Here is a 57,671-nt window from a genome sequence, read left to right as displayed (position 1 = left end):
TGGGGGCGTCGAGTGGGTCGTTGCTGTTCAGCGTGCGGAACGTTCCATCACGCAAGAGTTGTTCGATGGTGGAAAGCTCGTCGTCGCGTGTGATGTTGCCCCATGGTATTCCATAGTATCTCGCCACTGTCGTCGGCGATGCGAGATCCGGGCCGAAGAAAGCAACCGCGGCGGCATTACCGTTCAATTTTTTTGCAGCGGCCAGGACCGCAGAAGATGCGGCGGCCCAGTCGGCATCTCGTTCCAGGTAGAAGTCGACGGGTTTGTTATTCGTTATTGCACTCAACATTCCACTGGTATTGATAAAGAGCTTCAGAGGATCAATGTTCTTGGCGTATGCAAACGATTTGAAAGGCTCTGAGTTCAACGCATCAGCCAGCTCCCCCCAGGCCTTGCCGAAAGTCGAGTCGGGGGGCACATCAATCGTGTCTAAACGACCGTAGAGGCCTTTGTCTTTGTTGAGCCTGTCGCGGATCAAGCCATTGCCGGCGGCTATGGCCAGTTGCCGGTCACTTTGGTCGACCAAGGCCCCGGCGAACTGACTCACCGACGCTTCTAATGGACGAGGTGCGACGGTGGGGTTCTGCAAGTCTCGACGTGAGCGCGACGAGATAGGGCGAACGTCAGGTGCACTGGGCGGGAGGCTGTCGATCGTTTCCTGACTCTGCGGGGCTTTGGTTTTTTGCGGGTTGAGTTCAGTGGGACGAATGATGGTGGTGTTAGCAGTAAACAGCGGAACATTGATCATGGCGTTGCCCTTTTACCAGCGTGTCAGAAAGCCCATCCCTCAGATGAATGAGTGATGTTGCCTACGCTGAGTAACAGGGGGCCCGGAAAGGTTCCTTTAACGGCGGTGGTAGTGGGGTGTTGCTGTCTCACCCGAATTTTTGTTCCAGATGTTTCACTTCCATCCCGCTCAAGCCGGGTTCTGTTCAGTAAGCCGCTGCACCGCCAGCCGGCGGTAGTGGGAAGGGGTCATGCCCTTGAGCTGCTGGAAGCGTCGGTTAAAGTTGGAGATGTTGTTGAAACCCGACTCAAAGCACACGTCCGTCACGGCTTTATCGCCGTCCGCCAGCAACTCGCAGGACTTGCTGATGCGCAGGCGGTTCACAAACTCGATAAACGTTCGCCCCGTCGCCTGTTTGAATACCCTGGAGAAATAGGTGGGCTTCATTCCCAGGTAGTCCGCCACTTCTTCCAGTGACAACTCGCGGGCGTAATGCGCGAAAATGTAGTCCACCGCGCGGTTCGTGCGGTCGATGCTGTGCTCATCCGCCAGTTGCGGCGTGGTCACGCCGGACAACAATTGATAGTCCTCACACGCGCTCAGCACTTCCAGCAAGATAAAGAAGTGCCCCAGGCGCGCCATGCCTTGGGCCTCCTCGATGCGTTGCATCAAGGTCATGGCCTGGGCGATGGTCTTTTTGCAGCGAAATTCGATGCCGCACTGCGCCCGTTCGAGCAGCGGTGCCAGGGTCTTGAGTTCGGTGAAGATCTGGCTGCCGCCCTCAAACAGTTCATCGGTGAAATTCACCAGCATGTCGCGCTTGGGCACTACCTCGTCTTCATCCACCTGGCTGATCCAGTTATGGGGCAGGTTGGGGCCGGTGAGGAACAGGCTTTCCGGGTAGAAATTACCGATGTAGTCGCCGATAAACACTTTGCCGGAGCTGGCCACGATCAGGTGCAGCTCGTACTCCTTGTGGAAATGCCAGCGCACCAGCGGGCAGGGGAAGCCGTGTTGGCGATAGATGATGGACAGACCGTTGTGATCGTCCATCAGCTCGTAGGAAGGGTCGGTGATTCGCGCTGCTCGGGTCATGCTGCCGTCGCTTTATTGTGGTTGCTGCTTGGGATAATGCCCCCTTGCGCGTGACCTCGCCAGCGTCGGTGTTTATACGGTGCGGTTTTTTGCCTCGATCCACTGGGACATGTACTGCGTACTTTTATGCGCGTGATGGCGCAGCATGCTGCCGGTGAAGTTGTCCCGGCGATGGCTGGCAAGTTGGCTGCGGCAACGCTCCAGGCAGTCCACCAGTGCGGGGCCGTGCAGGGTTTGGTCGTAGCGACGGGCCAGCAATTGGCGGCCGTCTTCCTGGGCTTGGGTCCAGCGTTCGTGGTCTTGGTACAGCGCCACGGCCGCAGCGGCCAGGCCCGTCGCGCTTTGCTCAATCGTGCCCGGCCACGGCTGTTCATCCCCCATGGCCTCGGCGCCAATCGGCGTGGTGATATTCGGCGTCCCGCAGAGCATGGCATCCGCCAGTTTGCCCTTGATGCCGGCGCCAAAGCGCAATGGTGCCAGGCAGATACGTGCGGCCGTCATCACTTGCAGGGCATCTTCAGCCCAGTTCATCACATGAAAACCCTGCGCCGGGTTGTGCAATGCGGTGGCCTTGGGCGGTGTGTAGGAACCATAGATATGCAGTTGGGCGCCGGGCAATTGCTGGCGGATCAAGGGCCAGAGGCTGTTCTTCATCCACAGCACCGCATCCCAATTGGGCGCGTGGCGGAAGTTGCCGATGCTAAGGAAGTGCGCGCGGTCTGCGAACGGTACAAAGGCCTCGGTCGGCGGCTGCAGCATCAACGGGCACCAGTGGAGCAGGGCGGCGGGCACCTTGAATTGTTCGGTGAGCAGGCGGATTTCCACGTCGGAAATCATCAGGCTGATATCACAGCGGTAAATGGCCGCGATCTCGCGCTTGGCGACATCCGTGTTGGCCATCAACTGGAATTCTTCCGTCAGCGCCGGTGCAAACAGCGCGCTGAAATCATCGCTGTCGGGGTGGGCCTTGAGGTGGTCCTTGAGGCGCTGGTGGCGGGCATCCCGCAGGCTTTGCAGGTCGGAGGTTTCCAATACGCGCAGGGCGTCGGGGCAACACTTTTCGACGCGCCAGCCGAACTGTTCCTCCATCATGAAGCGGTCGAACAGTACGATGTCCGGGGCCAACGCGCTGACAAAATCATCGAAACTGCTGTTATTAAGTTCGATCGCGCATTCGGTAATACCCAGCGCCGGCAAGTCTGCCTTGTGCTCGCCTACGGTGGCCGGGCTGCTGAATGTGATGTCCCAGCCCTGGTCCAGGAAGCTTTGCAGAATCTGCATCATATGCCCGCCGGCCGCCGAGGAGCGCGGCTCCGGCCAGACATAACCAATGACCAGGACTTTGGTGGCGGGCTGATTCATCTGCAACGGATTCCTTGAGGGGCGTGCGAAAAGCGCGCAATTAAACCATAGGCCCGTGTACTTGGCGCGCCATGAGAATTTATGTCTGGCGGTAGGTAGCCACCTCAGTTTGTGGTTAACTTCGGGCTCTCGAATTCGTTCAATCAAACCCAGTATAAGGATTCCGTTCATGGCTCAAGTCACCCTTCGTGGTAACCCTGTCCAGGTTGAAGGCGAATTGCCGAAAACCGGTTCCGCCGCTCCAGCGTTCAGCCTGACCGCCGTTGACCTGTCGCAAGCAACCCTGGAAACGTTCGCCGGCAAGCGCAAAGTGCTGAACATCTTCCCAAGCGTCGACACCCCGACCTGCGCCACCTCCGTGCGCAAGTTCAATGCCGAGGCCAACACCCTGAGCAACACGGTTGTGCTGTGCATCTCCTCTGACCTGCCGTTTGCCCAGAAGCGTTTCTGCGGCACCGAAGGCCTGGACAACGTGCTGAGCCTGTCGGATTTCCGCGACGCCCACTTTGCCGTTGACTACGGTGTGTCCCTGGCCGACGGCCCGCTGCAAGGTCTGACCGCCCGCGCAGTTGTGGTGCTGGATGAAAACAACAACGTGCTGCACAGCGAGCTGGTCAGCGAAATCGGTCAAGAGCCGAACTACGAAGCAGCCCTGGCTGTTTTGAAGTAACTGTTTCAGCGCATTACTGTCGTTTTGCAGTAACACGCTTGATGCATGCTTGCGGCCTGGCCTAGTCCAGGCCGTTTTTATTTGCCCGTCAGCAGTTTAGTGAAATAGCGAACGGACTAAGGCCAGAAGTTAAAAGTTGTAAGTCCAAGGTAAATAGCCGGTAAAGGCGCTTTTCTTAATGCGCTCCAGTGCTTATCTTTCAGCCTCCCAAAGAAGAAGCTCTCGCGCCCAATGGTTGATCAATCCATGCAATCCTCCCCCCGCAACTCCCGCCGCTGGCTGTTTGGCCTGCTCGTGCTGCTGGTTATCGCCGGCCTGTGCTGGAAATTCTGGCCCGGCAGCACCAAGGATGCCGCCGAGAAAAAGCCGGCCGGGCATGCCGGCAAGTCGGGGATGATGCGCCCGGGCTTCGGGGGTTCCACCGGCCCGATTCCGGTGCGCGTGGCGCCGGCGGTGCTGGGGGAGTTTCCGGTGTACTACAAGGCCTTGGGCACGGTGACTGCGCTCAATACCATTAATGTGCGCAGCCGGGTGGGCGGTGAGTTGGTGAAGATCGCCTTTGAAGAAGGGCAGATGGTCAAGGCCGGTGACTTGCTGGCGGAAATCGACCCGCGCAGTTACCAGAACGCCTTGCTGCAGGCTCAGGGCACGCTGTTGCAGAACCAGGCCCAGCTGAAAAACGCGCAAGTAGATGTACAGCGTTACCGCGACCTGTATGCCCAGGACAGCATCGCCAAACAGACCCTGGACACCGCCGAAGCGTTGGTCATGCAGTACCAGGGCACGGTCAAGACCAACCAGGGCGCGGTGGATGACGCCAAGCTGAACCTCGAATTCACCAAGATTCGCGCACCGATCAGCGGCCGCGTCGGCTTGCGTCAGGTCGACGTAGGCAACCTGGTCGCCGCCAACGACACCACGTTCCTCGCGGTGATCACCCAGACCCAGCCGATCAACGTGGCCTTCACCTTGCCGGAAAACACCCTGGATACGGTCCTCAGCCGTTATCACGCCGGCAACAAGCTGCCCGTGGAAGCCTGGGACCGTGGCGATGTGAAAAAGCAGGCCGTCGGCGTGTTGCAGAGCCTGGACAACCAGATCGACGTCACCACCGGCACCCTGAAATTCAAGGGCCGTTTCGATAACAAGGACCAGGCACTCTTCCCCAACCAGTTCGTCAACGTGCACCTGCTGGCCGATACCCTGCATAACGTCGTGCTGGCGCCATCCGCGGCGATTCAGTTCGGCAATAATGGCACCTTCGTCTACAAGCTCGATGGCGACAAGAAGGTCAAGGTTCAGCCCCTCGTGATTGGCGACACCGATGGCGACAATACGGTGATCAAGGAAGGCCTGGGGGCTGGCGACCGTGTGGTGCTGGAAGGCACTGACCGCTTGAAAGACGGCAGCGAAATCGAAGTGGTCAACGACAGCAGCGAAGTAGAGACCACGCCGACCGAACACTTGCAAGGCAAACCCGCAGCAAAAGGGGAGACCGGCGATAAGACGGGCAAGGCGCAAAAGGTCGGTTCATGAACCTGTCGCGGCTGTTTATTCTACGCCCGGTTGCCACCACGCTGAGCATGCTGGCGATTGTCCTGGCCGGTATCATCTCGTATCGACTGCTGCCGGTATCGGCCTTGCCTCAAGTGGATTACCCGACCATCCGGGTGATGACCCTGTACCCCGGCGCCAGCCCGGACGTAATGACCAGCGCGGTCACGGCACCGCTGGAGCGTCAGTTCGGGCAAATGCCCGGCCTGACCCAGATGGCGTCCACCAGTTCCGGCGGTGCGTCGGTGCTGACCCTGCGCTTCAACCTCGACATCAATATGGATGTCGCCGAGCAACAGGTGCAGGCCGCAATCAACGCCGCCACCAACCTGCTGCCCAAGGATTTGCCGGCGCCGCCGGTGTACAACAAGGTCAACCCGGCGGATACCCCGGTGCTGACCCTGGCCATTACCTCCAAGACCATGCTGCTGCCCAAGCTCAATGACCTGGTCGACACGCGTATGGCGCAAAAGATCGCGCAGATCAGTGGCGTCGGCATGGTCAGCATCGCCGGTGGCCAGCGCCAGGCCGTGCGTATCAAAGTCAACCCCGAGGCCTTGGCCGCCAATGGCTTGAACCTGTCGGACGTGCGCACCCTGATCGCCGCCTCCAACGTCAACCAGCCCAAGGGCAACTTCGACGGCCCGACCCGGGTGTCGATGCTCGACGCCAACGACCAGTTGGTCTCGCCCCAGCAATATGCCGAATTGATCCTGGCCTATAACAATGGCGCACCGTTGCGCCTTAAAGACGTGGCACAAATCGTCGACGGCGCGGAAAACGAACGCCTTGCCGCCTGGGCCAACGAAAACCAGGCGGTGCTGCTCAATATCCAGCGTCAGCCGGGTGCCAACGTGATCGAGGTGGTCGACCGTATCAAGGCGTTGCTGCCGAGCATCACCGACAACCTGCCGGCCGGCCTGGACGTGACGGTACTCACCGACCGCACCCAAACCATTCGCGCGTCGGTGAAGGACGTGCAGCACGAATTGCTGATCGCCATTGCGCTGGTGGTGATGGTCACCTTCCTGTTCCTGCGCCGTGTCAGCGCGACCATTATTCCGTCGATTGCCGTTCCGCTGTCGCTGGTGGGCACCTTCGGCGTGATGTACCTGGCGGGTTTCTCCATCAATAACCTGACGCTGATGGCCTTGACCATCGCCACCGGTTTTGTGGTGGACGATGCCATCGTGATGCTGGAGAACATCTCGCGTTATATCGAGGAGGGCGATACGCCGCTGGCAGCGGCCCTCAAGGGCGCCAAACAGATCGGCTTTACCCTGATTTCCCTGACCTTGTCGTTGATCGCGGTATTGATCCCGCTGCTGTTCATGGCCGATGTGGTCGGGCGGCTGTTTCGCGAGTTCGCCATCACCCTGGCGGTGGCGATCCTGATTTCCCTGGTGGTTTCGCTGACCCTGACGCCAATGATGTGCGCGCGTCTGCTCAAGCGTGAACCCAAGGAAGAAGAGCAAGGCCGTTTCTACAAGGCCAGCGGCGCCTGGATCGATTGGTTGATCGAGGCCTACGGCCGCAAGTTGCAGTGGGTGCTCAAGCACCAGCCGCTGACCTTGCTGGTGGCCATCGCCACCCTGGGCCTGACCGTGGTGCTGTATCTGGTGGTGCCCAAGGGGTTTTTCCCGGTGCAGGACACCGGGGTGATTCAGGGTATTTCTGAAGCGCCACAGTCGATTTCGTTTGCCGCCATGAGCCAGCGCCAACAGCAGCTGGCGAAGGTCATCCTGGCCGATCCGGCCGTTGAAAGCCTGTCCTCCTACATCGGTGTGGATGGCGATAATGCCACCCTCAACAGCGGGCGCCTGTTGATCAACCTCAAGGCCCACGGCCAGCGCGACTTGAGCGCAGCCCAGGTGATTACGCGCTTGCAGCCGGAAATCGACAAGCTGGTGGGTATCCGCCTGTTCATGCAGCCGGTGCAGGACCTGACCATCGAAGACCGCGTGAGCCGCACCCAGTACCAGTTCAGCATGTCGTCGCCCGACGCCGAGCTGTTGGCGTTGTGGAGCGACAAGCTGGTGCACGCCCTCAGCCAGTTGCCGGAACTGACCGACGTCGCCAGCGACCTGCAGGACAAAGGCTTACAGGTGTACCTGGTGATCGACCGCGATGCGGCTTCGCGCCTCGGGGTGAGTGTATCGACCATCACCGACGCGCTGTACGACGCCTTCGGCCAGCGACAGATTTCCACTATCTACACCCAGGCCAGCCAATACCGCGTGGTGCTGCAGGCTCAATCCGGTGAAACCCTCGGGCCCGCCGCGTTGAACCAGATCCATGTGAAGACCACCGACGGCGGCCAGGTGCGCTTGTCGAGCCTGGCCCACGTTGAGCAGCGCCAGGCGCAGTTGGCCATCGCGCATATCGGCCAGTTCCCGGCGGTGATGATGTCCTTCAACCTGGCCCCCGGCGTCGCGCTGGGCAAAGGTGTGGAACTGATCAACCAGACCCAGAAAGACATCGGCATGCCGGTGGGCGTGCAGACCCAGTTCCAGGGTGCGGCCCAAGCATTCGAGGCCTCGCTGTCGAGCACCTTGCTGCTGATCCTGGCGGCGGTGGTCACCATGTACATCGTGCTGGGTGTGCTGTACGAGAGCTACATCCATCCGATCACCATCCTGTCGACCTTGCCGTCGGCGGCGGTGGGGGCCTTGCTGGCGTTGCTGCTCAGCGGCAATGACCTGGGCATGATCGCGATCATCGGCATCATTCTGCTGATTGGTATCGTGAAAAAGAACGCGATCATGATGATCGACTTCGCCCTCGACGCCGAACGTAACCAGGGCCTGGACCCGCAGACGGCGATCTATCAAGCGGCGCTGCTGCGTTTTCGACCGATCCTGATGACCACGCTGGCAGCGTTGTTTGGTGCAGTGCCCTTGATGCTGGCCACCGGTTCGGGCGCTGAACTGCGCCAGCCGCTGGGCCTGGTGATGGTGGGCGGCTTGTTGGTGAGCCAGGTTTTGACCTTGTTCACCACGCCGGTGATCTACCTGTACTTCGACCGTCTTGGCCGTCGCTGGCGCAAAGAGCCGCAAAGCCTGGAGCCGGTTGAGTCATGAACCTCTCCGGACCGTTTATTCGCCGGCCGGTAGCCACCATGCTGCTGAGCCTGGCGATCCTGTTGCTCGGCGGCGTCAGCTTCAACTTGCTGCCGGTGTCGCCGCTGCCGCAGATCGACTTCCCGGTGATCGTGGTGTCGGCCAGCTTGCCCGGCGCGAGCCCCGAGGTGATGGCCTCCACCGTGGCCACGCCGCTGGAGCGCTCATTCGGCGCGATTGCCGGCATTACCACCATGAGCAGTTCGTCGAGCCAGGGTTCCACCCGGGTGATCCTCGCGTTTGATTCCGACCGTGATATCAACGGCGCCGCACGGGAAGTGCAGGCGGCGATCAACGCGTCGCGCAACCTGTTGCCCAGCGGCATGCGCAGCATGCCGACCTACAAGAAGATCAACCCGTCCCAGGCACCGATCATGGTGCTCTCGCTGACCTCCGACGTGCTGAAAAAGGGCGAGTTGTACGACCTGGCTTCGACCATCCTCTCGCAAAGCCTGTCCCAGGTGCCGGGTGTGGGTGAAGTGCAGATTGGCGGCAGTTCCTTGCCGGCGGTGCGCATCGAACTTGAACCCAAGGCCCTCGACCAGTACGGCGTGGCCCTGGACGATGTGCGCAACACCATCGCCAATGCCAACCAGCGTCGGCCCAAGGGCTCCCTGGAAGACAGCGAGCGCAACTGGCAGATCCAGGCCAACGACCAATTGGAAAAGGCCAAGGACTACGAGCCGCTGCTGATTCGCTACCAGAACGGTGCGGCCCTGCGCCTGGGCGACGTGGCCAAGATCAGTGACGGCGTGGAAGACCGCTACAACAGTGGCTTTTTCAACAATGATTCGGCGGTGCTGCTGGTGATCAACCGCCAGTCCGGCGCCAACATCATCGAGACGGTCCGGCAAATCAAGGCACAGTTGCCGGCCTTGCAGGCGGTGCTGCCGTCCAGCGTCAAACTCAACCTGGCCATGGACCGCTCGCCGGTCATCACCGCGACCTTGCATGAAGCCGAGATGACCTTGCTGATTGCCGTGGCCCTGGTGGTGCTGGTGGTGTACCTGTTCCTGGGTAACTTCCGCGCCTCGTTGATTCCGACCCTGGCGGTGCCGGTATCGCTGGTGGGCACCTTTGCGGTGATGTACCTGTTCGGCTTCTCGTTGAACAACTTCTCGCTGATGGCGCTGATTCTGGCCACCGGCCTGGTGGTGGACGATGCCATCGTGGTGCTGGAGAACATTTCCCGGCATATCGATGACGGTGTGCCGCCGATGAAGGCGGCCTACCTGGGCGCCGAGGAGGTCGGCTTTACCTTGCTGTCGATGAACGTCTCGCTGGTGGCGGTGTTCCTGTCCATCCTGTTTATGGGCGGCATTGTCACCAACCTGTTCCGTGAGTTTTCCATCACCTTGTCGGCAGCGATCATTGTCTCGTTGATCGTTTCGCTGACCTTGACCCCGATGCTCTGTGCCCGTTGGCTCAAGCCCCATATCAAAGGCCACATGACCGGCTTGCAGCGCTGGAGCCAGCAGGTCAACGACCATATGGTGGCCGCCTATGCCACCAGCCTGGACTGGGTGCTGCGCCACCGGCGCCTGACCCTGCTCAGCCTGTTTGTCACCGTGGGCGTTAACGTCGCGTTGTACGTGGTGGTGCCGAAAACCTTTATGCCTCAGCAGGACACCGGCCAGTTGATCGGCTTTGTGCGCGGCGATGATGGGCTGTCATTCAATGTGATGCAGCCGAAGATGGAGACCTTCCGCAAGGCGGTCCTCAAGGATCCGGCAGTGCTCAGCGTGGCCGGCTTTATCGGCGGCAACAACGGCACCAACAACGCGGTGATGCTGGTGCGCCTCAAGCCTATCGCCGAACGCAAGATCTCGGCCCAGGCGGTAATCGAGCGTTTGCGCAAGGACGTGCCGCTGGTGCCGGGCGGGCGCCTGTTCCTCATGGCCGACCAGGACCTGCAATTTGGCGGCAGTCGCGATCAGACCAGTGCGCAATACTCCTACATCCTGCAAAGCGGTGACCTGGCCGCGCTGCGCCTGTGGTACCCGAAAGTGGTCGCCGCCTTGCGCGAGTTGCCGGAGCTGACCGCCATCGACGCCCGCGAAGGGCGGGGTGCGGCGCAGGTGACGCTGGTGGTCGACCGCGACCAGGCCAAGCGCCTGGGTATCGACATGAACATGGTCACGGCAGTGCTGAACAACGCCTACAGCCAGCGGCAGATCTCGACCATCTACGACAGCCTCAACCAGTACCAGGTGGTGATGGAGGTCAACCCGAAATACGCCCAGGACCCGATTACCCTGAACCAGATGCAGGTGATTACGTCCACCGGCGCGCGGGTCCCGTTGTCGACCATTGCCCATTACGAAAACAGCCTGGCAGACGACCGCGTCAGCCATGAAGGCCAGTTCGCCTCGGAAAACATTGCCTTCGACATGTCTCCCGGGGTGACCGTGGAGCAGGGCACTGCCGCCATTGAGCGCGCCATTGCCAAGGTGGGCTTGCCCGAAGATGTGATCGCCAAGATGGCCGGTACCGCCGATGCGTTTGCGGCGACCCAGAAAGGCCAGCCGTTCATGATCCTTGGGGCATTGGTGGCGGTTTACCTGGTGCTGGGCATTTTGTATGAAAGCTACATTCACCCGCTGACCATCCTCTCGACCTTGCCTTCGGCCGGTGTAGGGGCATTGCTGTCGATCTACCTCCTGGGGGGGGAGTTCAGTCTGATTTCCCTGCTGGGGCTGTTCCTGCTGATCGGGGTGGTGAAGAAAAACGCGATCCTGATGATCGACCTGGCCTTGCAACTGGAGCGTCATGAGGGCATGAGCCCGCTGGAATCGATTCGCAGCGCCTGCCTGTTGCGCTTGCGACCGATCCTGATGACCACGCTTGCCGCCATCCTCGGCGCCTTGCCTTTGCTGCTCGGCGCCGGTGATGGCGCGGAAATGCGCAAGCCGCTGGGCCTGACCATCATTGGCGGCCTGGTGTTCAGCCAGATCCTGACCCTTTACACCACTCCGGTGGTTTACCTCTATCTTGACCGCGCGCGCCACCGCTTCAATGCCTGGCGCGGTGTGCGTACTGATGCTGCCTTGGACACTGCGCTATGACCGATTCAACGTTTGCCAAATTGGCCATGAGTATGCCCCGTGGTTCCCGCGTCGCCAGCCTGGTGCTGTGCGGCGCGCTGCTCAGCGCGTGCGCCATCGGCCCGGATTACAAGCGCCCGGCGGTCATCGAACCGGTGCAATTCAAGGAAGCCCAGGGCTGGCGTCAGGCCATGCCCAGCGACTCCCTCGCTCGCGGTGCCTGGTGGGAGTTGTATGGCGACCGCCAGCTCAATGATCTGGTGACACGCCTCAACAATGCCAACCAGACCGTCGCCCAGGCCGAAGCGCGCTTCCGTCAGGCGCAGGCCCAGGTGCGCAGCGCTCGGGGGGCGTTTTTCCCGACGGTGGACCTGAGCGTCGGCAAGACCCGCGCCAGCCAGGGTACCGGCAGCAGTAATGCCAGCCTGAGCAGCTCCAGCAGCGGTATCCGCGACACCCTCAACACGCAATTGGGCGTGAGTTGGGAGGCGGATGTCTGGGGCAAGTTGCGCCGCGGCCTGGAAGCCAATGAAGCCACGGCCGAGGCCAGCTCGGCGGACCTGGCGGCGATGCGCCTGAGCCAGCAGTCCGAGCTGGTGCAAGACTACTTGCAACTGCGCGTCATGGACGAACAGACCCGCCTGTTGCAAGCCACGCTGGACACCTACCAGCGCTCGCTGCAAATGACCGAAAACCAGTACCGTGCCGGTGTGTCCGGCAAGGATGCGATCGCTCAGGCGCAAACCCAGCTCAAGACCACCCAGGCCAGCTTGATCGACCTGATCTGGCAGCGCGCCCAGTTGGAAAACGCCATCGCCGTATTGATCGGCGAGGCGCCGGCCAACTTCAACCTGGCGGTCAGCAAAGACATTCCCACACTGCCGCAAATTCCAGTCAGCCTGCCGTCGCAATTGCTGGAACGTCGCCCGGATATCGCCTCGGCCGAACGCTCCGTAATCGCCGCCAACGCCAATATTGGCGTGGCCAAGGCTGCTTATTATCCAGACCTGACCTTGAGTCTGGCGGGCGGTTATTCCAGCAGCACCTACGCCAACTGGATCAGCCTGCCGAACCGTTTCTGGTCGGTTGGGCCAAAGTTGGCGATGACCCTGTTTGACGGGGGGCAGCGCTCTGCGGAAGTCGACCGAACGGTGGCCTCGTATGATGAGACTGTGGCGAAGTACCGCCAGACGGTGCTGGATGGTTTCCGCGAAGTGGAAAACTACATGGTGCAGTTGAAAGTGCTGGAGGACGAGGCCGTCGTCAGTAATGAAGCCTTGGACGCGGCGCGGGAATCGTTGCGGTTGACGCAAAACCAGTACAAAGCCGGGTTGATTGCCTATCTGGATGTGGTGACCGTGCAGGCGACGGCGTTGAGTAACGAGCGCACGGTGCTGACACTGTTGCAAACGCGGTTGGTGGCGAGCGTGCAGTTGATTGCTGCGTTGGGCGGCGGGTGGGATGGGGTGACCTCGGTAGCCGATAAGGAGTGACCGGGGTGCCTGTGCGTTCTTGCGGTAACGCATAGGCACACGACTCCAGCGCCATTAAGCCCGGCACTTTAAAGCCAGTGGATTGGCGTCAAAACGTCGATGCTGGCATTCTGATAATTAATCAACGCGCCAAGATTTTTTCTCGCTACAATCGCCCGCTTTGCCACCTGGCACGGGCGTCCCACGCCCGTCAGTCTTGAGAAACCCCATGCTGATCGGTAGTTATTCCCCCTCCTTGGTCGTGATCTCCCTGTTCGTCGCGATCCTGGCGTCCTACACGGCGCTGGACCTGGCCGGCCGCCTTGCGACCGCCCAAGGCCGCGCCGCATACGTGTGGATGGCGGGTGGCGCATTGGCGATGGGCACAGGCGTCTGGTCCATGCACTTTATCGGCATGTTGGCCTTGCGCCTGCCGTTTGCCCTCGGGTTTGACCTGGGCATTACCGCGCTATCGCTGCTGATCGCCGTGTTATCCAGCGGCTTCGCATTATGGCTGGTCAGCCAACCCCGTTTGCCTGCGTGGCAACTGGCGTTTGGCGCGTTGATCATGGGGGCGGGCATCAGCAGCATGCACTACACCGGCATGGCGGCGATGCGCATGACTCCCGGGATCGACTACGACCCTACCTTGTTTGGCGCTTCGTTGTTGATTGCGGTGGTGGCTTCGGGGGCTGCCCTGTGGATCGCCTTCAACCTGCGGCGCAACACCCCTTATGTTCGCCTGGCACGCGGGGGCGCGGCAGTGGTCATGGGCATTGCAATCGTCGGCATGCACTACACCGGCATGGCCGCTGCGCGCTTTGCCGACGACAGTTTTTGTGGTGCCGTGCTGACCGGGTTGAGCGGCAAGGGCCTGGATAACCTGGTGCTGGTCACCTCATTGGCGGTGTTGATCATCGCATTGCTGACCTCGCTGCTGGATGCACGCCTCGAAGCGCGCACCGCCGTCCTGGCGGACTCCCTGACCCTGGCCAACCAGGAACTGACCCACCTGGCCCTGCATGACATGCTTACCGGCCTGCCCAATCGCACCTTGCTCGCCGACCGTATTCAACAAGCCATCCAGACAGTGACGGAGCAGGGCGGTTGCTTTGCCCTGATGTTTATCGACCTGGATGGCTTTAAACCCGTCAACGATGCCTTCGGCCACCACATGGGCGACCAGTTGCTGCGGGAGGTGGGCCTGCGTCTGCGCGAGGACCTGCGCAGTCAGGACACCCTGGCCCGTATCGGCGGCGATGAGTTTGTGCTGCTGGTGCAATTGCTGCAGCCGGATGATGCGATGGGCCTGGCCGAACGCCAGGTCGGACTGATCAATCGTGCGTTCAAGGTCGCCGAACATGAGCTGAATATTTCCGCGAGCATCGGCATTGCCCTGTTCCCTGGCAACGGCAACACCCCTCAAGAACTGTTGATGAACGCCGACGCCGCGATGTACCACGCCAAGGGCATGGGCAAGAATGGCTACAGCTTCTTTGATGTGTCGATGAACACGAACGCGCGCAAGCAACTGCAGTTGTTGCAGGACCTGCGCAGCGCCGTTGAGCACGAGCAGTTTCGGCTGTATTACCAACCCAAGTTCGATGCGGTCAGCGGTATTGCGATTGGCGCCGAAGCCTTGCTGCGCTGGGAGCATCCGCAGCAGGGGTTGATGCTGCCGGCGACCTTTATCGAACTGGCGGAAAAGACCGGCTTGATTATTCCCATCGGTGAGTGGGTGCTGAACGAAGCCTGTCGCCAGATGCGCCTGTGGTACGTCCAGGGTTACGAAGACTGGCGCATTGCGGTGAACCTGTCGGCGTTACAGTTCTGCCATGCCGGGTTGGTAAAAAGTGTCGCCGCGGCCCTGGACCGTCACCAGTTGCCGGCCAACAGCCTGACCCTGGAAATCACCGAAACCACCGCCATGAGCGATGCCGATGCAAGCATGACGGTGTTGCAGCAGCTGTCGGACATGGGCGTTGACCTGTCCATTGATGACTTCGGCACCGGTTATTCGAGCCTGATGTACCTCAAGCGCCTGCCCGCCAACGAGCTGAAGATCGACCGCGGTTTTGTGCGCGACCTGGAACACGACAGTGATGATGCCGCTATCGTTTCGGCCATCGTTGCCCTCGGCCAGGCGCTGGGGCTGCGAATCGTCGCCGAAGGTGTGGAGACCGATATGCAGCAGAGTTTCCTGACTCGACTGGGTTGTAACTCGCTGCAAGGCTATTTGTTGGGCCACCCGTTGCCGGCTGACAGTTTCATGGCCGACATCCAGCGCGCCGAAGAGGCGTTAACGCCTGACAAACGCGGTGGGTGACGGGTATTCTTGGATCCAACCCTATACATCAGGTTGACTCAGGAGACCGCACGCATGGACAAAGTCGTCATCATCACCGGGGGCAGTCGTGGCATCGGCGCCCAGACCGCGTTGCTGGCCGCTCGCCAGGGCTATCGCATTTGCCTCAACTACCAGTCCGATGAAGCGGCTGCCCAGCGTGTGCTGGAGCAGGTCCGTGCCCTGGGTGCGCAGGCGATTGCTGTGCGTGCCGATGTGAGCATCGAAGATGAAGTGATCGCGTTGTTCGCCCGTGTGGATGCCGAACTGGGCCGTGTCACCGCGCTGGTCAACAACGCCGGCACTGTCGGGCATAAGTCGCGGGTGGATGAGATGTCTGAATTTCGCATCCTGAAAATCATGAAGACCAACGTGCTGGGGCCGATCCTGTGTGCCAAGCACGCGGTGCTGCGCATGTCGCCCAGGCATGGCGGGCAGGGCGGCAGTATCGTCAATGTGTCGTCGGTGGCGGCGCGCCTGGGTTCGCCGGGTGAATATGTCGACTATGCCGCTTCCAAGGGCGCATTGGATAGCTTCACCATTGGCCTGTCCAAAGAGGTGGCAGGTGAGGGGATTCGCGTCAACGCCGTGCGCCCTGGCTATATCTTTACCGACTTCCACGCCTTGAGCGGTGACCCGGATCGGGTCAGCAAGCTCGAGTCCGGCATCCCCATGGCCCGGGGTGGGCGCCCGGATGAGGTGGCGGAAGCGATTATCTGGTTGTTGTCGGATAAGGCTTCCTACACGACCGGAACATTCCTGGATTTGGCCGGTGGGCGTTAACGTCCCGGCTCGTCAGGTTGGCTGGTTGCGCAGCTCTTCATATCCGTACCAGGAAAACCGTCTGAGCAGGCTGGCCTCGGAGTTTTCCACGCGGGCGTAACCGCTGTCGGAGAACCCGTCGATATAGCCATTGCGGCTGACGCTCGTGTGCAGGGTTTGGTCGTCTACGTTATCGATAAAGCGTAATACTTTGTCCAGATTGTAGGCTGCATCGGCCCTTGCTTCCGGGTCTGGATTCGCGTTAGTCCAGTCGCCCACCTGCAACTTGAGGTCATCGCCTACCTGGTAATGATCGCGGCCATCCAGGAAACGCCGCGTTACCAGGCTTTGTTCGATGATTCTTTGTGCCGAGCGATGATCTCCGGCAGGGCGGCTAACAGGCCCCGTCATCTCGCGTACTTGTTTTTGTTCCGCTGCGCGCATGTAGTGGGGCGGGATGGGGGGCAGCCTCAGGACTGCGGAAGTGACAGACGTGCACATGGAAAGAAACCTGTAGGTTGAACCAAAGGAAACACACATTTCGATGGAAAAGTGTGCACCTTTGTATGTGGCTCTTCCTTCATCTCGGTTCCTGCTTAAAACGAGCGAACAATTCGCCCCAATGTCTCCATGGCCTTTTCCGATGCCTCGGTCCAGGGGCTTCCGTAGTTCAAGCGAATACAATTCCTGAAGCGCTGGGTCGCCGAGAAGATCGGCCCTGGCGCAATGCTGATGCCCTGAGCCAGGGCCATCTGGAATAACTTCAACGAGTCCGTTTGCGCCGGCAATTCCAGCCACAGGAAATAGCCTCCGGCCGGCTGGCTGACCCGTGTTTGCGCCGGAAAGTAGCGGGCGATCGCCGCCAGCATGGCGCTTTGCTGTTCTTCCAGGGCGTAGCGCAATTTGCGCAAGTGCCGGTCATAGCCCCCGTGTTGCAGGTAGTCGGCAATGGCCGCCTGGGCCGGCATCGACGGGCATAACGAGGTCATCAGCTTCAAGCGTTCGACCTTCTGCGCAAAGCGCCCGGCCGCCACCCAGCCTACGCGGTAGCCCGGGGCCAAACTTTTGGCGAAGGAACCGCAATGCATCACCAGCCCCTCGGTGTCGAAGGCTTTCGCCGGTTTTGGCGCGTGTTGCCCGTAGTACAACTCGGCGTACACATCGTCTTCGATCAGCGGCACCTGATGGCTGCGCAGCAGTTCCACCAGTGCCTGTTTTTTCGCCTCCGGCAGGGTGGCGCCCATGGGGTTCTGAAAGCTGGTCATGGTCCAGCAAGCCTTGATCGGGTAGCGTTCCAGGCTTTTCGCCAAGGCGCTCAGGTCAATGCCGTCGCGCGGGTGCACGGGGATTTCCACCGCCTTGAGCTTCAGGCGCTCCAGCACTTGCAGGCAGGCATAAAACGCCGGTGCTTCAATGGCCACCAGGTCGCCCGGTTCCGTCACCGCCTGCAGGCACAAGTTCAGCGCCTCCAGGGCGCCGTTAGTGATCAGCAGCTCCTCCATGGGCAGCATCAGACCGCCGACCATATAGCGCAGGGCAATCTGTCGCCGCAATTGGGGGTTGCCCGGCGACATGTCAGTGACCACCAGGCGCGGGTCCATCTCACGGCTGGCGCTGGCCAGGGAACGGGCCAGGCGTGGCAGCGGGAACAGCATCGGGCTGGGGAAGGCCGAGCCGAAAGGTACGGTATTGGGGTCCTTGATGGAGTCGAGTACCGAAAACACCAACTCACTCACATCCACTTCGGTGGACTCATGCACGTGCTCACTCACCACTGGCTCGGAAAACGGGCTCGGTGCATGGGTGTTGACGAAGTAACCGGAACGCGGCCGCGCGCGAATCAGGCCACGGCGCTCCAGCAGGTAGTAGGCCTGGAACACCGTGGACGGGCTGACGCCGTAGGTCTGGCTCGCATAGCGCACCGACGGCACCCGCTGGCCGGGCCCGAGGACGCCGGAGCGGATCAGTTCTGCGATGTCATCGGCGAATTTTTCGTAGCGTTTCATTGGAACCTTAAACAATTTTTCAGTAGGTACACCGAACAAGCCCGCTCACGCTTTTGGATCTCGGCATATTCAGCCACACCTCAGCGGTTAATCGGCGCTACAAAGCGGCTATCGGCCGCACTGTAGATCCAGGGCTCATCCACATCCGTCACCTTGAATCGCAGGGTTTGCGAGCTGCTCGTCGGCTGGTCGGACAGCAAGGCGACCGACACCGGTACATCGCTGATTTCCCCCGGCGCCAGGCTGATCTCGGTTTTGCCTTGCAACTGGAAGCCGTCGGCGTCTACCAGCTCCAGACGATAGTCCTGGCGCTGCTGGGTCTTGTTGATGACCTTGAGGCTGTAGATGTTCTCGATCAAGCCCTGGCTGTTTTCGCGGAACATGCCGCGGTCCTTGGTGACGTCCAGTGACACCATTGGACGTTGCACCAGAGCCACCACCAATGCCGCGATCATCACCAACAGCACGGCACTGTAGCCGATCAGCCGTGGCCTGAGCAGGTGCGTCTTGCCACCTTGCAGTTGGTGTTCGGAGGTATAACTCACCAGGCCACGGGCGTAGCCCATCTTATCCATGATCGAATCGCAGGCGTCGATGCACGCCGCGCAGCCGATGCACTCCATTTGCAGGCCGTCACGGATATCGATACCGGTGGGACACACTTGCACACACAACTGGCAGTCGATGCAATCGCCCAGGCCGACGTCGGCCGGCCTGGCCTCGCGCTTGCGTGGCCCGCGCTGTTCGCCGCGTGCCGTGTCGTAGGAAATGGTCAGGGTGTCCTTGTCGAACATCACGCTTTGGAATCGCGCATACGGGCACATGTGCATGCACACCGCTTCGCGCAGCCAGCCGGCATTGAGGTAAGTGGCGGCGGTGAAAAACAGCACCCAGAACAGACTCACGCCGCCCATTTGCCAGGTCAGCAGCTCTGTGGCCAAGGGCCGGATGGGGGTGAAATAGCCGACAAAGGTCAACCCTGTCAGTACGCTGATGCTCAGCCACATCGTGTGTTTGGCCGAACGCCGGGCGAGCTTGGCCAGGCTCCACGGCGCCGCTTGCAGCTTGATGCGTTGGTTACGCTCGCCTTCGGTGACCTTTTCGCACCACATGAACAGCCAGGTAAACGAGCTTTGCGGGCAGGTGTAGCCGCACCACACGCGACCGGCAAACACGGTTATCGCAAACAGGCCGAAAGCGCAGATGATCAGCAGCGCCGACAGCAGGATGAAATCCTGGGGCCAGAAAGTGGCGCCGAAGATGTGGAATTTGCTTTCAGCCAAGTCCCAGAGCACGGCTTGGCGCCCACCCCAGTTCAGCCACACGGTGCCGAAAAACGCCAGGAACAGCAAAGCGGCGCCGCTCACACGCAAGGTACGGAACAGGCCGGTGAAGCTGCGGGTATGAATCAGGTTGTCGCTGGATTTGGCCTTCACCTTCTTTGGGTGCAGGGGCTCAAAGGTTTCCACGGTTGGGATTCTTTCGCTCATGGTCGTTCGCTCATCAGCCTCCATCAGGCCGATGAACTATGAGCGTCGTACTGTTTGCATAACAGACTCAGGTATGGCGATAAAAAGCGGATCAGATGGGCTTTTTACACGGTGCTGCGACAATCTGCTGCACTCCGTAGCACATAGGGTGCAGCAGTATTGAGTGTGAGCTGATACAGATCAATTAAATCGCCGAACCAGGCTCAGTGACTTTCTTGTGCTGGCGCCCATCCGTCGCTCCGGCCACTGTGAGCGCATCGGCCTCCGCTTCGGTGATGTAGATCTGCTCGCCGTTCAGCGCCACGTAGGACATGGCCTTGGCAATGTCGGTGCTGACCGTTACATCACGTGCCGGTAGGATCTGTTCCTGGCCGTCGTCGTTGACTTTGAAATAGCACGTCTGATTTTCGATACGGACTGGCATGGTGATCTCCTTTTCAAAGGCTGGTGATCGTTAGGGTGCGGTGCGTTGCCAGGCGTTCCAGGCAACTGACTGGCGGTCGCTGCTGTCCATGCTTTGACGGCAATCTTTACCAACCCCTACAAAGGACCGCATCCATGGACGCCTGGTGGCAAGAAGTCCTGCAAACGCTGCAAGCCGAGTTCGCCGATATCGGTGACGCACGGCAGCTCACCCAGATTACCGTGCGCCTGCTGATCGCCGCGATCCTGGGCGGCATCCTCGGTTTTGAGCGAGAACAGAAGGGCAAGGCGGCCGGCGTGCGCACTCATATGCTGGTGGCAATGGGGGCCGCATTATTTGTGTTGGTGCCGCAGATGTCCGGTAGCCAGGCGGATGCCATGAGCCGGGTGCTGCAGGGCGTCATTGCGGGGATTGGTTTCCTCGGGGCGGGGACCATTCTCAAGGGCAAGGAAGATGAGCAGGGCCAGCACGTCAAAGGCCTGACCACCGCCGCTGGCTTATGGATGACCGCCGCCATTGGTGTGGCGGCGGGGATGGGGCGTGAATCGACGGCGGTGCTCAGTACATTGCTGGCGCTGGCGGTCTTCAGCGTGATGCCGATGATCGTCAAGCGGCTGGAGAAAAACGAGTGAGTGCCTATCAGGCCTTGATGTCTCGGTATCGCACTTCGCCAGACACTTTCAGTTCGAACGGCGGCTCTCCCGGGTTGCGGGAAATCGTCACGAAACTGGTGTTGCTGCCTGCATAGTAGTTAATCGTCATTTCGCCACTGACGCCGGAGAAACGTTCGACCAATGACAACGGCTGTTGGCCCAGTTGCGTGCGAATGCCGGTCAAATCGATCTTGTCGGTACCTGACGAAAAGTTCATCACCTCGCCGGGCGCCGCGTTGATGTCGTTATAGCTGAAAATTTGCGGGGTGCCTTCAGCGGGGGGCAAAGGGGTATTGCCGGGCGCGGTGGGCGCACGGTCGGGCGGTGAGTCGGGCGCGGGCTGGTCCTTGTGGGCGTCTTCAAGCGGTTTCCCTGGCTCTGGAATGGCCTCGGCTTCGCGTTGCAGCGCTTCCAGGTTGGCCGGACTAAATATTTGGCGGATTATATTCTGAATCTTTTCCCGCTTTGCTGGATCAGGCTCCAGGGTTTTAAGTGAGTCTTCGCTCAAGAGTTCACGGAGCTCTTGTGCTCGCTGTGCGGTTTCCTTGGAATTCGGTTCGCGCATCATCTGGATGAGGCTGTCTCGGCTTAACAACTGCTCAAGTCTGTCCTTCTTTGCGGTGGCTTCGGCTGAGGCTCCGGTATTTGAATCAGCCTGGCTTTCGTCGATATTGGAGGGCTTTTTGGTACCCTCAGATTGGAGAGGTTTCGACGTTGCCAATGGGTTGCTGTCTGGCTCGGCAGGTGTACTTTCGGGCGTTGTATCGGCCTCGGCCGGCTGAAACGGCTTGCCAATAGCTATCAGGTTTTTGCTGAGGGGGGTGCTCAGGCGAGTGCGCTGCAGCGTATTGGCTTTCTCCTGTTGTCGTTCGATTTCGATCTGCTTGATAGCTACGTAGCTTTCTGCGGGATCGACCTGGCTAGTGCGCTCCTGGATCCTTTCAGGGGTCAGGTCTGGGTTTGGAATCCATGCGGCTTCAGCCTGTCCGGCCTTGATGTTTTTCTCGCTTAATGTCCGGCCGATATTATCCCGCAGTTGTGACATAACGGCCGGATCACTGGTCAGGGTGTTAAGTGAGTCCTCGCTCAACAGCGCACGCAGGTCCTTGAGGCTCTGCGCGGTGTCCTTGGAGTATGGCTTGCGCAGCATCTGGATGAGGCTGTCCGCAGTTAACAATTGGGCGACTCTGTTCCACTTTGCGATGACGTCTGGCGAGGGTTGAGAGGTTGCTGCAGCCTCGGCGGTAAAGGCGCTGTCGGGCGCCTCATCTTGTAGCTGTTTTGGTGGTTCGAGGCTGTCGCGGGGAAGCCCTTCGGGTTGCTTCTTTTGCGAGGGATCATTCGAGCCCGCCTGGAAGGAGTTTGACAGCATGGGCATGGGAGCTTGGTGGGACAACGATGTTATCGACATGATCAGCACTCGCGTTGTGATTGAAGCGGACCGCGCCAAAGCCAAAACAGCTGTCTGGCCTGGGTCCACGCGAGCGAATTTTCTGATAACGAGGAAGGGGAAAGAGTTAAGAGCTCTCTTTACCGCTGGTAGGAAGTTTCTGTAGTGCTTGCCCGCAATCTGCTGGATTGCGGGCAAATGCACGTTCGCCAGGTTTATTTCAAACAATCACCGGCGGCAGGGTCGTTGGCGGTTCTTCCACCGGTGGCGGTTCATTTTCCGGTGGTTCTTTCTCCGGAATCGGTTGCGGTTCGCTGGGCGGCAGGGTCGGGTTGTCGATATTCGGGTCAGGGGTTTCAGCCGGGATCGGGATATTCATCGGTGTGGCCTCCTTTGTGCTTTGCTCTATCGGTGGACAACCGCAGGGGAGAATTGATTCCCCGCCCAATGGCGGCATATCCACCTGAACTTTTCACCTGGGCACAGGCTCGGACCTAGTACGGCCCTGCTCAGGGAGAGCGCCGCCGTATCAGAATTCGGATCAAGCAAAGAGCGTCCACAGGGCGTAAGGGGAAGATGCTCGATGACTGCTGAAACACTGGCTCCAGACCATTCAATATTGCCGCTGTCCCAGGCGTTGCTGTTGCCCAGGATCGCTATCGAAAGCACCACGCCGGTTATCGACGGCGGCGAGTTCGCCGTAAAAGCGGTGGTTGGCCAACGGGTAACCGTCACCAGCAAGGTGTTCGCCGACGGCCATGACAAGCTCGCCGTACTGATCCGCTGGCGCCCGCTGCAGGATGAAAGCTGGCACAGCGTGGTCATGACCGATGTGGGTAACAATGGCTGGGAAGGCGCGTTTACCGTCACTCAGCAAGGCCCCCACGAATACTGCATCGAAGCCTGGATCGATACCTTCGCCAGCTTCTGTTACGAACTGCGCAAGAAACATGAGGCCGGGGTACCGGTCAGCCTGGAGTTGCAGGAGGGTCGCAGCCTGGTGTTGCAGGCAGCCGAACGCAGTGACAACGAGCTGCGCGATCGCCTGATGTTGTTGCACCACGAGCTCGCAGGCAGGCTGGAAACCGAGCAGGTCGCGCAGTTCCTGCACGAAGAAAGTGCACACTTGATGACCCAGGCCGACCACCGCGCCTACTTGAGCATCAGCCCCGCCTACCCGATTGACGTTGAGCGCACCGCCGCACAGTTTGCCAGCTGGTACGAGTTGTTCCCCCGCTCGATCACCGACGACCCGGCGCGCCACGGCACCTTCAACGATGTGCACTCACGGTTGTCGATGATCCATGACATGGGGTTCGACGTCCTCTATTTTCCGCCGATCCATCCCATTGGCCGCAGCCATCGCAAGGGCAGGAACAACGCCCTGACGGCGGGCCCGGATGATCCCGGCAGCCCCTACGCCATTGGCAGCGAGGAGGGCGGCCACGACGCCATCCACCCGCAATTGGGCAGCCGTGATGACTTCCGTCGCCTGGTCAAGGCCGCCGCCGACCATGGCCTGGAAATCGCGCTCGATTTTGCCATCCAGTGTTCCCAGGACCACCCGTGGCTCAAAGAACATCCGGGCTGGTTCAACTGGCGTCCGGACGGCACGATCAAATACGCGGAAAACCCGCCGAAAAAGTATCAGGACATCGTCAACGTCGACTTCTACGCGGCCGACTCGATTCCCAGCCTGTGGACCGAGTTGCGCGACGTTGTGGTGGGCTGGGTGGAGGAGGGTGTGAAGACGTTCCGTGTCGACAATCCCCACACCAAGCCGCTGCCGTTCTGGCAATGGTTGATCAGCGACGTGCGCGCCAAGCACCCTGACGTGATCTTCCTGGCCGAGGCATTCACCACGCCGGCGATGATGGCGCGCTTGGGCAAGGTCGGTTACTCCCAGAGCTACACCTATTTCACCTGGCGCAACACCAAAGCCGAGCTGAGCGAATACTTCGCGCAGTTGAACGAGTCGCCGTGGCGCGAATGCTACCGGCCGAACTTCTTCGTCAACACACCGGACATCAACCCAGGTTTCCTGCATGAGTCCGGTCGCCCGGGCTTTTTGATCCGCGCGGCGCTGGCCACCATGGGCTCGGGCCTGTGGGGTATGTATTCGGGGTTTGAACTGTGCGAGGCGGCGCCGGTACCGGGCAAGGAAGAGTATCTGGACTCAGAGAAATACGAGATCCGGCCACGGGACTACACGGCGCCCGGAAATATCATTGCCGAAATTGCCCAGCTCAACCGTATTCGCCGGCAGAACCCCGCGTTGCAGACCCACTTGGGCCTGAAGCTGTACAACGCGTGGAACGACAACATCCTGTACTTCGGCAAGCGCAGTGACGACGGCAGCAATTTCATTCTGGTCGCGGTCAACCTCGACCCTTTCAACGCCCAAGAGGCGCATTTTGAGTTGCCGTTATGGGAAATGGGCTTGCCGGACGATGCCCAGACCCAAGGCGAAGACTTGATGAGCGGCCACCGCTGGAGCTGGTACGGCAAGACCCAGTGGATGCGGCTTGACCCGCAGATGCCGTTTGGTGTCTGGAGAATCACCACATCCTGAACTAAGCCTGATCTTCACATCGATGAATCAGATGTGGCAGCCGGCTTGCCTGCGATAGCGTTCTATCAGTGACACATTTATCTGCTATCGCAAGCACGCCAGCGCCCACCTCGAACCCGCCCCTTCAGGTCAATGTTCAAGCATTTCAGGAGTTTCCAATGGCGAAGAAACCCAAGGCTGCCACCTTTATCAAAGACCCGCTCTGGTACAAGGACGCGGTGATCTATCAGGTTCACGTCAAATCCTATTTCGACTCCAATAACGACGGTATCGGCGACTTTCCTGGCCTGATTGCCAAGCTCGATTACATCGCCGACCTCGGCGTGAACACCATCTGGCTCTTGCCGTTTTACCCCTCGCCACGCCGCGACGACGGCTATGACATCGCCGAGTACCGTGGCGTGCATAGCGACTACGGCACCATGGCCGATGCCAAGCGCTTTATCAGCGAGGCGCACAAACGTGGGCTGCGGGTTATCACCGAACTGGTGATCAACCACACCTCTGACCAGCATCCCTGGTTCCAGCGGGCGCGCAAGGCCAAGCCGGGTTCGGCCGCGCGGGACTTCTATGTGTGGTCGGATGACGATCAGAAATACGACGGCACGCGCATCATTTTCCTCGACACCGAAAAGTCCAACTGGACCTGGGACCCCGTGGCCGGCCAGTACTTCTGGCACCGTTTCTATTCTCATCAGCCGGACCTCAACTTCGACAACCCGCAAGTCATGAAAGCCGTGCTGTCGGTGATGCGTTACTGGCTGGACATGGGCATCGACGGCCTGCGTCTGGACGCCATTCCGTACCTGATCGAACGCGATGGCACCAACAACGAAAACCTGCCGGAAACCCACGACGTCCTCAAGCAGATCCGCGCCGAGATCGACGCTCACTACCCCGACCGCATGCTGCTCGCCGAAGCCAACCAATGGCCGGAAGACACGCAGTTGTATTTTGGTGACAAAAAAGGCGATGACGGCGACGAGTGCCATATGGCTTTTCACTTCCCGCTGATGCCGCGCATGTACATGGCGCTGGCCCAGGAAGATCGCTTCCCCGTCACCGATATTCTGCGCCAGACCCCGGAGATCCCCGCCAATTGCCAGTGGGCGATCTTCCTGCGCAACCACGATGAACTGACCCTGGAAATGGTCACGGACAAAGAACGCGACTACCTGTGGAACTACTACGCCGCTGATCGCCGCGCGCGCATCAACCTCGGCATTCGCCGGCGCCTCGCGCCGCTGATGGAGCGCGATCGCCGCCGCATTGAACTGCTCAACAGCCTGCTGCTGTCCATGCCCGGCACGCCGACGTTGTATTACGGCGATGAAATCGGCATGGGCGATAACATTTACCTGGGCGACCGCGACGGCGTGCGCACGCCGATGCAATGGTCCATAGACCGTAACGGCGGTTTCTCCCGCGCCGATCCGGCCAGCCTGGTGCTGCCACCGATCATGGACCCGCAGTACGGCTACCTGTCGGTTAACGTCGAAACCCAGGCCCAGGACCCGCATTCGCTGCTGAACTGGACGCGCCGCATGTTGGCGGTGCGCAAACAGTCCAAGGCCTTTGGCCGGGGCAGCTTGAAAATGCTCTCGCCGAGCAACCGCCGCATTCTGGCGTATACCCGCGAATACACCGGGGCAGACGGGCGTAATGAGCTCATCCTGTGCGTGGCCAACGTGTCACGCAGTGCCCAGGCGGCGGAGCTGGATTTGTCAGCCTTTGCGGGCATGGTGCCGGTGGAGATGCTGGGCGGTAACGCGTTTCCGCCCATTGGCCAGCTGAATTACTTGCTGACCCTGGCGCCGTACGGTTTCTACTGGTTCGTGCTCGCAGCGGAAAACCAGATGCCGAGCTGGCATGTAGAGCCGGCCCAGAGCATCCCGGACTTCACCACCCTGGTGTTGAAACAACGCATGGAAGAGTTACTCGACGAACCGTGCCGCACCACCCTGGAGCACACTTCACTGCCGGCCTGGCTGCCCAAGCGGCGCTGGTTCGCCGGCAAGGACACGGCCATCGACAGTGTGCATATTGCCTACGGCGTGCGCTTCGGCGACCCAGAGCATCCGGTATTGCTCAGTGAAATCGAGGTGAGCAGCGGCGGCCAGGTCAGCCGCTATCAGCTGCCGTTCGGCTTTCTGGGTGAAGACCAGCTCACCAGCGCGTTGCCGCAGCAATTGGCCCTGGCCCGGGTACGGCGAGCACGTCAGGTTGGCCTGGTGACCGATGCGTTCAGTCTTGAGCACTTCATCCGCGCGGTGATCCACGGCCTGCAGGCCGGCACGGTATTGAATACTCACGAAGGCGATTTGCGCTTCGAGGCCACGTCGCAGCTGGCCAAGCTGCAATTGAGCGATGAGCCGCAGGTGCGTTACCTGGCGGCCGAGCAGTCCAACAGTTCGGTCGTGGTGGGCGAGAGTCTGGTGCTCAAACTCATCCGTAAAGTCAGCGCCGGGGTGCATCCGGAACTTGAAATGAGCGCTTACCTGACCGAAGCCGGTTACCCGAATATTTCGCCGCTGTTGGGCTCGATGATTCGCCACGACACCGCGGGGCAAGACAACCTGCTGATGATCGCCCAAGGCTATCTGAGCAACCAGGGCGATGCCTGGGGCTGGACCCAGAACAACCTGGAGCGCGCGATTCGCGACGAACTCGCAGAAGCGATTTCCGAACAGGAACAGCATTACAACGCGTTGGGTGAACTGGCCGATTTCGCCGCATTGCTCGGCCGGCGTCTGGGTGAAATGCACGTGGTACTGGCGGCGAAAACTGCCAATAAAGACTTCAAGCCTGAAGTCACTACGGCCAAGGACACCCAGGCCTGGGCCAAGGATGTCGGGGCGCAGATCGACCGCGCGCTGCAATTGCTCAAGCTTCATCAAAGCCAATTGAACCCTGCCGATCAGGCGCTGGTCAGTGATTTGCTGGCCCATAAAAAAGCCATTGGCAGTCACGTGCAGGCCCTGGCGAAAGCCACGGCGGGCGGGCTGCGGATTCGTGTCCACGGTGACTTGCACCTGGGCCAGGTACTGGTGGTGAAAGGCGATGCCTACCTGATCGACTTTGAAGGGGAACCGGCGCGGCCGCTGCATGAACGACGCGGCAAACACAGCCCGTATAAAGATGTGAGTGGCGTTTTGCGTTCGTTTGATTATGCAGCGGCCATGGCCCTGAATGTGCAAGGAGTGGATCACTCGCCCGATGCGGACATTGCCCGCAAGCGTGTGACTGATCGATACCTGAGTGAAGCGCGTGCGGCTTTTACTCAGGCTTATCATCAGGCTACGTCTACACTGGCGCATGACTGGCAGGATGCCAACGGCCAGAACGCCGCGCTGACGTTGTTCAGCCTGGAGAAGGCCGCGTACGAAGTGGCTTACGAAGCGGAAAACCGCCCGACCTGGTTGCCGGTGCCGTTACAAGGTTTACACGGCCTGCTCAGCGGGCTTACACCTATATCGAAAACTGCACGCGGTGGGGAGACGTCATGAGTTTTACACAGAGAGAACCGCTGCAACCAAAATTGACCGCAATGCCGGCGCCCAAGGACATTGAAGCCTTGGTACGTGCCGAGCACCACGACCCATTCTCGATTCTGGGGCCGCACGACGATGAGCAGGATGGCCAGTTTATCCGCGCCTTTCTGCCGGAGGCCTTGAGCGTTCAGGTACTGGCGCGCGACAGCGGTGAGCCGATCGGCAGCCTGGACGCGACCCAGGTGCCGGGCTTGTTTGTCGGGCATTTCAACACTCGCCAGGGCTACCTGCTGAAAATCCAGTGGGCCGGCGGTGAACAGATCACCGAAGACCCTTACAGCTTCAACCAATTGCTCCTGGGTGAAATGGACCTGTACCTGTTTGCCGAAGGTAATCACCGTGACCTCAGCAGCTGCCTGGGCGCGCAGGTAACCAGCGTCGATGGCATACAGGGCGTGCGCTTCGCCGTTTGGGCGCCGAATGCCCGGCGTGTGTCGGTAGTAGGCGATTTCAATATCTGGGACGGCCGCCGCCATCCGATGCGATTGCGTCACCCATCGGGCGTGTGGGAAATCTTTATCCCGCGCCTGCAACCAGGTGCCGCCTACAAGTACGAAATTCTCGGCGCCAACGGGATTTTGCCGCTCAAGGCCGACCCCATGGCACTCGCGACCCAATTGCCGCCCGACACCGCCTCGAAAGTCGCCGCGCCGTTGCAGGTGGACTGGCAAGACCACGAGTGGATGCAGGCGCGTGCCGACAAGCAAAAGTCCACGGCGCCGTTGTCGATCTATGAATTACACGTTGGCTCCTGGCAGTGCGAGCTGGATGAGGCCGGTGAAGTGTCCCGTCAGTACGGCTGGCGCGAACTCGCTGAACGCTTGATTCCCTATGTGCAGCAATTGGGCTTCACCCATGTTGAACTGATGCCGATCATGGAACACCCGTTCGGCGGCTCATGGGGCTACCAGGCGTTGTCGCAGTTCGCACCGAGTGCACGCTTTGGCTCACCGGAGGATTTCGGGTTTTTCGTCAACGCCCTGCATCAGGCTGACATTGGCATCATTCTCGATTGGGTCCCGGCGCATTTTCCTACCGATACCCACGGCCTTGCGCAGTTCGACGGCACCGCGTTGTACGAGTACGCCAACCCGCTGGAAGGCTTCCACCAGGATTGGGACACACTGATTTACAACCTTGGCCGCACGGAAGTTCACGGTTTTATGCTGGCCTCGGCGTTGCACTGGCTCAAACACTTCCATATCGATGGCTTGCGTGTGGATGCGGTGGCTTCGATGCTGTATCGCGACTATTCGCGCAAGGCCGGCGAGTGGGTGCCCAATCGCTATGGCGGACGTGAGAACCTCGAAGCCATCGACTTCCTGCGCCATTTGAACGATGTGGTCGCGTTGGAAGCACCGGGTGCGTTGGTGATTGCCGAAGAATCCACAGCATGGCCGGGTGTCAGCCAGAGCACCCAGCAAGGTGGCCTGGGCTTCAACTACAAGTGGAACATGGGCTGGATGCACGATTCGCTGCATTACATCCAGCAAGACCCGGTGTATCGCGCTCATCATCACAATGAACTGAGTTTCGGCCTGGTCTATGCCTGGTCCGAGCGTTTTATCCTGCCGATCTCTCACGATGAAGTGGTGCACGGCAAACACTCGTTGATCGACAAGATGCCCGGTGACCGCTGGCAGAAGTTCGCCAACCTGCGGGCCTACCTGAGCTTCATGTGGATGCACCCCGGCAAAAAACTGCTGTTCATGGGGTGCGAATTCGGCCAGTGGCGCGAGTGGAACCACGATCAGCAACTGGACTGGTACCTGCTGCAGTATCCCGAGCACAGGGGCGTGCAGAAGCTGGTCGGCGACCTTAACCGCCTTTATCGTGAAGAACCCGCGCTGCACGAACAGGATGATGCGCCCCAGGGCTTCCAATGGGTGATTGGCGACGATGCAATCAACAGCGTTTATGCCTGGTTACGGTGGAGCAAGGACGGCAAGCCGGTGTTGGTCGTCGCCAACTTCACGCCGGTGCCTCGTAAGGCCTATTCCGTGGGTGTGCCGTTTGCCGGGCGCTGGAGCGAGGTGATCAACAGTGATGCCGACACGTACGCCGGTTCCAATTACGGTAATGGGGGAGCGGTGTTTACCCAGGATCAACCGCACCACGGGCAGCCGGTGTCGCTGTCGCTGAATTTGCCGCCACTGGGTGTGCTGATTTTGCGCCCGGAAGCGCTTTAAGGGCTCTGGTAGGCGGATTCGGTTGTCCGTGCTACTGGCAGGGTGCCACAATGGCGCCTTTGTCGCGGCAGTTGAAACAGGCGTATTTCATGAACGGCCTTGGGCGTGCGCAGGACCAGGATGGCTTTATCGAAGAGCAGGTGCGAACGGACCGTTTGCACCAGCTGTTTCGCCAGTCGTTCGCCGCCATTTTCGGCAGTTACCTGGGCGCCGTCATGCTGTGCTGGCTGTGTTGGGACCGCTTTGATCACACGGTCATGGAGGTCTGGCTGGTGGTGCTGGCGGTGACATCACTGTTACGGCTCAAGATGTTCATGAACTGGTTTCGTTGCCCTAACAGTGAGCGTACGCCTGTTCGCTGGGAGCGCCGCTACTGGGTTACGCTGATGTTGTCCGCGGGCACCTGGGGCATCGGCGCGCTGGCCGTCATGCCGCCTGACGATCGTGTGTCCCAAGTGTTGGTCATACTGTTTGCCGTGGGTATGTCCGTCAGTGCGGTCTCCTGTTATTCGGCCTACCGCTATATGACATTGGGCTCGATGTCCCTGGTGTTATTGCCGTGCACGCTGTGGTTGCTGTTCCAGCCCTCGCCCATGCAAGTAGGCGTGGCCATTGCGGTGCTGGTGTTCTCGACCTTCGTGGTCAGCGCCACGCGCAAGCTGTCGGATGCCCTGGAAAAAGCGTTTCGCCTGACCCGGCAAATGGAGCGCGCCCACACTATTTCCACGCGCGCTGCCCAGACTGACGAACTCACCGGGCTGATGAATCGTCGCGCGTTTTTTGAACATGCCCACGTGTTGTATGCGCAGTGTCGCCATAACCAGCAACCGCTGAGCGCGCTGATGATGGACATGGACCACTTCAAGAACATCAACGATACCTACGGCCATCAGGCTGGCGATCAGGTGTTGCGCCAGATTGGCGGGGTGATCAGCGCATCGTTTCGCCAGGCCGACGTGTATGGTCGGCTGGGCGGCGAGGAGTTTGCCGTGTTGCTGCCCAATACCTCCCTGGAGACCGCGCGCGATATCGCCGAGCAATTGGTCAAGGCGATTTCCGGCCTGGCCTCCGAGCCGGTGCAAGGCTTGACCGCCAGCCTGGGTGTTGCCACCACTCGCAGCCTCGATCAGGACCTGCACAGCCTGATGAACACTGCCGATAAAGCGCTGTATCGCGCCAAGGCCATGGGCCGCAATCAGGTCGTGGCGGCAGAGTAGGGGTCAGTCTCGCTGCATCGACTTGGCCAATGCGCGCGCCACCTGGTCGGCCGAGTAGGGCTTTGCCAGGAAGTCGACGCCCTCGTAGGCACTGTCAGCCAGCTCTTCGCTGTAGCCCGAAGTGAGCACCACCGGCAGGTCGGGGCGCCGTTGGCGCAGCAGCTTGGTCATCGCCACGCCGGTCATGCCCGGCATTACCACATCCGAGAAAATCGCGTCGAACCCACTCACATCCGGACCGGCCAGCGCCAGTGCCTGTTCGGCGTTGGTGGCCCAAGTAGTCTGGTAGCCCAGGTCCTGCAAGATCTGGTTGGCGAAACGGCCCACTTCGAGGTTGTCTTCCACGATCAGGATATGGCGCAGCGCGGTGTCGGGTGCCGGGCCGGGGTCTTCCTGGGGTGGGCAGGGCTGCCCGGCCACAGGCTGCGCTTCGGGCAAATACAGGGTAAACACGCTGCCTTGGCCGATGGCGCTGGTGACGTCGACGTTGCCCCCGGACTGATTGGCAAACCCGAACACCTGTGACAACCCCAGGCCCGTGCCTTTACCCACGGCCTTGGTGGTAAAGAACGGTTCGAAAATGCGCTCGACGGTGTCGTCGTCAATACCGCTTCCGGTGTCGGCCAGTTCAATGCGCACAAACGGCTGGTGTGCTTCGGCATCGCCACGGATGCGCGGTAGCGCCGCCACATTCGCCACGCGCAGGGTGAGGGTGCCTTGACCCTCCATGGCGTCGCGGGCATTGAGCGCGATATTGATCAGTGCCGTTTCGAACTGGCTGGAGTCGACGCACACATGGCAAGGCCGTTGCGGCAACTGCACCTGCACATGGATGCGGGCACCGGTCACGCTTTCGAGCATCTCGCCGATGTTCTTGACCCGCTGGCCCACGTCGAAAACTTGCGGGTTGAGCGGCTGCCGGCGGGCGAAGGCGAGCAGTTGGCTGGTGAGCTTGCTGGCGCGTTCGACGGTGTCTGATACGGCGCCCATGTAGCGTTGACGGCGTTCTTCGGACAGACCCGGTTGGCGCAGGAAGTCCACCGAGGAGCGGATGATCGTCAGCAGGTTGTTGAAATCGTGCGCCACACCGCCGGTCAACTGGCCGATGGCCTCGAGCTTTTGGGACTGGTGTAACGCGGCTTCGGCCTGGGTCAGGGCGGTGGTGCGTTCTTCTACGCGCCGCTCCAGGGTGGCGTTCAATTCGGTAATGGCCGCCAGGCCCTCGCGTACAGCGGCGTCGGCGCGCACACGTTCGATATGGGCCCAGGAACGCTCGGTAACTTCGCCCATCAGGGCCAGGTCATACGGCGACCACACACGTGCGAATTTGTGGTGTACGGCCATCAGCGCGGACAGGCGGCCGTTCTTGATCAGCGGAAAGCACGCTGTCGCCGTGACGCCCAGTGCCTGAAAGCTGGCGGACTCCTCGGCGGGCATTTCCAGGCGGTTGTCGCCAATCACAAACGGCTCACCCGCGCGCAGGCGGCTTACGGCCAGCTCGCCGAACGCCGCCAGGCTGTAACGGCCGACGATACTGGGCGAGCCAGGCGCCGCCCAATTGTCGCGAATGGTGAAGCCGTCTTCATCGGCCTCCATGTCGGCGTAGGCGCAAATGGACACCTGCAGGTGCTCGGCCAACAGACGCGTGGTGGTGGTCATGATGGCTTCGGCATTGCTGCAATTGGTCACGGCGCTGCTAATGGCATCCAATACGGCCAGGCGGCGGGAGAGGAATACGGTAGCGGTGGTTTCGGTGACGGTATCGAGCATGCCCACGATCTGGCCTTGCGGGTCACGCACAGGACTGTAGCAAAACGTGAAGTACGCTTGCTCCGGATCGTTGCCACGCTCAACCACCAGCGGGTAGTTTTCGATGTAGGTCGCGTGCCCCTCAAAGGCGGCTTTGGCGATGGGGCCGATGTCATCCCATGCCTCACGCCAGATTTCGCTGAACGCACGCCCGAGCGAATAAGGTTTATCGCCAAGAATAGGAATAAACGCATCGTTGTAGAGCGTGATCAGGTGGGGGCCCCAGATGATGGACTGGGGGAAGCTTGAGGCAAGACACAGCGCAACTGTGGTTTTGAGTACGTCGGGCCATTGTTCCAGCTCGCCGAGCGGCGTACTGGCCCAATCATGCTGACGAACACGCTCAGCCATCTCGCTGCTGCCTTGCAGCCAATTCATCATTGGGTGGATACCTTATTGCCACGGTCTTCAGGGGGCGCTGATTGTATCAGCGCATCCAGCTACAGACCGGAATCACCGCGACCAGTTCAGCGAAATGATCGCGGTGATGGCAATTTGATGTTTTCTCCAAATGAATAGATCGACATGCCTGGCTCGCAGGCGCGGCCTGCCAACTATTGCGCGCCGAAAACCGCCGTCCAATAAATCCCCGCGTCACTCTTCGGGTCCATGGCATAGGCTGCCCCCAACTCGCGAAATTGCGGGTTCATCAGGTTGGCGCAATGGCCGGGGCTGGCGAGCCAGCCGTGCACCACCTTGCGCGGGGTGTCGAGGCCGGCGGCGATGTTTTCGCCGATGTTCTTCGCGATATAACCGGCCAGTTCCGCGCGGTCGCCGGGTGTGCGGCCATCGTGGTCCAGATGGTCGAAGAAATTGCCGTTGGCCATATTGCGCGTGTGGCTGTTGGCGGAATTGGCCAACTCCTCGTTCCACGACAGCGGTGTGGTCGCGGTAAATGCCTGGGTGCCGCACTGGCGTGGTTGTTCACGGGCGGTGTTGATCAGGTTGAGGATTTGCTTGCCTTCGGTCTGCCAATCCCCAAGTCCGCTGGTCAACAACGGCCGGGCCAGCACAATGCGCCAATCCTGGCCGCTGTTGCTCACGCCGATATCGACAAACTGCGGGTCCAGCACCACGCGACAGAAACTTTCGCGCACCGCCTTCATCGCCGCCTCGGCGTTTTTGGGGCCGGAGAGGCTGATGGCCTGCACATTCACCATCGGGTACGCGGCCCGCGCCAGCGCCTGCTGCAAGTCGCCGACATTGGTCGCCGGCAGCACCAGCCGCGTGTCGCTGGCCAACGGTGGCAGTTCCTGGGAACCCTGGTTACCGCAGCGCTGTACCTGGCTGCGGTATTCGTTGATCTGTTGCACTAACTGACTTTCTTCATTCGCCATCGCGCTGGCGCAGAACGCCAGACTGGCGGCCAGCGTCGTAAGACCCATCATCAATGACAGCACGCGCATGGACGTTACCCTTGAGCTTGAAAGTGCCCATGATGCGCGATGTAACCCGGTCAGGCGCAACGCCTTTTTTGTTTTTTTGCCTCAACGGGTGTTCTGCGGGCAGTTCTCGGCGCTGGTGCGGCGCCAGGCAAAGGTGCTCGCGGTGACGATTAATGCCAGCGACACGCCGAAGGTTACGTGCAGGCCATTAGCCACGGTTTGCGCCGTCGCACGGGTCACGTCGGGGCTGGCCCAGGCAAAGACTGCGCCCAGGGCCCAGGCACCGAAAATCAGGCCGAGGTTGCGTGACAGGTTCAGCAGGCCGGAGACCGTGCCGCGGCGTGATGGCTCGACATCGCTCATCACCGCGGTAGTGTTCGCGGCCTGGAACAGGCTGTAGCCCATGGTCAGCAGGATCAGCGAGCCCAGGTAGGCGATCAAGCCCGAAGCCAACGCCAGCGAGAGCGCGCCAAGCCCCATGATGCCCAACCCCGCGAGGGTCATGCGCGGGCTGCCCAGCCGGTCGGTGAGGAGGCCCGCCGGCAGGCCATTGAGCGCCGAGACACACGGGCCGACGGCCATCGCCAGGCCCATCCAGGCCGAATCAAGCCCCAGGCCACGGGACAGATAGAAAGGCCCGACCACGAAGGTGGTCATGATCACCGCCGACACCAGTGCACTCATTGCCAACCCTGCGCGCAACGCCGGGTCTCTCAATGGCAACCAGAATGCATCGCCCGAGGTGGAGGCGTGGGCCTGCCGATCAACCGGCAAATAACGCAAGGCGAGGGCGCCGGCCAACACGCCCAGCGGCACACCCAGCAGAAACAACGCGCGCCAGCCCCACAGGCTGAGCAATATTCCGCCGACGCTGGGCCCCATGGCGGTGCCGACGGCCGACATCGTGCCGAGCAAGCCCATCACGCGGCCGGTACGCTCCCGGGTGACCGTTTCGCCGACCATTGCCAGCGTCATCGCCATCATGACCGCTGCCCCCAGGCCTTGTAGGACGCGTGCACCCATCAGCCATGGCAATGACGGTGCGACACCGCACAGCGCGCACGCTGTAGCGAACAGCAGCAAGCCGGTGAGCAATAACCGGCGCCGGCCCAGGCGATCCCCCAGGCGGCCGGCGCTGACAATGACCGCTGTGATCGCCAACAGATAAGCCAGCACCACCCACTGCACTGCATGGAAGGAAGCATTGAAGGCTTGCGCCAGCGCGGGTAAGCCGACGTTGGCGATGCTGGTCCCCAGAGAGGCCAGCAACATAGACAGGGACAGGCAGACGAGACCGCCGCGAGAAGAGGTGTGCATGGAGGATTCCTTGAGTGAACGCCGCTGTCACAAATCTACGGCGTCGCCTAACATGGCGGAAGACGCATGGGTTGCAGCTAATACATGCAGCCAACGCCTGATAGGAGCGCCAATGCCGGATCTGAATTTGCTGATTACCCTGGATGTCTTGCTCAGCGAAGGCAGCGTGGCGCGCGCCGCCAAACGCCTGCGTCTGAGCCCGTCGGCCATGAGCCGTGCGCTGGCACGGCTGCGTGAAACCACCGGCGACCCCTTGTTGGTGCGTGCCGGGCGTGGCCTCGTGCCGACACCGCGCGCGCTGGCGCTGCGCGAGCACGTCGGCCGTTTGGTCCAAGACGCCCAAGCCGTGCTGCGGCCCGCGCAATCCCTGGACATGAGCCAGGTGATACGCACTTTCACGCTGCGCTCCAGCGAAGAGTTTGTCGAAAATCTTGGCCCGGCATTGCTGGCGCGCATCGCCCAAGACGCGCCCGGCGTGCGGCTGCGCTTCGTCAACAAGACGGACAAGGACAATGCCTTGCTGCGTGACGCCAGCGTGGACCTGGCGATCGGCGTGGTCGACGCCAGTGCTGGCCCCGAGGTGCTGACCCAGGCGTTGTTTCGCGATCGCCTGGTCGGCGTGGTGCGCAGCGGCCATCCTCTGAGCCAGGGGGATGTCAGCGCCGAGCGTTTTGCCGAGGGCCAGCACGTCTACGTGTCACGGCGCGGGTTGGACCGTGGCGAGGTCGATGACGCGCTCGAAGCCCAAGGCCTCACGCGTCACATCAGTACCATCGTCGCCGGTTTTGCCACGGCGATCGCCCTTGCCCGCGACACTGATCTGATCGCCAGCGTGCCCGAGCGCTACACCGCCAATCAGCGCGCGGGTCTGTATAGCTTCCCACTGCCGGTCGCAATACCGACTTTCACCCTGTCCATGCTCTGGCATCCACGCCTGGATGCCGACCTGGCCCATCGCTGGCTGCGTGGCTGTTTGCGTGAGGTGTGCGGGCACTGAAGCGGCCGCAACAGGTACAATCGCGGCTGCCTTGACGCGAAACCCCAGGAATTTGCATGTTCAGCCTTACCCGCTATACCGCGCCGTGCCCCGAGTCGGTCAACAGCCAGATCCTGCAGATGGTGGTGGACAACCTCACCGACATCAGCAGCGTCGCGCTGGCACCGAGTAATTTGCTCTACAACATCTATCAGTACGCCACCGGCTTTGAGGTGCACCTTTACCTGCAGGCGCTGGATGGTTCCAAAGGCATTGCCGTCGAGCTGGTGGTGGCGATGGATGAGGAACAGGTGATTGGATTTTGCCTGTATCTGCCCGTGAAGGATGATCCGCAGGCCTGCGGTATTGCCTTTATGGCCGTGCAAGCCGGGCGTCGGCGCCAGGGCGTGGCACGCGCGATGATGCACGAGGTGCTCGCGTGCTATCCCCATGCGGAACTGGCGTGTGCGGTGGAAAAGGTCTCGGCTTTTGAAGCCATGGGCTTTCAGGTTCGCGGCGCGCGGGGCACCCAGGTATTGATGAACACACGCGATTACGGCACCGATGGCTTGATGGGCGTGCTGGACGTGGCCTCGATCTATACCTCATTGGAGGTCCGGCAGATTCATACCTACCTGCTGCAAAAACACGGCAAGCGCGCGATGGTCGACGCGGAGAAACAGCGCGATCGCCACCTTGATCAGCTGACACGCAAGGTTGAGCGGTTTGTAAGTGAGCGTCTGGCCTGAATAAAAAAACCTCCCAAGGGAGGTTTTTTATTGCCGCGTCAAATCTCATGGCTTGGTCAGGCGCCTGTTCCCGGCGGGCTGCCGTCATCACGGGTAATCACCTTGTAGCGGTCGGCATCGGGGTGAAGCGTGATTCAACCCCGCGCCCGTTTGATCATCGCCAGAATCGTCGCCAGCAACTCCTGCTGCGCCTCTTCGCGGCTGATCTCGCCACTGGCTGCCGCATGGGACAAGGCTTCCGCCGCGCCGAGCATGGCGCGCATGGCGGCCTGGGAAACATTGGCGCCGGGTGCAAACGGCGCCAGGGCATCCCGGCATTTATCGAGGAAGATTGCCTCATATTTGCGCTTGAGGGTTTCCAGCTCCGGCGAACTGCTCAAGGCGGCAATCACGCCCGGGATTTCCCGCCCTTGCAATAACACGCAATCGACATAGGACGAGGCAATCACCCACGCCCGATCCTCCAATGTTGCGTCGCTGGCGTCCAGGGCATCGGCCAGCACCTGGTTCTGGCGCCCGTCGAAGTCCTCGTAAAGCGCAGCCAGCAACCCGGCGCGGGTGACGAAATGGTCATAGACCACCGGTTTGGTCACGCCCGCCAGTTCCGCCAGGCGGCCGAGGGTCAGGGCTTCGGTGCCTTCATCGCTGACCAGTTGCCAAGCCACGTCCAGCAATTGGCGAAGGCGATCTTCGCGTGAAAGGCGTCGACGTGGGGCAGGGGATTCATCGCTTGACATGCTTATATACCAAAAGTAACTTAAAGGTCGTAACTTACTAAAAGTAGCTAAGCCCAGACTAAACTGAAAGGGAGTCAATGTCATGCACGCACTGCTCGTCGTTGCCCATCACGACCCAAAATCCCTAACCCACAGCCTTGCCGTGCAAGTGGCGGCGGGCCTGACCGCTGCCGGCCATACATACGAGATCGCCGACCTCGCCGCTGAAGGCTTCGACCCGCGCTACACCGCCGCCGACCACCTGGTACATCGCACGCGCGCCGAACCGCCGGCTGACGTGCTTGCCGAACAGGCCCGCATCGACCGCGCGGATGCACTGGTGCTGGCGTTCCCGATCTATTGGTGGTCGCTGCCGGGCCTGCTCAAAGGCTGGGTCGACCGTGTGTTCGTCAACGGCTGGGCGATTGATTACGGCCCGGACAGCCCGGTGGTGAAAAAACTGCGGCATTTGCAGGTGCATCTGCTGGCGGTTGGCGCAGCGGACGCAAGCGCGTTTGAACGACATGGTTATGCCAAGGCGATGCGCACGCAGATTGACTACGGGATTTTTGATTACTGCGGCGCGCAGGTGGTGACGTCGAAGTTGCTGCTGGAGTCGGAAAGCGGCTCGGCGCAGGCGCATTTGCAGACGGCGAAGGCGCTAGGGCAGGGCCTGTTTGCAAACGAGACGGTCGCCGGGTAGTCAGCCTTCGCGAAACAAATCGTGGGCGTCCAGCAGGCGGTAGGCAATTTCCGGGCGTTTTTCCATGCCTCTGCGAATCGCCGCCGGAATGGCTTGTCGGGTTTTACGGCACATACCGGGCAGCTCATCGAGGGTGATCAGTATCCCGCGCATGCTCTTGACCTCGGTGTGCCCCGGCGCGACATGCACGCGGATACCCAATAGCTCGTACATCCGCTGTTGCATGTGCTCCAGGTCCTGCAGGCTTTTGAGGTCTTCAAGGCGTTCGATCAGCTTCTTCTCTTCCTGACGCGTCAGGTTGAGGACGCGCAGGTCGGCGTCGGGGACTTGCAGCAGTTGTTCGCGATCGCAGACACACACGCCGGGTGGGCAGGGTTGGCGAATTGTCATGATCACTCCCTCCCCATGCCGACGCGTTGGATCAGTAGCTCAGCGCAACCCCAAGACTGCCCAGGGCCTTCCAGTAGTCAGGGTAGGTCTTGGCGACGCAGTCCGGGTCTTGAATACGCACCCCCGACACCTTCAGGCCGGCCAGGGCAAAGCACATGGCGATGCGGTGGTCGGCGTGGGTGTCGATCAGCGCAGTGCACGAGGTGCCGGCCAACGCAGGATCACTGGCGACGAGCAGGTCGTCACCTTCGATGGTCGCCAAACCCGGGCGGATTTCGTTGAGACCGTCGTGCAGCGCCTGTACGCGATCACATTCCTTCACGCGCAGGTTGGCCAGTTCGGTAAAACGCACCGGGGTGTTGTTGAACGCGGCAAGCACCGCGAGGGTCGGGATCGCGTCCTGCATTTGCGAGCCGACGACGGTGGCCTGCATGTGCGGGAACTGGGCGATCACGGCTTGTGCCTTGGCGTCCGGCTGGGTGAAGTCTTGCGCGGCGACGCCAATGTCGATGTGGCCGCCGGTCAACACTTCAGCGGCCCACAAGTAGGTGGCGGCGGAGGCGTCGGGTTCGATCAGGTAATCATGGGCGGTGTAGCCGGTCGGGGCCACGCGCCAGGTGGTGTCGTCAACCGCGTCCACTTGAGCGCCGAACGCGCGCATGCAGTCCAGGGTCAGGTCCACATAGCCACGGGCGCCAATGTCTTTGCCGGTCAACGCCACTTCAATGGGCGCTTCGCCGCATGCGGCAAGCATCAGCAGGGCTGACACATATTGGCTGGACAAACCGCCATCGATTTCAAACCGCTTGGCCTTGATCTTGCCCACGCCATGCACGGTCACGGGCGGGCAGCCGGTCGGGCTATCGACGCGGATGCCGTTCTGGCCAAGGGTCGCCAGCAGCGGGCCGATCGGGCGTTTTTGCATGTAGTCGTCGCCGTCCAGCACCACCGTGCCTTCGACCGTCGCCACGGCAGCGGTGAGAAAACGCATCGCGGTGCCGGCATTGCCCAGAAACAGCGGTTGCGTTGGCAATTGCAGTTTGCCTGCGCCGGTGACCACGAAGGTGGTCTCGTCCGGCTCGTCGATGGTCACGCCCATCTGGCGCAGGGCCACCGACATGTGGCGGGTGTCATCACTCTTCAAGGCGCCGCTCAGGCGGCTGGTGCCCTTGGCCAGGGCTGCCAGCAACAGGGCACGGTTGGTAATGGATTTGGAGCCGGGCGGCGCGACCTTGCCGTTCAGGGGGAAATTAGGCGGTGTAACGGTCACGGTTTTCTGCGAACTCAAGGTACAAGGCTCCTGATCAAGGCAAGGTGGTGCGCAGTGGCGCGACGGACGGACCGAATAATCAGCCAAACACGCCACGCTTGTCGAGCAGGGATCGTTGTACGGCGCGTATTACGGCGCCATCAGCCCATTCACTGCACCGTAGGTGAAGGCCTTGAGGTCTTGGGTGTGCAAGGTGCCGGTGCGCAGGAAACCACCCGCGAGCTGGTGCATGGCCCCATAGAGGAACTCGGCGATGCTGGAACCCGCCGTCAAGCGCCGCACACCCAGCGCTTGCAGGCTTTCGGGAGTGGGCAGGTTGGCCCAGGCCAGTACATTGACGGGCAAGGGCGTGGCCTGGCACAGCTGCCGGATTTCGTGTTCAAGGTGGATGCCGGCCGCGAACAAGCCGTCTGCACCTGCCTGCTGATAAATGCTTGCGCGGCGCACAAGCTCTTCCAGGCGTTGAGCCTCGGGGACCAAGCCCTTGAGGTACACATCGCAGCGTGCATTGATAAACAGCTTCACCCCGCAGCGATCGGCGATCTGGCGCGCTATTTCGATCTTGCGCGCCAATAGTTCAGGCGAACCGGCACCGTCTTCCAGGTTGATGCCCACGGCGCCGGCCTCGATCAGCGCTTCCACGAGTTGGCCGACCTGCTGCGGGTCGTCCGAATAACCGCCTTCGATATCGACACTCAGGGGGACGTCGATAACCCGCACGATGGAGTGCACAGTGCTGACCAGCAGCGGCTGCGGCAACTGGTTGCCATCCTTGTAACCATGCGCCCACGCCACGGCTGCGCTGCTGGTGGCAACGGCCTTACTGCCCAGTTGCGCCACCAGGCGCGCACCGCCGGCGTCGGCGACATTGGGCAGGATCAGCAAGGTGTCGCGGTGAAGGGCGTGGAAGGCGTCGGCGTGTGCGGGCATGGTCAATCAGTCCTTTGAGCGGGCGTTTTTTATTGAAGGCGCTTTTGATACCAAGAATCGGAGGACGGCCGCAACGAATAACCTAATCCAGGTCGACATTTCCTACATCGGTGTCGACTTGGTGTCTTATCCCTAACGCAGCGTGTAGCCGTACCGCTCGTTACCGGGTAGGACTACTGCCAAAATTGATGCAGGACAAAGGCCTTTACTCCGCGAAACTGAGGCGAAGTATGAAGTTTCCGAGAGAAGTGCCTGCTGGACAATAAAACGCAGCGAGGTAAGTTCGAAGCGTGCCCCATGACGGGGCATATTCAATCAAGGAGTGAATGAAATGAACAAACCCGAGACTCAACTCAGACATGGTCGCGTCGTGACGCCGGCCAGCCGTGGTTCCGTGGCAGTGGAACGCGGGCTGTTGGGCAACTGGCAAGTCAACGAAATGGAAGGCGGCAAGAACTTCCCGGCACTCACCGCCGGGCCTTTCCCAGCACCCTATGAAACCGACGACCCCAGCGTAACGCCACCTGCCGATGGGTATATCCTGAGCGGCGGTAAAACCGACGACCGTGACTGCATCAACTTCACCGACGAGGAAATGAGCAAAAAGCTCAATACCCCGTTTAACTGGCCGTTGCTGAATGTCGAGGCCGGCCAGGTGTTCAAGGTGCAGTGGGAATACACCGCCGCCCACGTCACCCGTGGCTATCGTTGGTTGATCACCAAGGATGGCTGGGACCCCAAGCAGCGCATCAGCCGCGCTCAACTGGAGGCCAAGCCGTTCTTTGAAGACTTTTACACCCAAGTGCCTTACTACCAGCACGCCGACGAAATGAAAGCCAAGGTCGAACACCAGGTCACCCTGCCCAAAGGCAAGAAGGGCCGGCACGTAGTGGTGTTGATGTGGATCGTGGCCAACACCGGCAACGCGTTTTATCAGGCGTTTGACCTGGACTTCAAGTAAGTCCGATTAACGCTTGCTCAACCAGTAATCATGTAACGCCCGCACGGCCGGTTCGATTTCGCTGACCTGCTGTTGATGGGCGTTTACATCCAGGTCCGCCGGCAACTCGAAGTTATCCTGCTCGGCGCACCAGGAAATTTTCTCCAACTGCGTGGCCTGTTCGGCCGGCAGTTCCGGCCAGTTGCCAATCGCGGCACCACGGATATAGCCAAAGCACCATTCTTCAGCGAGCGTTACGGCCTGGCCTTGATGTTCGGTGTCATCGAAGCGTGCCTTGAAGTTTTGCGTATCGGTTGCCAGTTGCGCCGCCAGGGTATTCATATGGCGCACGCACAGCTCCAGGAAGCGCTGGGCCTCTTCGGCACTCTCCCACGCCGGGTTCTGCCCACCCCAGATCGCCGGGAACCACTCACCGACTTCCACTTGTGCCGGGCTGGACACCAGCGCGGTGAAATAGCCGTCGAGTTCGGCCAGGTTCAGCACCGAATGATCGTCGCCGTACTTGAGCAAGGTTTCTTCGATGAATTCGAAATCGGCAGGGGCGAGAGGTTGGGCGTGCATGGCATTTCCTTTGAGCGTCGAACGCCGCTGATGGGCGGCTTAAAGCGCGAAGGATGGCGCCTGGGCCGGCTTTTTTCCAGCGTTTTTGCCGGGTTTTAGCTGCGACGTTGGCACAGCTTGCTCACGCACGTTGCGCCCACCACTGCGAGAATGATCGGCACCAGAAAGTCATGGTCGATGCGGGTAAATTCCGCCACCAGCACAATCGCGGTCAGCGGCATGCTCATGCTGGCCGCCAGGAACGCCGCCGCGCCGATGATCGCAAACGCCCCCAGCGGCACGCCGGGCCACAGTAGGCTCCAGGCGCCGCCGAGGATGGTCGCCAGCAATGCGCCGTTGGCCAGGCCCGGCGTCAGCAGACCGCCTTCGGCCCCGGCGCGCAGGCTGCTGGCGGTGATCAGCACCTTGACCAGCAGCAGAATGGCGGCCAGGCCGATGCTCAGTTCATTGTCGAAGCCCAATTGCGCCGGGCCTTTGCCATTGCCGAGAATTTGCGGCAGCAGCATCGCCAGCCCACCGATAATCGTGAAGTTGATCACCGACAACACCGGTAAACGCCAGCCGCGCGCGGCATTGGCCCTGGCGGCGCCGGTAAGGCGGGTAAAGCCATAGGCGGCCACGCCAAACACTGGCCCGCAGACCACCGCCCAGGCGATTAATGCCGGGCTCAGCGCAAAGTGCGGCACCTCATATTGCGATTGCGCGCCCAGACCGATCCACGCCACTGCCGCGCCCAGCGCCGAAGTCGTCAGGGCAATCACGGCCGCCGGCCAACTGAATGCCCCCACCAGCACTTCCAGCACAAACACCGCGCCGCCCAACGGCACGTTATAGACTGCCGCCAGCCCGGCGCCCGCACCGCACGCCACAATCAAGCGGTGCATGTCGGGTTCAAGCCGCGCACGTTGCGACAACCACGTCGCCGCCAATGCGCCGACTTCACGCGGCGCCACTTCACGCCCCAGTGGCGAGCCAAGGGCCACGGTGATGATCTGCAGCACGCTGTGGGCGAGGGTGGTCTTGGGCGGCATGCTCGGCATGCTGGGCGATACCGCCTGCTTGATACTGACCAGCGGGCGACCGTAGCGATAAATCGTCCACCAGCCCAACCCCGCCACCACACCGCACACCACCAGCACCCACACGCGGCGCTCCGGCGGCGCAGCGGTCACGCCCCATAAAAAGGTTTCATGGCTGACCAGGCTGTCGAGGCTGTAACCGTAGGCCAAATGCTGGATGCCATGCAGCAGCAACGCCAGGAGCATGCCGCCCAGACCCGCGCCAATCCCGGTCAGCACGACCACCAGGGCCAGAATCAACGATGAACGAAACGTGGACGGCATACACGGCTCCAGGCAAGGGCCCTGATTGTATAGCCGATAAGTCGCGCTTTCGGGATGAAATGTATCGGCGCTGCATGAACCTCTCGCCCACATCCTTTCATTACGTTTGCCAGTCCCGTTTTTGGCTGATGCGCCGTCGCGCTCCCTTGTTATAGTTCGGGCCTTATCACTCGCCAGTCAGGGATCACTGCCATGTCCGAATACCAAGCCTTCGTCGTCGAACTCACCGGCAACGTTGCCCATGTGCAGATCAACCGACCGGAAAAGATCAATGCGATGAACGCGGCGTTCTGGACCGAAATCATCGACATCTTCCAATGGGTCGAAGACACCGACGCCGTCCGCGCCGTGGTGCTCAGCGGCGCCGGCAAGCATTTTTCCTCGGGCATCGACTTGATGATGCTTGCCTCGGTGGCCAATGAGTTCGGCAAGGACGTAGGCCGCAATGCACGCCTGTTGCGCCGCAAGATCCTGGAACTGCAAGCGTCCTTCAACGCCGTCGACAACTGCCGTAAACCCGTACTGGCGGCGATCCACGGCTACTGCATTGGCGGCGCTATCGACCTGATCAGCGCCTGCGACATGCGCTACGCCGCCGAGGATGCGCAATTTTCCATCAAGGAAATCGACATCGGCATGGCCGCCGACGTCGGCACCTTGCAACGCCTGCCGCGTATTGTCGGCGACGGGATGTTGCGTGAGCTGGCTTATACCGGCCGCCAGTTTGGCGCTGAGGAAGCGCGCAGCATTGGCCTGGTCAATCGCGTGTATTCGGACTATGAAAGCCTGTTGGCTGGCGTCATGGAAATTGCCCAGCAAATCGCCGCCAAGTCGCCGATTGCCGTGGCCGGCACCAAGGCCATGATCAGCTACATGCGCGACCACACGGTCAATGATGGTTTGGAATACGTTGCCACCTGGAACTCGGCTATGTTGCAATCCAACGACCTGCGTGTGGCCATCGCGGCCCATATGAGCAAGCAGAAACCCGAATTCGTGGATTGACCGACATGACCCCAGGCTGGATTACCACAACGCTGCTCGACAACGACGCCCCCGGCGGCTGGGCCGTCGCCCGCAGCCGCGAAGGCTTTTTGCATGACACCAACGGCCCGCTGTTTCCCCGGGAATGGCTCAAGCGCCAGGACCTCTCGGTGTTCGCCGAACATGGCATCGGCCACCTCGATGGCGAGCCGGTGTACTTGCTTGAACTCAACTCGGCCAGTGATGTGCCGGGTTGCAGTTGGCAGGGTTTGCGCGGCTTCATGCTGCAAGGCGACCACACGCTGTACAAAGTGTTGGGTTACGCCGCGCAGATCGGCACATGGGCGCGGGAACATCGGTTTTGCGGCAGTTGCGGCCAGGCCATGGTCCAGGTGCCACGGGAGCGGGCGATGTATTGCCAGGCGTGCGACCTGCGCAGCTACCCGAGGATTTCGCCGAGCATGATCGTGCTGGTGACGCGGGGCGACGAGATCCTGTTGGCACGCTCGCCACGCTTTGTCAGCGGTGTCTACAGCACCCTGGCCGGGTTTGCCGAGCCGGGTGAATCCGCTGAAGACTGCCTGATTCGCGAAGTACGCGAAGAAGTGCAGGTGGAGGTCAAGAATATCCAGTACATGGGCAGCCAATGCTGGCCGTTCCCACACTCGATGATGCTGGGGTTCCATGCCGAGTACGCCGGCGGCGACATCGTGCCCCAGGCCGACGAGATCGAAGACGCGCAGTGGTTCAACATCCACGACCTGCCGCCGTTGCCGGCGTCACGCTCGATTGCGCGCTACCTGATCGACCTCTACCTGGCTCGGCGCTTAGGCCACGCTGAACCAGTGCTGCCAGGCTAGGCGCACGGTCAGGCCGAGCACCACGGTGATAAACACCGGGCGAATGAATTTGGCGCCGCCGCTGATCGCGCTGCGTGCGCCAAAGAACGCGCCACCCATCACCGAGAAGCCCATCGCCAGGCCGACGATCCAGTCCACCGAACCGTTGAAGATGAACACCGACAGTGCCGCCGCGTTGCTGACGAAGTTCATGCTGCGCGCCACGCCGCTGGCTTTGACCAGGTCGATCGGGTGCAGCAGCATCGTGCTCACCGTCCAGAACGCGCCGGTGCCGGGCCCGGCCACGCCATCGTAGAAGCCCAGGCCGAAGCCTTGGGTGGACTGCCATTTCTTCTTGATGGGTGCATCGGCATCCAGCGGCGCCTTGGGCGTGCCGCCGAACAGCAGGTACACACCGCAACCGAACACGATGACCGGGAGCATTTTGTTCAGGGTTTCGGCGGGCAGGTAGTGGGCGACCACCGCACCGGCCAGGGCCCCGATCAGGGTGCCGACGATGGCATGGACCCATTGGCGCGGGTGAAACAGTTTGCGCCGGTAGAAGGTGAAGCTCGCGGTGGCGGAGCCGAACGTCGAACTCAGTTTGTTGGTGCCCAGTACCAGGTGTGGCGGCATGCCGGCGGTCAGCAGGGCCGGCGTGGTGAGCAGGCCGCCGCCGCCGGCGATGGCGTCGATGAAACCGGCGATAAAGGCAACGACGGCGAGAATGGCGAGGGTGGTCAGGTCAACGCTGAGTTCGAAGGGCATGGGCAGGGCTTATTATTGGCAGGGCGCAGCGAAGGGGCTGTACCGAAGGCCAGTATCTTACCTGTCTGATGAAGGCAGAACCAAATGTGGGAGCGGGTTTGCTCCCACCTTTTAAATCCTGCCCACTTTATTAACGGTGTGTGCCTAACCACTCCAGCGCGGTGCGCCACACACAAATCCCGAGGAAGTAAGCCGACATCAGCGACCACAGCCCGAACGTCCACGGGTTGGTATTCGGATAATCCACCACCATCAAAAAGCTGCACAGCAACCAGATCGTGGTGACTGCGATATTGATCGGCATGAACCGCTTGACCCGGAACGGGTGCAGGAACTTCATGGGGGTCACCGTCAACAGCGCCAGGCCGATCACGGTCAGCAACGTGACCCAGGCTTGCGGCTGGATGATGTAGACGCACAGGGCAACCACGTTCCACGCGGCGGGGAAGCCGACAAAGTAGTTGTCCTTGCTCTTCATATTCACGTTGCAGAAGCAGAACAACGACGACACCAGAATCACCGAAACCGTGAACAGGTGCGTAAAGTCCGGCAGGTCGATATAGCGGTAGATAAACAGTGCCGGAATAAACACGTAGGTCAGGTAATCAATCACCAGGTCCAGCACCGAGCCATCAAAGCTCGGTAATACCGTACTCACATTCACTCGGCGCGCCAGCGAGCCGTCGACACCATCGACCACCAACGCGAGGCCCAGCCACAGCAGGCAAGCCTTGGGTGAGTTTTCCAGCAGTGCCAGGGTGGCCAGGAAGGCCAATACCACACCGGTGGCGGTAAAGCCGTGGGCGCCCCAGGCTTTGAGTCTGGCTACATGCAGGGTCGATATCACGGGCGGTTCTCCAAAAGGTCAAACGGGGCAGCCGACGACGTAACGCCGTCGAGTCTGGCCAGGGGGTGCAGGTATCGACCGGGAAGGGGGGGATAAGGTTCACCCTCCCGGTATATCACTTAGCGTAGCAAGCGTAGGACGTTTCGGCATCAGCCCTGACGGAACACCAGCGCCTTCAGACCACTTTGAGGGTCGATATCCGGAAATTCCGGTGGGTTCTCCAGCCGCTCGACAAAGCGCAGGCCCGGTGCTTCGCGGGTTACACCGTCAATCAGGAAGTCTTCGCCGAAGGCCGGGTCGTTCATGCAGGCCAATACCGTGCCTTGCGCCGTGAGCAAATCCGGCAGGCGGCGCAGTACGCGCTGGTAGTCCTTGGTCAGCAGGAAGCTGCCTTTCTGGAAAGAGGGCGGGTCGATGATCACCAGGTCGTAGGGGCCACTGTTGGTGACTTTGGCCCAGGACTTGAACAAGTCGTGGCCCAGAAAGGTGACCTTGCTCAGGTCGTGACCATTCAGGCGATGGTTGTCGCGCCCACGGCTCAGGGCGCCACGGGCCATGTCCAGGTTCACCACATGGTCCGCGCCACCTTCGATGGCGGCCACCGAAAACCCACAGGTATAGGCGAACAGGTTAAGCACGCGCTGGCCCTTGGCCTGCTCGCGGACCCAGTTGCGGCCGTAGCGCATGTCAAGAAACAGCCCGCTGTTCTGTTTTTTACCCAGGTCGATCAGGTAACGCAGGCCACCTTCGGTGATGGTCAGCTCATCCATCGCTTCGCCCACCAGCCATTCGGTGGTGCTCTGCGGCAGATAGCGGTGTTGCAGGGCGACCGTATGAACACCGAAGCGAGCCCAATCAATCTGCACCAGTTGCTGCTTCAAGGCATCCAGTTGCTCCGTCTCTTTGAACAGGGCAACCAGCACCACGCCTTGCAGCCAGTCCACCGTCAGTTGTTCCAGCCCCGGCCAGCAGCGGCCACGGCCATGGAACAAACGCCGGGTTTCAGCCGGCGCGCCGGCCAGGGCGGTGAGCAAATGGGCGTGCAAGGTAGCGAGTGCGTCTGGGTTCATCATTCAGCGTCGGTCTTTGAGCGGGCGGCATTTTAAACACAGTTACGGGTTTCAGGGGGGTTGGAGCACATCGTGCTGGGAAAAAGCGGATGGGCAGTGATTCATGCTCAAAGTGCTCAAGCGCACGGGGTATAACAGTCAAAAAAACCTCTGGCACCGACATAAACTGGAAAAAAGCCCGGAGGTGCCCATGAACGGTTTCGCGCGTGCAGTCAGTCACACCGCTGTGGATCAAGTAGAGCAGGACGAATGGCGTGACGCTCTGGCGTCGCTGGTGGCCAATGCCGGGCCTGCGCGGGCGCGGCAGATTCTCGACCTGCTGGCACGTGAAGGCAGCGCCCCGGCTATCGACTGGAAACCGCGCCACGGTACGCCGTATATCAACAGCATCAGCGTTGAGCAGCAGCCGGCCTTTCCCGGCGACCTCGCCACCGAAGAGCGGGTGGCCTCGCTGGTGCGCTGGAACGCCCTGGCCATGGTGGTACGGGCTAACCAGGCATATGGCGAACTCGGTGGTCATATCGCCAGTTACGCCAGTGCGGCGGATTTGTTCGAAGTGGGCTTCAACCACTTCTTCCGCGCCCGCAAAGACGGGTTCGGCGGCGATCTGGTGTTCTACCAACCGCATTCTGCACCCGGCATTTATGCGCGTGCCTTTCTCGAAGGGCGCTTGAGCGAAAACGACCTGACCCACTATCGCCAAGAGATCGGAGCGCCAAAAGCCGGCGCACGCGGGCTCTCCAGCTACCCCCACCCGTGGTTGATGCCCGACTTCTGGCAGTTCCCCACCGGTTCCATGGGTATTGGCCCGATCAGTTCGATTTTTCAGGCGCGATTCATGCGCTACCTGCAGCATCGCGGCTTGCTGGACACTACCGACCGTCACGTGTGGGGCGTATTCGGCGACGGCGAAATGGATGAACCGGAAAGCATGTCGGCCCTGACCCTGGCCGCCCGCGAAGGCCTGGACAACCTGACCTGGGTGGTCAACTGCAACCTGCAACGCCTCGACGGCCCGGTGCGCGGCAATGGTCGAATCATCGACGAGCTGGAAGCGTTATTTGCCGGTGCCGGCTGGAACGTGATCAAACTGGTGTGGGGTTCCGACTGGGACGCCTTGCTCGCCAAGGACAGCGACGGCTCACTGGTGAATACCCTGTCGCACACCGTCGACGGGCAATTCCAGACCTTCGCTGCCAAGGATGGCGCCTATAACCGCAAACATTTTTTCGGCCAAAGTGCGTCTCTGGCCAAACTGGTCGAGGGCATGAGCGACGAACAGATCGACCGCCTGAAACGCGGTGGCCACGATATGGTCAAGATCCACGCCGCCTATCACGCCGCGCGCCGCGTCAAAGGCCAGCCGACGGTAATCCTGGCCCAGACCAAAAAGGGCTTCGGCATGGGCGAGGCCGGGCAGGGCAAGATGACCACTCACCAGCAGAAGAAACTGGATCGCGAGGCGCTGCTTGCCTTTCGCAATCGCTTCCAACTGCCGCTGTCGGATGCGCAGACCGAATCGCTGAGTTTCTTTAAACCGTCGGATGACAGCCCTGAACTGCGCTACTTGCGTCAACGTCGCCATGCCTTGGGCGGTTATGTGCCCAGCCGCAGCCAGCTCGCAGCACCGGTAAGCGTACCGCCAGTGGCGGGTTACGCCGGTTTCGCCACGGCGGCGGCGGGCAAGGAAATGTCCACCACCATGGCTTTCGTGCGCATGCTCACCAACCTGCTCAAGGACAAGGCCCTGGGCCCGCGTATCGTGCCCATTGTCGCCGATGAGGCGCGCACCTTTGGCATGGCCAACCTGTTCAAGCAGATTGGCATCTATTCCAGTGTCGGCCAGTGTTACGAGCCAGAAGACATTGGCTCGATCCTCAGCTACCGCGAAGCCACCGACGGGCAGATTCTTGAAGAGGGCATCAGCGAAGCCAGCGCCATCAGTTCCTGGGTGGCAGCGGCGACCAGCTATTCGGTGCATGGCCTGCGCATGTTGCCGTTCTACATCTACTACTCGATGTTCGGTTTCCAGCGCGTCGGTGATCTGATCTGGGCTGCCGCCGATCAACGTGCCCGTGGCTTCCTGCTCGGCGCCACCGCCGGGCGCACCACCTTGGGCGGCGAAGGGCTGCAGCACCAGGACGGCAGCAGCCACCTCACTGCCGCCACCGTGCCCAACTGCAGGGCCTACGATCCGGCGTTTGCCGGTGAGTTCGCGGTGATTCTTGACCACGGCATGCGCCAGATGCTCGAGCACGATGTGGACGAGTTCTACTACGTGACCCTGATGAACGAAAACTACCCGCAACCAAGCCTGCCCGAGGGTGTAGAGGCGGCGATTATCAAGGGCATGTATAGGCTGGAGGGCGCCGTCGACGCTAAGGTGCGCCTGCTCGGTTCCGGCACCCTGGTGCGTGAGGCCCAGGCCGCCGCGCAGTTGCTGGCCGAGGATTGGCAAGTGGCGAGCGAGGTGTTCAGCGTCACCAGTTTCAGCGAACTGGCGCGGGAAGCGCGGGACGTCGAGCGGTGGAATCGCCTGCACCCGCAGGCTACCAAGCGTTGCAGCCATGTGCAGGACTGCTTGCCCCAAGGCGCACCGGTGATTGCCGTATCCGACTATGTACGCGCGGTGCCGCAGATGATCGCTTCGTACCTGGATGCCAGCTACACCGTGCTCGGCACCGATGGGTTCGGTCGCAGTGATACACGGGCGGCGTTGCGTGATTTCTTTGAGGTCGATCGGCACCACATAGTGCTGGCGGCGCTGACGGCGTTGGTGGAACAGGGCAGTGTGGAGGCGCGGGTGTGCCAGGAAGCGATTGAACGGTATGGCTTGCAGACGGAGCGGGATGCGTCCTGGGTTTGCTGAATGGCGATAATCCAAATGTGGAAGCGGGCTTGCTCGCGAAAGCGGTGTGTCAGTCGCCATCTACAGTGACTGATACACCCCATTCGCGAGCAAGCCCGCTCTCACATCCGCATCAATCAGTCCCAGCTTAAAGCGCCGCCAGTTTGATACTCGATCACGCGGGTTTCGAAGAAATTCTTCTCTTTCTTCAAGTCCATGATCTCGCTCATCCACGGGAACGGGTTAGTCGTCCCTGGATACTCTTCCTTCAAGCCAATCTGCGACAGACGGCGGTTAGCGATGAACTTCAGATAATCCTCCATCATCGCCGCATTCATGCCCAACACGCCGCGCGGCATGGTATCGCGAGCATATTCAATCTCCAGCTGCGTCCCTTGCAGGATCATCTGGGTCGCTTCTTCCTTCATCTCGGCATCCCACAAGTGCGGGTTTTCGATTTTGATCTGGTTGATCACGTCGATACCGAAGTTCAGGTGCATCGACTCGTCGCGCAGGATGTACTGGAACTGCTCGGCCACGCCGGTCATCTTGTTGCGGCGACCCATGGACAGGATCTGGGTGAAGCCGCAGTAGAAGAAGATGCCTTCGAGGACGCAGTAGTAGGCGACCAGGTTGCGCAGCAGTTCTTTGTCGGTTTCGACGGTGCCGGTTTCGAACTTCGGATCGGAGATCGAACGGGTGTACTTCAGGCCCCACGCGGCTTTTTTAGCCACCGATGGGATCTCGTGGTACATGTTGAAGATCTCGCCTTCATCCATGGCCAGCGATTCGATGCAGTACTGGTAGGCGTGGGTGTGGATCGCTTCTTCGAAGGCCTGGCGCAGGATGTACTGGCGGCACTCCGGGTTGGTGATCAGGCGGTAAACGGCCAGCACCAGGTTGTTGGCAACCAGAGAGTCGGCGGTGGAGAAGAAGCCCAGGTTGCGCATGACGATGCGGCGTTCGTCGTCGGTCAGGCCTTCGGGGTTTTTCCACAGCGCGATGTCGGCGGTCATGTTGACCTCTTGCGGCATCCAGTGGTTGGCGCAGCCGTCGAGGTACTTTTGCCAGGCCCAGTCGTACTTGAAGGGCACGAGTTGGTTGAGGTCGGCGCGGCAGTTGATCATGCGCTTTTCGTCAACGGCGACGCGGGCGGCGGAGCCTTCCAGCTCAGCGAGGCCTTCGGCGACGTCGAGTTTGTCCAGGGCGGCCTTGGCGCGCACGATGGCGGCGGAGTCACTGGCGGTGACGGCGCGGGCTTCGATGGCAGCAGCGGCGCCGGCACCGTCGAGGCGGTCCATGTTGGCTTCGCTGGCGTGGCCGGCGTTGGCGCCTTTGATCACCGCTGCACCGGTGTCTTCGTTGTCGACTTCATCCCAACTCAGCATTGAAATACTCCTTCCTGTTCTGTTTTGACGGCGTCTAAGCCCGTCCAAAAATATGCGTTTTGCAGGCTACTAGGCATTGAAATACTGCGCGTAGTGTGGTCAGTAAATACCGGTGCTGCACACTATGTAGTGGTCTGTTCTGTTTGTGGGCACACTATATGGTGTGTAACAAACCAGGTCAACGGCACAAGCGGGCACCGATCGTCGCAGGGGCCATGAGCAAAACTCACACCCCTATGACTTTTAATGGTTACGGCCGCCTCAACGCCCAGTGCTAAAAATTCGCCAACAAGCTCCCCATAACAACAATGAGCGTTTGCGAAAATGAAATCACTTGATCTGTACATCGGCGAAGGCTTCGAAGGCCCAGGCGTCAATGCTGCCCACATCAACATCCTGATCGGCCCACGCAATGGCCCTGCCGGCCAAGCGTTCGCCACCAGCCTCGCATCCCCAAGCCAGGGCCATTGCCCGTTCATGGTGATTGCCCAGCCGAATATCCCGGTCAAACCCATGACCCTTTACGTCAACAAAGCCGCCATCGGCAGTGATCTGCACGGCAATGCCACTTGGGGCGCGTCCCAGGCCGGGATCGCCAAGGCGGTGCTCGAAGCCTTGCTCGACGGCACGTTGCCGCCGGAAGCCGAAGACGAGTGGGCCATCGTTACCGCCAACTGGGTCAACCCGGCCTGCGATGACCTGGACGCCGTCTACCTGAATAACTACAACGCCTGCCGCACCGCGATTCGCGCCGCCTTGACCGGCACACCGCACACCGCGCAGTTGGCCGACGTGGTCAACCACATCAGTAACCCTTTCTACACGCCCAAGGCCTGAGGAGACTGCCATGCACTACATCCGTTTGGGCAACTCCGGCCTGCAAGTCTCGCGCCTGTGCCTGGGCACCATGAACATGGGCACCCCGGATTGGAAACCGTGGATCTTCGATGAGAAGCAAAGCGAGCCGATCGTCGCTCACGCTCTGGACAACGGCGTCAACTTCATCGACCTGGCTGACTTCTATTCGGCGGGTGTCGGCGAAGAAGTGGTGGGGCGCATCCTCAAGCGCGTGGCACGGCGTGAAGACATCGTGGTCACCACCAAAGTCGGTTATGGCACCCGCAATGGCATCAACGCCAGCGGCCACTCGCGCAAGCACATCATGGACAGCATCGACGCGTCCCTCAGCCGGCTGCGCATGGATTACGTCGACGTGTTCATGCTGCATTACTTCGATGTCAATACGCCGGTCGAAGAAACCATGGCCGCGATGAACGACATTGTGCGTTCCGGCAAGGCCCGTTATATCGGCGTATCGACCATGCTCACCGGCCAACTGGCCAAGATCCTCATGGCCTGCGAGCGCAATGGCTGGGTCAAGCCCATCAATATGCAGCTGCAACTGAACTGCGCCTACCGTGAAGAAGAGCGCGAGATGATCCCGTTCTGCCGCGACCAGGGCCTGGGTGTCTCGGTGTTCAGCCCGCTGGCCCGTGGCTTGCTCACCGGCGAAGTGCAGTCGACCCGCAACCAGACCGACTTCTTCACCCAGCAGATGTACAGCGACCAGGCGTCGTTCGACATCGCCCATTCGGTGCAACGCGTGGCACGTGCCCGTGGTGTGTCGAATGCGCAGATCGCCCAGGCCTGGGTCGCCAACCATCCCGGCGTCGATGTGATGCTGGTAGGCGCCGACACCACCGCGCAATTTGACAGCGCACTCGCGGCCCTCGACACCCAGCTGGATGCCGAAGAACTGCACGAGCTGGAACGCAACTACACCCCGTGCGATGTGATCAACGACTACACCGCCGGCAAGCGCATCCTGCGCGAGGCCCGCCCGGGCCTGGACCGTTTCAACCTGATCGAGGCCGTGGCATGAACCCGCTGATCCGTACTGGCAACTACATAGATGGCCAATGGTCCAGCGGTGGGCCGACGTACCCGGTGCTCAATCCGGCCAATGGCGCCTTGATCGCAGACGTCCAGCGCGCGGGCGCGCAAGCCACCGACCTGGCCATCCAGGCCGCCAACCGCGCTTTGCCGGCCTGGCGCAAGCTCACCGCCAAGGAGCGCAGCCAGCGCCTCAAGCGCTGGAGCGAACTGATGCTGGGCCACCAGAAGGACCTGGCCCAACTGCTGAGCCTGGAACAGGGCAAACCCCTGGCCGAAGCGATGGGCGAAGTGGTCTACGCCGCGAGTTTTCTGGAGTGGTTCGGCGAAGAAGCCAAGCGCGCCTATGGCGACGTGATCCCGACCCACAAGGCTGATGCACGCATCATCGTGACCAAGGAAGCAATTGGCGTGGTGGCTGCCATCACCCCGTGGAACTTCCCGCTGGCGATGGTCACCCGCAAAGTCGGCCCGGCGCTCGCGGCCGGTTGCACCATGATCCTCAAGCCTTCGGAAGAAACCCCGCTGTCGGCATTTGCCCTGGCGGTGCTGGCGGAGCAGGCGGGTATTCCGGCGGGTGTGTTCAACATCGTCTCCGGTGATGCCGTCGCCATTGGCGGCGCACTGCAAGCTTCCAGCGTGGTGCGCAAACTGTCATTCACCGGCTCCACCCGCACCGGCAAACTGCTGATGCGCCAGGCCGCCGACACGCTGAAAAAAGTTTCGCTGGAACTGGGCGGCAACGCGCCCTTCATTGTGTTCGACGATGCCGACCTGGAGGCCGCCGTCAAAGGTGCCATGGCCTCCAAGTTCCGCAACACCGGGCAGACCTGTGTGTGCGTCAACCGCTTCTTTATCCAGGACGGGGTGTATGAGGCCTTCACCCACAAATTGGCGGAGGCGGTCAGCGCGATGCGTGTGGGCAGCGCGTTGGACGGCGAAACCGAACAGGGCCCGCTGATCAACGCGGCGGCGCTGGCCAAGGTTGAAGCCCATGTCGGCGATGCGTTGGAGAAGGGCGCCAAGCTGCTGTGTGGCGGTCGTCGCCACGCGTTGGGGGGCACCTTCTTCGAACCGACCATCCTGACTGAAGCCCATGGCGATATGTTGATCGCCCGGGAAGAAACCTTTGGGCCGGTGGCGGCGTGCTTCCGTTTCAAGGATGAGGCCGAGGTGCTGCAACGTGCCAATGACACGCCGTTCGGGTTGTCTGCGTACTTCTACAGTCGTGATATCGGCCGGGTGTGGCGCATGGCTGAAGGTCTGGAAGCTGGCATGGTGGGTATCAACGAAGGGATTATCTCTACTGAAGTCGCGCCGTTTGGCGGTATCAAGGAGTCTGGGCTGGGTCGTGAAGGTTCCAGGTATGGGCTGGATGATTATCTGGAGATCAAATACTTGTTGATGGGGGGGTTGTAAGACAACGTCGCTCTAAGGTGGGCGCTGGCTTGGCTGCGGTAGCGGGGTGTTGGGGGTGTTGGGGGTGTCGGGGGTGTTGGGGTGTTGGTGTACATATCCGTTGCTGCGGTAACGGCGGCTTAGGGGTCCGCCCTTACGGCGGGTCACTTTTTTACAAAACGCCTAAAAAAGTAACCAAAAAACGCTTTGCCCCACCACTCGGTGCCTCGCCTAGGCTCGGCATGCCCGCACTCCGGCTTGAATCCGTGGGCCGCCGCAATGGGCCATCCTTGGCCCAGTGCGGCTAACCCGGCGTCCTGCCGGGTTACCCACGGATTCAAGCCTGCGTTCGGCCATCGTGGTTAACGGGGCCTGTCAGATCAAGATCAACAGCAGATCAAAAGCAGAGCACGGCGGCCTGAAAGCCGACCTGAGTGGTAGAAGCGAAAGCAGGGCAAAAGCAGATCAAAAACAGGGCTGCTTTTCTGTGGGAGCTGGCTTGCCTGCGATGCAGACACCTCGGTACATCAGGCATACCCAATTGATGCCATCGCAGCGGTTCGGCGGTCCGACAAGCCAGCTCCCACATTTGACTGAGTTTCAGCTTCCAAGATCAGGTCGGCTGTCAGGCCGCCTCGGCTCGCTTTTGATCTAACCACTCAGGTCGGCTACTAGGCCGCCGTGCTCTGCTTTTGATCTTGATCTGCTGTTGATCTTAGGCGCCCCATTAACCACGCTGGCCGAACGCAGGCTTTGGAGCGTGGGTAACCCGGCAGGACGCCGGGTTAGCCGCGATGGGCCAAGGATGGCCCATGGCGGCGGCCCACGGTCCAAAGCCGGAGTGAGGGCACACCGAGCCTAGGCGAGGTGCCGAGTGGTGGGGCA

Annotated in this window: 44 protein-coding genes (1 of these 44 cut by a window edge); 22 read left to right on the top strand and 22 right to left on the bottom strand. The window is 60.8% G+C overall.

All coding sequences use genetic code 11. From position 1 onward, the window contains the following. From ACDZ94_RS24220 to ACDZ94_RS24210, 3 genes are all read right to left on the bottom strand, one after another. On the bottom strand, nt 1-748 hold the beginning of the coding sequence (locus ACDZ94_RS24220; RefSeq protein ID WP_432751558.1) for a hypothetical protein. The gene continues 5,363 nt to the left of window position 1, outside the view; the window shows 748 of its 6,111 coding nt (coding positions 1-748); the start codon lies at nt 746-748; the stop codon falls past the left edge of the window. Between the two features lie 168 nt (nt 749-916). Next, entirely contained in the window at nt 917-1,822 is a 906-nt protein-coding gene (locus ACDZ94_RS24215) for a helix-turn-helix domain-containing protein (RefSeq protein WP_407017320.1), read from the bottom strand. Nucleotides 1,823-1,894: 72 nt separating this feature from the next. Next, the gene (locus ACDZ94_RS24210; RefSeq protein WP_407017319.1) at nt 1,895-3,184 is read right to left on the bottom strand and encodes a glycosyltransferase; all 1,290 of its coding nucleotides are present in this window, start codon (nt 3,182-3,184) and stop codon (nt 1,895-1,897) included. 169 nt (nt 3,185-3,353) lie between these two features. On the opposite strand from ACDZ94_RS24210, the gene tpx reads away from it, so the two are divergent. From tpx to ACDZ94_RS24175, 7 genes are all read left to right on the top strand, one after another. Next, nucleotides 3,354-3,854 (top strand): thiol peroxidase, encoded by a 501-nt coding sequence (gene tpx, locus ACDZ94_RS24205; RefSeq protein ID WP_432751557.1) that lies wholly within the window; start codon nt 3,354-3,356, stop codon nt 3,852-3,854. A 231-nt stretch (nt 3,855-4,085) separates the two neighbouring features. After that, entirely contained in the window at nt 4,086-5,390 is a 1,305-nt protein-coding gene (locus tag ACDZ94_RS24200; protein WP_064452179.1) for an MdtA/MuxA family multidrug efflux RND transporter periplasmic adaptor subunit, read from the top strand. Next, the gene (locus tag ACDZ94_RS24195) at nt 5,387-8,488 is read left to right on the top strand and encodes an MdtB/MuxB family multidrug efflux RND transporter permease subunit (protein WP_432751556.1); all 3,102 of its coding nucleotides are present in this window, start codon (nt 5,387-5,389) and stop codon (nt 8,486-8,488) included. The genes ACDZ94_RS24200 and ACDZ94_RS24195 overlap by 4 nt, the downstream gene beginning before the upstream one ends. Next, nucleotides 8,485-11,592: an efflux RND transporter permease subunit gene (locus ACDZ94_RS24190; protein WP_432751555.1), complete on the top strand. Its 3,108-nt coding sequence runs from the start codon at nt 8,485-8,487 to the stop codon at nt 11,590-11,592. Before ACDZ94_RS24195 ends, ACDZ94_RS24190 begins: the two co-directional genes overlap by 4 nt. Next, a complete protein-coding gene (locus tag ACDZ94_RS24185) occupies nt 11,589-13,064 on the top strand; it encodes an efflux transporter outer membrane subunit (RefSeq protein ID WP_064452182.1) in 1,476 nt (491 codons plus the stop codon). Before ACDZ94_RS24190 ends, ACDZ94_RS24185 begins: the two co-directional genes overlap by 4 nt. A 208-nt stretch (nt 13,065-13,272) precedes the next feature. Further along, complete coding sequence (locus ACDZ94_RS24180) at nt 13,273-15,369, top strand: putative bifunctional diguanylate cyclase/phosphodiesterase (protein WP_432751554.1); 2,097 nt, start codon at nt 13,273-13,275, stop codon at nt 15,367-15,369. Between the two features lie 54 nt (nt 15,370-15,423). After that, a complete protein-coding gene (locus tag ACDZ94_RS24175; RefSeq protein WP_064452184.1) occupies nt 15,424-16,170 on the top strand; it encodes an SDR family oxidoreductase in 747 nt (248 codons plus the stop codon). Nucleotides 16,171-16,182: 12 nt separating this feature from the next. On the opposite strand, the gene ACDZ94_RS24170 is transcribed toward ACDZ94_RS24175, so the two are convergent. The 4 genes from ACDZ94_RS24170 to ACDZ94_RS24155 all read right to left on the bottom strand — a co-directional run bounded on the left by ACDZ94_RS24170 (nt 16,183) and on the right by ACDZ94_RS24155 (nt 20,069). Then, nucleotides 16,183-16,560, bottom strand: a complete 378-nt coding sequence (locus tag ACDZ94_RS24170; protein WP_432751553.1) for a hypothetical protein — start codon at nt 16,558-16,560, stop codon at nt 16,183-16,185. Between the two features lie 185 nt (nt 16,561-16,745). Further along, nucleotides 16,746-18,155 carry a GntR family transcriptional regulator MpaR gene (mapR, locus tag ACDZ94_RS24165; protein ID WP_064452186.1) on the bottom strand — a complete coding sequence of 470 codons (1,410 nt, stop codon included), beginning with the start codon at nt 18,153-18,155 and terminating at the stop codon, nt 16,746-16,748. Between the two features lie 80 nt (nt 18,156-18,235). After that, nucleotides 18,236-19,645, bottom strand: a complete 1,410-nt coding sequence (gene ccoG / locus ACDZ94_RS24160; protein WP_262667781.1) for a cytochrome c oxidase accessory protein CcoG — start codon at nt 19,643-19,645, stop codon at nt 18,236-18,238. Nucleotides 19,646-19,829: 184 nt separating this feature from the next. Then, the gene (locus ACDZ94_RS24155) at nt 19,830-20,069 is read right to left on the bottom strand and encodes a DUF3203 family protein (RefSeq protein ID WP_064452188.1); all 240 of its coding nucleotides are present in this window, start codon (nt 20,067-20,069) and stop codon (nt 19,830-19,832) included. Between the two features lie 134 nt (nt 20,070-20,203). Between ACDZ94_RS24155 and ACDZ94_RS24150 the strand changes: the two genes are divergently transcribed. Beyond that, complete coding sequence (locus ACDZ94_RS24150; RefSeq protein WP_064452189.1) at nt 20,204-20,701, top strand: MgtC/SapB family protein; 498 nt, start codon at nt 20,204-20,206, stop codon at nt 20,699-20,701. A gap of 7 nt (nt 20,702-20,708) precedes the next feature. On the opposite strand, the gene ACDZ94_RS24145 is transcribed toward ACDZ94_RS24150, so the two are convergent. Beyond that, entirely contained in the window at nt 20,709-22,133 is a 1,425-nt protein-coding gene (locus ACDZ94_RS24145) for a M10 family metallopeptidase C-terminal domain-containing protein (protein WP_156526280.1), read from the bottom strand. Between the two features lie 199 nt (nt 22,134-22,332). Continuing rightward, entirely contained in the window at nt 22,333-22,491 is a 159-nt protein-coding gene (locus ACDZ94_RS24140) for a hypothetical protein (RefSeq protein ID WP_167353696.1), read from the bottom strand. Nucleotides 22,492-22,695: 204 nt separating this feature from the next. On the opposite strand from ACDZ94_RS24140, the gene ACDZ94_RS24135 reads away from it, so the two are divergent. The 4 genes from ACDZ94_RS24135 (at nt 22,696) to ACDZ94_RS24120 (ending at nt 31,641) form a co-directional block, all read left to right on the top strand. Continuing rightward, on the top strand, nt 22,696-24,684 hold the full coding sequence (locus ACDZ94_RS24135; RefSeq protein WP_432751552.1) for an alpha-1,4-glucan--maltose-1-phosphate maltosyltransferase: 1,989 nt from the start codon (nt 22,696-22,698) through the stop codon (nt 24,682-24,684). Between the two features lie 158 nt (nt 24,685-24,842). Beyond that, a complete protein-coding gene (gene treS, locus ACDZ94_RS24130) occupies nt 24,843-28,190 on the top strand; it encodes a maltose alpha-D-glucosyltransferase (RefSeq protein WP_432751551.1) in 3,348 nt (1,115 codons plus the stop codon). After that, on the top strand, nt 28,187-30,424 hold the full coding sequence (glgB, locus tag ACDZ94_RS24125) for a 1,4-alpha-glucan branching protein GlgB (protein WP_432751550.1): 2,238 nt from the start codon (nt 28,187-28,189) through the stop codon (nt 30,422-30,424). The genes treS and glgB overlap by 4 nt, the downstream gene beginning before the upstream one ends. A gap of 50 nt (nt 30,425-30,474) precedes the next feature. Continuing rightward, a complete protein-coding gene (locus tag ACDZ94_RS24120) occupies nt 30,475-31,641 on the top strand; it encodes a diguanylate cyclase (RefSeq protein ID WP_432751549.1) in 1,167 nt (388 codons plus the stop codon). Nucleotides 31,642-31,644: 3 nt separating this feature from the next. Here ACDZ94_RS24120 and ACDZ94_RS24115 read toward each other — a convergent pair whose 3' ends face one another. The 3 genes from ACDZ94_RS24115 to ACDZ94_RS24105 all read right to left on the bottom strand — a co-directional run bounded on the left by ACDZ94_RS24115 (nt 31,645) and on the right by ACDZ94_RS24105 (nt 36,152). Further along, complete coding sequence (locus tag ACDZ94_RS24115; RefSeq protein WP_432751548.1) at nt 31,645-33,831, bottom strand: response regulator; 2,187 nt, start codon at nt 33,829-33,831, stop codon at nt 31,645-31,647. Nucleotides 33,832-34,004: 173 nt separating this feature from the next. Then, the gene (locus ACDZ94_RS24110) at nt 34,005-34,856 is read right to left on the bottom strand and encodes a CAP domain-containing protein (RefSeq protein WP_432751547.1); all 852 of its coding nucleotides are present in this window, start codon (nt 34,854-34,856) and stop codon (nt 34,005-34,007) included. Nucleotides 34,857-34,937: 81 nt separating this feature from the next. After that, entirely contained in the window at nt 34,938-36,152 is a 1,215-nt protein-coding gene (locus ACDZ94_RS24105) for an MFS transporter (protein ID WP_432751546.1), read from the bottom strand. Nucleotides 36,153-36,264: 112 nt separating this feature from the next. Here ACDZ94_RS24105 and ACDZ94_RS24100 point away from each other — a divergent pair, with 112 nt between their 5' ends. Both ACDZ94_RS24100 and ACDZ94_RS24095 read left to right on the top strand, forming a co-directional pair. Beyond that, entirely contained in the window at nt 36,265-37,149 is an 885-nt protein-coding gene (locus ACDZ94_RS24100; protein ID WP_064452199.1) for a LysR family transcriptional regulator, read from the top strand. A gap of 56 nt (nt 37,150-37,205) precedes the next feature. Beyond that, nucleotides 37,206-37,877: a GNAT family N-acetyltransferase gene (locus ACDZ94_RS24095; RefSeq protein WP_064452200.1), complete on the top strand. Its 672-nt coding sequence runs from the start codon at nt 37,206-37,208 to the stop codon at nt 37,875-37,877. A gap of 134 nt (nt 37,878-38,011) precedes the next feature. Here ACDZ94_RS24095 and ACDZ94_RS24090 read toward each other — a convergent pair whose 3' ends face one another. After that, on the bottom strand, nt 38,012-38,614 hold the full coding sequence (locus tag ACDZ94_RS24090; protein ID WP_064452201.1) for a TetR/AcrR family transcriptional regulator: 603 nt from the start codon (nt 38,612-38,614) through the stop codon (nt 38,012-38,014). 82 nt (nt 38,615-38,696) lie between these two features. Here ACDZ94_RS24090 and ACDZ94_RS24085 point away from each other — a divergent pair, with 82 nt between their 5' ends. Next, nucleotides 38,697-39,296: an NAD(P)H-dependent oxidoreductase gene (locus ACDZ94_RS24085; RefSeq protein WP_221294612.1), complete on the top strand. Its 600-nt coding sequence runs from the start codon at nt 38,697-38,699 to the stop codon at nt 39,294-39,296. On the opposite strand, the gene ACDZ94_RS24080 is transcribed toward ACDZ94_RS24085, so the two are convergent. The 3 genes from ACDZ94_RS24080 to ACDZ94_RS24070 all read right to left on the bottom strand — a co-directional run bounded on the left by ACDZ94_RS24080 (nt 39,297) and on the right by ACDZ94_RS24070 (nt 41,886). Then, on the bottom strand, nt 39,297-39,686 hold the full coding sequence (locus ACDZ94_RS24080) for a hypothetical protein (protein ID WP_221294613.1): 390 nt from the start codon (nt 39,684-39,686) through the stop codon (nt 39,297-39,299). It lies immediately after the preceding gene. Nucleotides 39,687-39,717: 31 nt separating this feature from the next. Next, nucleotides 39,718-40,974 (bottom strand): 3-phosphoshikimate 1-carboxyvinyltransferase, encoded by a 1,257-nt coding sequence (locus ACDZ94_RS24075; RefSeq protein ID WP_432751545.1) that lies wholly within the window; start codon nt 40,972-40,974, stop codon nt 39,718-39,720. Between the two features lie 111 nt (nt 40,975-41,085). Then, nucleotides 41,086-41,886 (bottom strand): isocitrate lyase/PEP mutase family protein, encoded by an 801-nt coding sequence (locus ACDZ94_RS24070; RefSeq protein WP_221294615.1) that lies wholly within the window; start codon nt 41,884-41,886, stop codon nt 41,086-41,088. A gap of 331 nt (nt 41,887-42,217) precedes the next feature. Here ACDZ94_RS24070 and ACDZ94_RS24065 point away from each other — a divergent pair, with 331 nt between their 5' ends. Beyond that, on the top strand, nt 42,218-42,847 hold the full coding sequence (locus ACDZ94_RS24065; RefSeq protein WP_221294616.1) for a lytic polysaccharide monooxygenase auxiliary activity family 9 protein: 630 nt from the start codon (nt 42,218-42,220) through the stop codon (nt 42,845-42,847). Between the two features lie 6 nt (nt 42,848-42,853). Here ACDZ94_RS24065 and ACDZ94_RS24060 read toward each other — a convergent pair whose 3' ends face one another. Both ACDZ94_RS24060 and ACDZ94_RS24055 read right to left on the bottom strand, forming a co-directional pair. After that, a complete protein-coding gene (locus tag ACDZ94_RS24060; RefSeq protein ID WP_064452207.1) occupies nt 42,854-43,408 on the bottom strand; it encodes a UPF0149 family protein in 555 nt (184 codons plus the stop codon). Between the two features lie 95 nt (nt 43,409-43,503). Next, nucleotides 43,504-44,751: a chloride channel protein gene (locus ACDZ94_RS24055; RefSeq protein WP_432751544.1), complete on the bottom strand. Its 1,248-nt coding sequence runs from the start codon at nt 44,749-44,751 to the stop codon at nt 43,504-43,506. Between the two features lie 192 nt (nt 44,752-44,943). On the opposite strand from ACDZ94_RS24055, the gene ACDZ94_RS24050 reads away from it, so the two are divergent. Both ACDZ94_RS24050 and nudC read left to right on the top strand, forming a co-directional pair. Then, a complete protein-coding gene (locus tag ACDZ94_RS24050; protein ID WP_432751543.1) occupies nt 44,944-45,756 on the top strand; it encodes a crotonase/enoyl-CoA hydratase family protein in 813 nt (270 codons plus the stop codon). Nucleotides 45,757-45,761: 5 nt separating this feature from the next. Beyond that, nucleotides 45,762-46,595, top strand: coding sequence for an NAD(+) diphosphatase (gene nudC, locus ACDZ94_RS24045; protein ID WP_064452210.1), 834 nt, complete (start codon nt 45,762-45,764; stop codon nt 46,593-46,595). Here nudC and ACDZ94_RS24040 read toward each other — a convergent pair. The 3 genes from ACDZ94_RS24040 to ACDZ94_RS24030 all read right to left on the bottom strand — a co-directional run bounded on the left by ACDZ94_RS24040 (nt 46,563) and on the right by ACDZ94_RS24030 (nt 49,259). Continuing rightward, nucleotides 46,563-47,342, bottom strand: coding sequence for a TSUP family transporter (locus ACDZ94_RS24040; protein WP_053256300.1), 780 nt, complete (start codon nt 47,340-47,342; stop codon nt 46,563-46,565). The two genes, nudC and ACDZ94_RS24040, sit on opposite strands and share 33 nt — an antisense overlap. A gap of 130 nt (nt 47,343-47,472) precedes the next feature. Next, nucleotides 47,473-48,189 carry a phosphatidylcholine synthase gene (pcsA, locus tag ACDZ94_RS24035; protein ID WP_053256299.1) on the bottom strand — a complete coding sequence of 239 codons (717 nt, stop codon included), beginning with the start codon at nt 48,187-48,189 and terminating at the stop codon, nt 47,473-47,475. A 149-nt stretch (nt 48,190-48,338) separates the two neighbouring features. Further along, entirely contained in the window at nt 48,339-49,259 is a 921-nt protein-coding gene (locus tag ACDZ94_RS24030; RefSeq protein ID WP_064454927.1) for a class I SAM-dependent methyltransferase, read from the bottom strand. 190 nt (nt 49,260-49,449) lie between these two features. Between ACDZ94_RS24030 and mdeB the strand changes: the two genes are divergently transcribed. Beyond that, nucleotides 49,450-52,128, top strand: a complete 2,679-nt coding sequence (mdeB, locus tag ACDZ94_RS24025) for an alpha-ketoglutarate dehydrogenase (RefSeq protein ID WP_262667801.1) — start codon at nt 49,450-49,452, stop codon at nt 52,126-52,128. Nucleotides 52,129-52,244: 116 nt separating this feature from the next. Here the strand turns inward: mdeB and ACDZ94_RS24020 are convergent, their stop codons facing one another. Further along, the gene (locus tag ACDZ94_RS24020; protein WP_426177271.1) at nt 52,245-53,495 is read right to left on the bottom strand and encodes a ribonucleotide-diphosphate reductase subunit beta; all 1,251 of its coding nucleotides are present in this window, start codon (nt 53,493-53,495) and stop codon (nt 52,245-52,247) included. Between the two features lie 324 nt (nt 53,496-53,819). On the opposite strand from ACDZ94_RS24020, the gene fae reads away from it, so the two are divergent. The 3 genes from fae to ACDZ94_RS24005 are packed head-to-tail and all read left to right on the top strand — an operon-like array spanning nt 53,820 to nt 56,807. Continuing rightward, the gene (gene fae, locus ACDZ94_RS24015) at nt 53,820-54,332 is read left to right on the top strand and encodes a formaldehyde-activating enzyme (RefSeq protein ID WP_259762594.1); all 513 of its coding nucleotides are present in this window, start codon (nt 53,820-53,822) and stop codon (nt 54,330-54,332) included. Nucleotides 54,333-54,342: 10 nt separating this feature from the next. Next, complete coding sequence (locus ACDZ94_RS24010; RefSeq protein ID WP_432751542.1) at nt 54,343-55,377, top strand: aldo/keto reductase; 1,035 nt, start codon at nt 54,343-54,345, stop codon at nt 55,375-55,377. Then, entirely contained in the window at nt 55,374-56,807 is a 1,434-nt protein-coding gene (locus tag ACDZ94_RS24005) for an NAD-dependent succinate-semialdehyde dehydrogenase (protein ID WP_064452213.1), read from the top strand. Before ACDZ94_RS24010 ends, ACDZ94_RS24005 begins: the two co-directional genes overlap by 4 nt. Nucleotides 56,808-57,671: the final 864 nt, after the last annotated feature.

Source organism: Pseudomonas sp. UBT, assembly GCF_050915955.1.
Taxonomy (GTDB): Bacteria; Pseudomonadota; Gammaproteobacteria; order Pseudomonadales; family Pseudomonadaceae; genus Aquipseudomonas; species Aquipseudomonas antarctica_A.
Note: the sequence above shows the minus strand (reverse complement) of the source record. Positions and strands in the feature narration are given on the sequence as shown.

Excerpts from the sequence above, each read along its gene's own strand:
- ACDZ94_RS24095 (WP_064452200.1), top strand. The coding sequence starts at position 37,206 with ATGTTCAGCCTTACCCGCTATACCGCGCCGTGCCCCGAGTCGGTCAAC.
- ACDZ94_RS24065 (WP_221294616.1), top strand. The coding sequence starts at position 42,218 with ATGAACAAACCCGAGACTCAACTCAGACATGGTCGCGTCGTGACGCCG.
- ACDZ94_RS24115 (WP_432751548.1), bottom strand. The coding sequence starts at position 33,831 with ATGATGAATTGGCTGCAAGGCAGCAGCGAGATGGCTGAGCGTGTTCGT.
- ACDZ94_RS24175 (WP_064452184.1), top strand. The coding sequence starts at position 15,424 with ATGGACAAAGTCGTCATCATCACCGGGGGCAGTCGTGGCATCGGCGCC.
- mapR (WP_064452186.1), bottom strand. The coding sequence starts at position 18,155 with ATGAAACGCTACGAAAAATTCGCCGATGACATCGCAGAACTGATCCGC.
- ACDZ94_RS24060 (WP_064452207.1), bottom strand. The coding sequence starts at position 43,408 with ATGCACGCCCAACCTCTCGCCCCTGCCGATTTCGAATTCATCGAAGAA.
- ACDZ94_RS24190 (WP_432751555.1), top strand. The coding sequence starts at position 8,485 with ATGAACCTCTCCGGACCGTTTATTCGCCGGCCGGTAGCCACCATGCTG.
- ACDZ94_RS24170 (WP_432751553.1), bottom strand. The coding sequence starts at position 16,560 with ATGACGGGGCCTGTTAGCCGCCCTGCCGGAGATCATCGCTCGGCACAA.
- ACDZ94_RS24050 (WP_432751543.1), top strand. The coding sequence starts at position 44,944 with ATGTCCGAATACCAAGCCTTCGTCGTCGAACTCACCGGCAACGTTGCC.
- ACDZ94_RS24120 (WP_432751549.1), top strand. The coding sequence starts at position 30,475 with ATGGCGCCTTTGTCGCGGCAGTTGAAACAGGCGTATTTCATGAACGGC.
- ACDZ94_RS24090 (WP_064452201.1), bottom strand. The coding sequence starts at position 38,614 with ATGTCAAGCGATGAATCCCCTGCCCCACGTCGACGCCTTTCACGCGAA.
- ACDZ94_RS24030 (WP_064454927.1), bottom strand. The coding sequence starts at position 49,259 with ATGAACCCAGACGCACTCGCTACCTTGCACGCCCATTTGCTCACCGCC.
- ACDZ94_RS24150 (WP_064452189.1), top strand. The coding sequence starts at position 20,204 with ATGGACGCCTGGTGGCAAGAAGTCCTGCAAACGCTGCAAGCCGAGTTC.
- tpx (WP_432751557.1), top strand. The coding sequence starts at position 3,354 with ATGGCTCAAGTCACCCTTCGTGGTAACCCTGTCCAGGTTGAAGGCGAA.
- ACDZ94_RS24070 (WP_221294615.1), bottom strand. The coding sequence starts at position 41,886 with ATGCCCGCACACGCCGACGCCTTCCACGCCCTTCACCGCGACACCTTG.
- treS (WP_432751551.1), top strand. The coding sequence starts at position 24,843 with ATGGCGAAGAAACCCAAGGCTGCCACCTTTATCAAAGACCCGCTCTGG.
- nudC (WP_064452210.1), top strand. The coding sequence starts at position 45,762 with ATGACCCCAGGCTGGATTACCACAACGCTGCTCGACAACGACGCCCCC.
- ACDZ94_RS24135 (WP_432751552.1), top strand. The coding sequence starts at position 22,696 with ATGACTGCTGAAACACTGGCTCCAGACCATTCAATATTGCCGCTGTCC.
- ACDZ94_RS24140 (WP_167353696.1), bottom strand. The coding sequence starts at position 22,491 with ATGAATATCCCGATCCCGGCTGAAACCCCTGACCCGAATATCGACAAC.
- ACDZ94_RS24110 (WP_432751547.1), bottom strand. The coding sequence starts at position 34,856 with ATGCGCGTGCTGTCATTGATGATGGGTCTTACGACGCTGGCCGCCAGT.
- ACDZ94_RS24005 (WP_064452213.1), top strand. The coding sequence starts at position 55,374 with ATGAACCCGCTGATCCGTACTGGCAACTACATAGATGGCCAATGGTCC.
- fae (WP_259762594.1), top strand. The coding sequence starts at position 53,820 with ATGAAATCACTTGATCTGTACATCGGCGAAGGCTTCGAAGGCCCAGGC.
- ACDZ94_RS24210 (WP_407017319.1), bottom strand. The coding sequence starts at position 3,184 with ATGAATCAGCCCGCCACCAAAGTCCTGGTCATTGGTTATGTCTGGCCG.
- ACDZ94_RS24085 (WP_221294612.1), top strand. The coding sequence starts at position 38,697 with ATGCACGCACTGCTCGTCGTTGCCCATCACGACCCAAAATCCCTAACC.
- ACDZ94_RS24185 (WP_064452182.1), top strand. The coding sequence starts at position 11,589 with ATGACCGATTCAACGTTTGCCAAATTGGCCATGAGTATGCCCCGTGGT.
- ACDZ94_RS24105 (WP_432751546.1), bottom strand. The coding sequence starts at position 36,152 with ATGCACACCTCTTCTCGCGGCGGTCTCGTCTGCCTGTCCCTGTCTATG.
- mdeB (WP_262667801.1), top strand. The coding sequence starts at position 49,450 with ATGAACGGTTTCGCGCGTGCAGTCAGTCACACCGCTGTGGATCAAGTA.
- ACDZ94_RS24100 (WP_064452199.1), top strand. The coding sequence starts at position 36,265 with ATGCCGGATCTGAATTTGCTGATTACCCTGGATGTCTTGCTCAGCGAA.
- ACDZ94_RS24040 (WP_053256300.1), bottom strand. The coding sequence starts at position 47,342 with ATGCCCTTCGAACTCAGCGTTGACCTGACCACCCTCGCCATTCTCGCC.
- ACDZ94_RS24195 (WP_432751556.1), top strand. The coding sequence starts at position 5,387 with ATGAACCTGTCGCGGCTGTTTATTCTACGCCCGGTTGCCACCACGCTG.
- ACDZ94_RS24145 (WP_156526280.1), bottom strand. The coding sequence starts at position 22,133 with ATGTCGATAACATCGTTGTCCCACCAAGCTCCCATGCCCATGCTGTCA.
- glgB (WP_432751550.1), top strand. The coding sequence starts at position 28,187 with ATGAGTTTTACACAGAGAGAACCGCTGCAACCAAAATTGACCGCAATG.
- ACDZ94_RS24155 (WP_064452188.1), bottom strand. The coding sequence starts at position 20,069 with ATGCCAGTCCGTATCGAAAATCAGACGTGCTATTTCAAAGTCAACGAC.
- ACDZ94_RS24215 (WP_407017320.1), bottom strand. The coding sequence starts at position 1,822 with ATGACCCGAGCAGCGCGAATCACCGACCCTTCCTACGAGCTGATGGAC.
- ACDZ94_RS24200 (WP_064452179.1), top strand. The coding sequence starts at position 4,086 with ATGGTTGATCAATCCATGCAATCCTCCCCCCGCAACTCCCGCCGCTGG.
- ACDZ94_RS24180 (WP_432751554.1), top strand. The coding sequence starts at position 13,273 with ATGCTGATCGGTAGTTATTCCCCCTCCTTGGTCGTGATCTCCCTGTTC.
- ACDZ94_RS24055 (WP_432751544.1), bottom strand. The coding sequence starts at position 44,751 with ATGCCGTCCACGTTTCGTTCATCGTTGATTCTGGCCCTGGTGGTCGTG.
- ccoG (WP_262667781.1), bottom strand. The coding sequence starts at position 19,645 with ATGAGCGAAAGAATCCCAACCGTGGAAACCTTTGAGCCCCTGCACCCA.
- ACDZ94_RS24080 (WP_221294613.1), bottom strand. The coding sequence starts at position 39,686 with ATGACAATTCGCCAACCCTGCCCACCCGGCGTGTGTGTCTGCGATCGC.
- ACDZ94_RS24020 (WP_426177271.1), bottom strand. The coding sequence starts at position 53,495 with ATGCTGAGTTGGGATGAAGTCGACAACGAAGACACCGGTGCAGCGGTG.
- ACDZ94_RS24010 (WP_432751542.1), top strand. The coding sequence starts at position 54,343 with ATGCACTACATCCGTTTGGGCAACTCCGGCCTGCAAGTCTCGCGCCTG.